The 57,330-nt window shown below is 45.0% G+C and carries 59 protein-coding genes, 2 tRNA genes and 1 riboswitch (2 of these 62 only partly in view); of the genes, 21 read left to right on the top strand and 40 right to left on the bottom strand.

The genetic code is table 11. The features are described 5' to 3' along the window. Positions 1-531 carry the 5' portion of a carbohydrate ABC transporter permease gene (locus P402_RS0113665; RefSeq protein WP_026829190.1) on the bottom strand. The gene continues 360 nt to the left of window position 1, outside the view, so 531 of the gene's 891 nt are visible here — the first part of the coding sequence; its start codon is at positions 529-531; its stop codon lies off the left edge, out of view. Between the two features lie 167 nt (positions 532-698). Between P402_RS0113665 and P402_RS0113670 the strand changes: the two genes are divergently transcribed. After that, a complete protein-coding gene (locus P402_RS0113670; RefSeq protein WP_026829191.1) occupies positions 699-2,378 on the top strand; it encodes a formate--tetrahydrofolate ligase in 1,680 nt (559 codons plus the stop codon). 10 nt (positions 2,379-2,388) lie between these two features. Continuing rightward, a complete protein-coding gene (locus P402_RS0113675; RefSeq protein WP_026829192.1) occupies positions 2,389-3,360 on the top strand; it encodes an alpha/beta fold hydrolase in 972 nt (323 codons plus the stop codon). A gap of 118 nt (positions 3,361-3,478) precedes the next feature. Here the strand turns inward: P402_RS0113675 and P402_RS0113680 are convergent, their stop codons facing one another. Both P402_RS0113680 and P402_RS0113685 read right to left on the bottom strand, forming a co-directional pair. After that, positions 3,479-3,898, bottom strand: a complete 420-nt coding sequence (locus P402_RS0113680) for a hypothetical protein (RefSeq protein ID WP_026829193.1) — start codon at positions 3,896-3,898, stop codon at positions 3,479-3,481. After that, positions 3,895-4,440, bottom strand: a complete 546-nt coding sequence (locus tag P402_RS0113685; RefSeq protein ID WP_235188886.1) for an imm11 family protein — start codon at positions 4,438-4,440, stop codon at positions 3,895-3,897. Before P402_RS0113685 ends, P402_RS0113680 begins: the two co-directional genes overlap by 4 nt. A 172-nt stretch (positions 4,441-4,612) precedes the next feature. On the opposite strand from P402_RS0113685, the gene P402_RS0113690 reads away from it, so the two are divergent. Both P402_RS0113690 and P402_RS0113695 read left to right on the top strand, forming a co-directional pair. Continuing rightward, positions 4,613-4,686 (top strand) — tRNA-Gly (locus tag P402_RS0113690). Positions 4,687-4,857: 171 nt separating this feature from the next. Beyond that, positions 4,858-5,667 (top strand): MBL fold metallo-hydrolase, encoded by an 810-nt coding sequence (locus P402_RS0113695; protein WP_026829195.1) that lies wholly within the window; start codon positions 4,858-4,860, stop codon positions 5,665-5,667. A gap of 54 nt (positions 5,668-5,721) precedes the next feature. Here P402_RS0113695 and argF read toward each other — a convergent pair whose 3' ends face one another. The 7 genes from argF to argC are packed head-to-tail and all read right to left on the bottom strand — an operon-like array spanning position 5,722 to position 14,869. After that, positions 5,722-6,660, bottom strand: coding sequence for an ornithine carbamoyltransferase (argF, locus tag P402_RS0113700; RefSeq protein WP_026829196.1), 939 nt, complete (start codon positions 6,658-6,660; stop codon positions 5,722-5,724). Continuing rightward, positions 6,657-9,689, bottom strand: a complete 3,033-nt coding sequence (gene carB / locus P402_RS0113705; RefSeq protein WP_026829197.1) for a carbamoyl-phosphate synthase (glutamine-hydrolyzing) large subunit — start codon at positions 9,687-9,689, stop codon at positions 6,657-6,659. The genes argF and carB overlap by 4 nt, the downstream gene beginning before the upstream one ends. Next, on the bottom strand, positions 9,676-10,731 hold the full coding sequence (locus P402_RS0113710) for a carbamoyl phosphate synthase small subunit (RefSeq protein ID WP_026829198.1): 1,056 nt from the start codon (positions 10,729-10,731) through the stop codon (positions 9,676-9,678). Before P402_RS0113710 ends, carB begins: the two co-directional genes overlap by 14 nt. Then, positions 10,728-11,870 (bottom strand): acetylornithine transaminase, encoded by a 1,143-nt coding sequence (locus tag P402_RS0113715; protein ID WP_026829199.1) that lies wholly within the window; start codon positions 11,868-11,870, stop codon positions 10,728-10,730. Before P402_RS0113715 ends, P402_RS0113710 begins: the two co-directional genes overlap by 4 nt. Further along, the gene (argB, locus tag P402_RS0113720; protein WP_026829200.1) at positions 11,836-12,609 is read right to left on the bottom strand and encodes an acetylglutamate kinase; all 774 of its coding nucleotides are present in this window, start codon (positions 12,607-12,609) and stop codon (positions 11,836-11,838) included. Before argB ends, P402_RS0113715 begins: the two co-directional genes overlap by 35 nt. Continuing rightward, positions 12,606-13,823, bottom strand: coding sequence for a bifunctional glutamate N-acetyltransferase/amino-acid acetyltransferase ArgJ (argJ, locus tag P402_RS0113725; RefSeq protein ID WP_026829201.1), 1,218 nt, complete (start codon positions 13,821-13,823; stop codon positions 12,606-12,608). Before argJ ends, argB begins: the two co-directional genes overlap by 4 nt. 14 nt (positions 13,824-13,837) lie before the next feature. Beyond that, the gene (gene argC / locus P402_RS0113730; RefSeq protein ID WP_026829202.1) at positions 13,838-14,869 is read right to left on the bottom strand and encodes an N-acetyl-gamma-glutamyl-phosphate reductase; all 1,032 of its coding nucleotides are present in this window, start codon (positions 14,867-14,869) and stop codon (positions 13,838-13,840) included. A gap of 486 nt (positions 14,870-15,355) precedes the next feature. Here argC and nhaC point away from each other — a divergent pair, with 486 nt between their 5' ends. Together nhaC and P402_RS0113745 are read left to right on the top strand one after the other, a co-directional pair. Further along, positions 15,356-16,729: a Na+/H+ antiporter NhaC gene (gene nhaC, locus P402_RS0113740; protein WP_026829203.1), complete on the top strand. Its 1,374-nt coding sequence runs from the start codon at positions 15,356-15,358 to the stop codon at positions 16,727-16,729. A gap of 259 nt (positions 16,730-16,988) precedes the next feature. After that, a complete protein-coding gene (locus P402_RS0113745; protein ID WP_026829204.1) occupies positions 16,989-17,198 on the top strand; it encodes a DUF3006 domain-containing protein in 210 nt (69 codons plus the stop codon). 88 nt (positions 17,199-17,286) lie between these two features. On the opposite strand, the gene P402_RS0113750 is transcribed toward P402_RS0113745, so the two are convergent. From P402_RS0113750 to nfsA, 5 genes are all read right to left on the bottom strand, one after another. Then, positions 17,287-17,736, bottom strand: coding sequence for a hypothetical protein (locus tag P402_RS0113750; RefSeq protein ID WP_026829205.1), 450 nt, complete (start codon positions 17,734-17,736; stop codon positions 17,287-17,289). 4 nt (positions 17,737-17,740) lie between these two features. Next, positions 17,741-18,286: a TlpA family protein disulfide reductase gene (locus P402_RS0113755; RefSeq protein WP_026829206.1), complete on the bottom strand. Its 546-nt coding sequence runs from the start codon at positions 18,284-18,286 to the stop codon at positions 17,741-17,743. 239 nt (positions 18,287-18,525) lie between these two features. Continuing rightward, positions 18,526-19,236, bottom strand: coding sequence for an NAD(P)-binding oxidoreductase (locus P402_RS0113760; RefSeq protein WP_026829207.1), 711 nt, complete (start codon positions 19,234-19,236; stop codon positions 18,526-18,528). A gap of 79 nt (positions 19,237-19,315) precedes the next feature. Then, entirely contained in the window at positions 19,316-20,539 is a 1,224-nt protein-coding gene (locus P402_RS0113765; protein ID WP_026829208.1) for an LCP family protein, read from the bottom strand. Positions 20,540-20,553: 14 nt separating this feature from the next. Next, positions 20,554-21,300 carry an oxygen-insensitive NADPH nitroreductase gene (gene nfsA, locus P402_RS0113770; protein ID WP_026829209.1) on the bottom strand — a complete coding sequence of 249 codons (747 nt, stop codon included), beginning with the start codon at positions 21,298-21,300 and terminating at the stop codon, positions 20,554-20,556. A gap of 186 nt (positions 21,301-21,486) precedes the next feature. Between nfsA and P402_RS0113775 the strand changes: the two genes are divergently transcribed. Then, positions 21,487-22,398 carry a hypothetical protein gene (locus P402_RS0113775; protein WP_026829210.1) on the top strand — a complete coding sequence of 304 codons (912 nt, stop codon included), beginning with the start codon at positions 21,487-21,489 and terminating at the stop codon, positions 22,396-22,398. Positions 22,399-22,467: 69 nt separating this feature from the next. On the opposite strand, the gene P402_RS0113780 is transcribed toward P402_RS0113775, so the two are convergent. Next, positions 22,468-22,731 carry a hypothetical protein gene (locus P402_RS0113780; RefSeq protein ID WP_026829211.1) on the bottom strand — a complete coding sequence of 88 codons (264 nt, stop codon included), beginning with the start codon at positions 22,729-22,731 and terminating at the stop codon, positions 22,468-22,470. Between the two features lie 108 nt (positions 22,732-22,839). Between P402_RS0113780 and P402_RS0113785 the strand changes: the two genes are divergently transcribed. Then, positions 22,840-23,682, top strand: coding sequence for a GNAT family N-acetyltransferase (locus P402_RS0113785; protein ID WP_026829212.1), 843 nt, complete (start codon positions 22,840-22,842; stop codon positions 23,680-23,682). On the opposite strand, the gene P402_RS0113790 is transcribed toward P402_RS0113785, so the two are convergent. The 4 genes from P402_RS0113790 to P402_RS0113805 form a co-directional block, all read right to left on the bottom strand. Next, positions 23,671-24,603: a hypothetical protein gene (locus P402_RS0113790; RefSeq protein WP_026829213.1), complete on the bottom strand. Its 933-nt coding sequence runs from the start codon at positions 24,601-24,603 to the stop codon at positions 23,671-23,673. The two genes, P402_RS0113785 and P402_RS0113790, sit on opposite strands and share 12 nt — an antisense overlap. Before the next feature lie 116 nt (positions 24,604-24,719). Next, the gene (locus tag P402_RS0113795) at positions 24,720-25,079 is read right to left on the bottom strand and encodes a hypothetical protein (protein ID WP_026829214.1); all 360 of its coding nucleotides are present in this window, start codon (positions 25,077-25,079) and stop codon (positions 24,720-24,722) included. A 56-nt stretch (positions 25,080-25,135) separates the two neighbouring features. Continuing rightward, positions 25,136-25,603, bottom strand: coding sequence for a GNAT family N-acetyltransferase (locus P402_RS0113800; RefSeq protein WP_026829215.1), 468 nt, complete (start codon positions 25,601-25,603; stop codon positions 25,136-25,138). A 31-nt stretch (positions 25,604-25,634) separates the two neighbouring features. Beyond that, a complete protein-coding gene (locus P402_RS0113805) occupies positions 25,635-26,150 on the bottom strand; it encodes a GNAT family N-acetyltransferase (RefSeq protein ID WP_026829216.1) in 516 nt (171 codons plus the stop codon). 262 nt (positions 26,151-26,412) lie between these two features. Here P402_RS0113805 and murB point away from each other — a divergent pair, with 262 nt between their 5' ends. Next, positions 26,413-27,327: a UDP-N-acetylmuramate dehydrogenase gene (murB, locus tag P402_RS0113810; RefSeq protein WP_026829217.1), complete on the top strand. Its 915-nt coding sequence runs from the start codon at positions 26,413-26,415 to the stop codon at positions 27,325-27,327. A gap of 93 nt (positions 27,328-27,420) precedes the next feature. On the opposite strand, the gene P402_RS0113815 is transcribed toward murB, so the two are convergent. Then, complete coding sequence (locus tag P402_RS0113815; protein WP_026829218.1) at positions 27,421-28,644, bottom strand: aminopeptidase; 1,224 nt, start codon at positions 28,642-28,644, stop codon at positions 27,421-27,423. Positions 28,645-28,742: 98 nt separating this feature from the next. On the opposite strand from P402_RS0113815, the gene P402_RS0113820 reads away from it, so the two are divergent. Continuing rightward, positions 28,743-29,162, top strand: a complete 420-nt coding sequence (locus tag P402_RS0113820) for a DUF1232 domain-containing protein (protein WP_235188887.1) — start codon at positions 28,743-28,745, stop codon at positions 29,160-29,162. A gap of 94 nt (positions 29,163-29,256) precedes the next feature. Here the strand turns inward: P402_RS0113820 and P402_RS0113825 are convergent, their stop codons facing one another. Both P402_RS0113825 and P402_RS0113830 read right to left on the bottom strand, forming a co-directional pair. Continuing rightward, entirely contained in the window at positions 29,257-30,093 is an 837-nt protein-coding gene (locus P402_RS0113825; RefSeq protein WP_026829220.1) for a formate/nitrite transporter family protein, read from the bottom strand. Between the two features lie 183 nt (positions 30,094-30,276). Continuing rightward, complete coding sequence (locus P402_RS0113830; protein ID WP_026829221.1) at positions 30,277-30,885, bottom strand: hypothetical protein; 609 nt, start codon at positions 30,883-30,885, stop codon at positions 30,277-30,279. A 138-nt stretch (positions 30,886-31,023) separates the two neighbouring features. Here P402_RS0113830 and P402_RS0113835 point away from each other — a divergent pair, with 138 nt between their 5' ends. Both P402_RS0113835 and P402_RS0113840 read left to right on the top strand, forming a co-directional pair. Then, positions 31,024-31,893, top strand: coding sequence for a YitT family protein (locus tag P402_RS0113835; protein ID WP_026829222.1), 870 nt, complete (start codon positions 31,024-31,026; stop codon positions 31,891-31,893). A 160-nt stretch (positions 31,894-32,053) separates the two neighbouring features. Further along, positions 32,054-32,698, top strand: coding sequence for a CHASE3 domain-containing protein (locus P402_RS0113840; RefSeq protein ID WP_026829223.1), 645 nt, complete (start codon positions 32,054-32,056; stop codon positions 32,696-32,698). A gap of 34 nt (positions 32,699-32,732) precedes the next feature. Here the strand turns inward: P402_RS0113840 and P402_RS0113845 are convergent, their stop codons facing one another. The 7 genes from P402_RS0113845 to P402_RS0113875 all read right to left on the bottom strand — a co-directional run bounded on the left by P402_RS0113845 (position 32,733) and on the right by P402_RS0113875 (position 39,151). Next, entirely contained in the window at positions 32,733-33,122 is a 390-nt protein-coding gene (locus P402_RS0113845; protein WP_235188888.1) for an ArsR/SmtB family transcription factor, read from the bottom strand. 166 nt (positions 33,123-33,288) lie between these two features. Then, the gene (locus P402_RS0113850) at positions 33,289-33,732 is read right to left on the bottom strand and encodes a hypothetical protein (protein ID WP_247858163.1); all 444 of its coding nucleotides are present in this window, start codon (positions 33,730-33,732) and stop codon (positions 33,289-33,291) included. A gap of 14 nt (positions 33,733-33,746) precedes the next feature. After that, positions 33,747-34,385: a thiamine phosphate synthase gene (thiE, locus tag P402_RS0113855; RefSeq protein ID WP_026829226.1), complete on the bottom strand. Its 639-nt coding sequence runs from the start codon at positions 34,383-34,385 to the stop codon at positions 33,747-33,749. Beyond that, positions 34,375-35,145, bottom strand: a complete 771-nt coding sequence (gene thiM / locus P402_RS0113860; protein WP_026829227.1) for a hydroxyethylthiazole kinase — start codon at positions 35,143-35,145, stop codon at positions 34,375-34,377. The genes thiE and thiM overlap by 11 nt, the downstream gene beginning before the upstream one ends. Then, on the bottom strand, positions 35,126-35,935 hold the full coding sequence (gene thiD / locus P402_RS0113865) for a bifunctional hydroxymethylpyrimidine kinase/phosphomethylpyrimidine kinase (protein WP_026829228.1): 810 nt from the start codon (positions 35,933-35,935) through the stop codon (positions 35,126-35,128). Before thiD ends, thiM begins: the two co-directional genes overlap by 20 nt. 117 nt (positions 35,936-36,052) lie before the next feature. Then, positions 36,053-36,163: riboswitch (TPP riboswitch) on the bottom strand. Positions 36,164-36,223: 60 nt separating this feature from the next. Beyond that, positions 36,224-37,501, bottom strand: a complete 1,278-nt coding sequence (locus P402_RS0113870) for a murein hydrolase activator EnvC family protein (protein WP_026829229.1) — start codon at positions 37,499-37,501, stop codon at positions 36,224-36,226. 207 nt (positions 37,502-37,708) lie between these two features. Beyond that, complete coding sequence (locus tag P402_RS0113875) at positions 37,709-39,151, bottom strand: murein hydrolase activator EnvC family protein (protein WP_026829230.1); 1,443 nt, start codon at positions 39,149-39,151, stop codon at positions 37,709-37,711. A 257-nt stretch (positions 39,152-39,408) separates the two neighbouring features. On the opposite strand from P402_RS0113875, the gene P402_RS0113880 reads away from it, so the two are divergent. Further along, entirely contained in the window at positions 39,409-39,816 is a 408-nt protein-coding gene (locus P402_RS0113880; protein ID WP_026829231.1) for a VOC family protein, read from the top strand. 58 nt (positions 39,817-39,874) lie between these two features. Here the strand turns inward: P402_RS0113880 and P402_RS0113885 are convergent, their stop codons facing one another. From P402_RS0113885 to P402_RS0113910, 6 genes are all read right to left on the bottom strand, one after another. Beyond that, on the bottom strand, positions 39,875-40,387 hold the full coding sequence (locus tag P402_RS0113885; protein ID WP_026829232.1) for a type 1 glutamine amidotransferase domain-containing protein: 513 nt from the start codon (positions 40,385-40,387) through the stop codon (positions 39,875-39,877). 29 nt (positions 40,388-40,416) lie between these two features. Next, positions 40,417-40,587, bottom strand: coding sequence for a hypothetical protein (locus P402_RS17090; RefSeq protein ID WP_167498388.1), 171 nt, complete (start codon positions 40,585-40,587; stop codon positions 40,417-40,419). 28 nt (positions 40,588-40,615) lie between these two features. Next, a complete protein-coding gene (locus tag P402_RS0113895) occupies positions 40,616-41,056 on the bottom strand; it encodes an organic hydroperoxide resistance protein (protein ID WP_026829233.1) in 441 nt (146 codons plus the stop codon). A gap of 145 nt (positions 41,057-41,201) precedes the next feature. Then, on the bottom strand, positions 41,202-42,587 hold the full coding sequence (locus P402_RS0113900) for a hemolysin family protein (protein WP_026829234.1): 1,386 nt from the start codon (positions 42,585-42,587) through the stop codon (positions 41,202-41,204). Between the two features lie 144 nt (positions 42,588-42,731). Further along, positions 42,732-43,214, bottom strand: coding sequence for a DUF456 domain-containing protein (locus P402_RS0113905; RefSeq protein ID WP_026829235.1), 483 nt, complete (start codon positions 43,212-43,214; stop codon positions 42,732-42,734). A gap of 63 nt (positions 43,215-43,277) precedes the next feature. Further along, entirely contained in the window at positions 43,278-44,483 is a 1,206-nt protein-coding gene (locus P402_RS0113910; RefSeq protein ID WP_026829236.1) for a DUF2254 domain-containing protein, read from the bottom strand. A 193-nt stretch (positions 44,484-44,676) separates the two neighbouring features. On the opposite strand from P402_RS0113910, the gene P402_RS0113915 reads away from it, so the two are divergent. Together P402_RS0113915 and P402_RS0113920 are read left to right on the top strand one after the other, a co-directional pair. Continuing rightward, on the top strand, positions 44,677-46,161 hold the full coding sequence (locus tag P402_RS0113915) for an aldehyde dehydrogenase family protein (RefSeq protein WP_026829237.1): 1,485 nt from the start codon (positions 44,677-44,679) through the stop codon (positions 46,159-46,161). Between the two features lie 63 nt (positions 46,162-46,224). After that, positions 46,225-46,614: a tautomerase family protein gene (locus tag P402_RS0113920; protein ID WP_026829238.1), complete on the top strand. Its 390-nt coding sequence runs from the start codon at positions 46,225-46,227 to the stop codon at positions 46,612-46,614. A gap of 51 nt (positions 46,615-46,665) precedes the next feature. Here the strand turns inward: P402_RS0113920 and yidD are convergent, their stop codons facing one another. Continuing rightward, positions 46,666-46,932: a membrane protein insertion efficiency factor YidD gene (yidD, locus tag P402_RS0113925; RefSeq protein ID WP_026829239.1), complete on the bottom strand. Its 267-nt coding sequence runs from the start codon at positions 46,930-46,932 to the stop codon at positions 46,666-46,668. Between the two features lie 105 nt (positions 46,933-47,037). Between yidD and P402_RS0113930 the strand changes: the two genes are divergently transcribed. The 4 genes from P402_RS0113930 (at position 47,038) to P402_RS16560 (ending at position 51,539) form a co-directional block, all read left to right on the top strand. Next, a complete protein-coding gene (locus tag P402_RS0113930; protein ID WP_026829240.1) occupies positions 47,038-48,003 on the top strand; it encodes a quinone oxidoreductase family protein in 966 nt (321 codons plus the stop codon). Between the two features lie 192 nt (positions 48,004-48,195). Continuing rightward, complete coding sequence (locus P402_RS0113935) at positions 48,196-50,637, top strand: YhgE/Pip domain-containing protein (protein WP_026829241.1); 2,442 nt, start codon at positions 48,196-48,198, stop codon at positions 50,635-50,637. After that, positions 50,624-51,184 carry a TetR/AcrR family transcriptional regulator gene (locus P402_RS0113940; RefSeq protein WP_026829242.1) on the top strand — a complete coding sequence of 187 codons (561 nt, stop codon included), beginning with the start codon at positions 50,624-50,626 and terminating at the stop codon, positions 51,182-51,184. The genes P402_RS0113935 and P402_RS0113940 overlap by 14 nt, the downstream gene beginning before the upstream one ends. A 76-nt stretch (positions 51,185-51,260) precedes the next feature. Then, on the top strand, positions 51,261-51,539 hold the full coding sequence (locus tag P402_RS16560) for a hypothetical protein (RefSeq protein ID WP_051525170.1): 279 nt from the start codon (positions 51,261-51,263) through the stop codon (positions 51,537-51,539). A gap of 51 nt (positions 51,540-51,590) precedes the next feature. Here P402_RS16560 and P402_RS0113950 read toward each other — a convergent pair whose 3' ends face one another. Then, the gene (locus P402_RS0113950) at positions 51,591-52,325 is read right to left on the bottom strand and encodes a metallophosphoesterase family protein (protein ID WP_026829243.1); all 735 of its coding nucleotides are present in this window, start codon (positions 52,323-52,325) and stop codon (positions 51,591-51,593) included. 336 nt (positions 52,326-52,661) lie between these two features. Between P402_RS0113950 and P402_RS0113955 the strand changes: the two genes are divergently transcribed. After that, on the top strand, positions 52,662-53,684 hold the full coding sequence (locus P402_RS0113955; protein WP_026829244.1) for a PTS transporter subunit IIC: 1,023 nt from the start codon (positions 52,662-52,664) through the stop codon (positions 53,682-53,684). 91 nt (positions 53,685-53,775) lie between these two features. Here P402_RS0113955 and P402_RS0113960 read toward each other — a convergent pair. After that, positions 53,776-53,848: transfer RNA gene (locus P402_RS0113960), tRNA-Val, on the bottom strand. A 175-nt stretch (positions 53,849-54,023) separates the two neighbouring features. On the opposite strand from P402_RS0113960, the gene P402_RS0113965 reads away from it, so the two are divergent. After that, entirely contained in the window at positions 54,024-57,137 is a 3,114-nt protein-coding gene (locus P402_RS0113965; RefSeq protein ID WP_026829245.1) for an efflux RND transporter permease subunit, read from the top strand. Positions 57,138-57,181: 44 nt separating this feature from the next. On the opposite strand, the gene P402_RS0113970 is transcribed toward P402_RS0113965, so the two are convergent. Then, positions 57,182-57,330 carry the final stretch of a DUF456 domain-containing protein gene (locus P402_RS0113970; protein WP_026829246.1) on the bottom strand. The gene runs 328 nt beyond the window's last position, so 149 of the gene's 477 nt are visible here — the last part of the coding sequence; its start codon lies beyond the right edge, outside the window; the stop codon is at positions 57,182-57,184.

The raw sequence follows: 57,330 nt of genomic DNA on the forward strand, positions 1-57,330 counted from the left end.
AACCATGATATATCCTCCGCCTTGCCAGATTGAGACGATGACAATGCCCCAAAAACCGGTTCGGGCATCACCAAGCCAAGGGAGTTCGAATAAACTCCATCCTGTCAGTTCACCAATCGACGCAAATCCTTTAACATAAATAAACTGCCAGACGAATCCGAGAATCAATCCACCAATCAAGTTTGGCATGAAGAAAATCGTCCGTAAGAAGTTTCGTGTCCGAATATTTTGCGTGAGTAAAAACGCTAAGATGAATCCGACTAAATTCGTTAAAATCACGGCAACGACGGTATATTTCGTCGTCAGCCAAAAGGACTGCTGAAACTGTTCATCCACTGTAAAGAGACGCACATAGTTGTCAAATCCAATCCAATTTAATTCGCCGGTAATCCCGTTCCAGTCCGTGAATGAATACATGACACCATTAAAAAAAGGTACGAGAACAATCACTGCGAACACCAAAAAGACGGGTCCGACAAACATCCAAAATTCAAGTCCGCGCTTTACTTTTTTCTTATTGCTTACTGCCATTGCTCATCCCTCCTCTATCCCTAGCCTACGCAACTTTCCATAAAATGAAAACGCAACCATTTGACACATTGGGTGGAATATATTGAACGATTATTTGGCGTGTCTGTTTCAGATGAGCTACTATTAAGGAAATATAGAGAAATTCATCTTGAGAGGAAGATTACGCCATGGAAAAAACCATTCGTTCTGATTTAGAAATTGCCCAACAAACAATTCTACGACCGATTTCCGAAATCGCTGAACATATCGGATTGACCGATGCAGATTATGATACGTACGGAAAATACAAAGCGAAGTTGACGGACGGACTAGCTGAACGATTGGCGACGAAGACGGACGGGAAACTGATTCTTGTCACGGCGATTAATCCGACGGCTGCCGGAGAAGGAAAATCGACAGTAACGGTCGGACTTGGTCAAGCGCTGCACCGCCTCAATCATAAAACGATGATCTGTTTACGCGAACCGTCGCTCGGACCGACGATGGGATTAAAAGGCGGAGCGTGCGGTGGTGGTTACAGTCAAGTCTTGCCGATGGAAGAGATTAATCTTCATTTTACGGGCGACATGCATGCCATCACATCAGCTCACAATACAATCAGTGCTCTGCTCGATAATCATCTCCATCAAGGGAACGACTTACGGATCGATCCGCGTCGCGTTACGTGGAAACGTGTCCTTGACCTCAATGACCGGGCCTTACGACAAATTACAATTGGACTCGGTGGACCGGCTCATGGTGTTCCGCGTCAAGATGGATTTGATATTACGGTCGCTTCGGAAATCATGGCCGTTCTCTGTCTCGCCGATTCCATTACCGATTTAGAAGAACGGATCAGCCGGATTGTTCTCGCGTATTCGTACGATCAACAACCGATTACAGTTCAGGATATCGAAGCTTCTGGTGCTGCAACATTACTTTTAAAAGAAGCCTTCCGTCCAAACCTCGTCCAAACGGTCGAAGGTACGCCGGCTTTGATCCATGGTGGACCGTTCGCCAATATTGCCCACGGCTGTAACTCGCTGATTGCGACACGTACTGCCTTGAAGCTGAGTGATTATGTCGTCACGGAAGCAGGATTCGGAGCAGATCTCGGAGCTGAAAAATTCTTTAACATTAAATCCCGGATCGGTAATCTGCATCCGGATGCGGTTGTCATCGTTGCGACCGTACGTGCGTTAAAAATGCACGGTGGCGTTGCAAAAAATCAGTTGGCGGAAGAAAATTTATCCGCTTTGGTCGAAGGATTGGCTTTGCTCGAGAAGCACGTCGAGACAATGGATTTGTTCGGCGTGCCGGCCGTTGTCGCCTTGAACCGTTTCTCGAGTGATACCGATACAGAGCGCGATACGGTGCTCGAATGGTGTCGTGAACGTAATATCCGTGTCGCTGAAAGTGAAGTATTCAGCCAAGGCGGGGCCGGTGGAGAAGTACTGGCCGAACAGGTATTTGAAGCTTTGAAAGAAGAAAGTCAATTTACTCCGCTTTATCCGTCTGAACTGCCGCTGACACAAAAAATCGAACGGATTGCCAAACGGGTCTATGGCGCAGCAGATGTCCACTTTGAAGAAAAGGCATTACGCGAGCTTGAGCGCTGCACCGAGAACGGACTGGGCCATTTACCGATTTGTATGGCGAAAACGCCTTTCTCGTTAACAGATGATCCAAGCAAATACGGACGTGTCGAAGGATTTACGATTACTGTCCGCGAAATCAAACCATCCATCGGTGCGGGGTTCATCGTCGCCTTGACCGGGAATGTATTAACCATGCCGGGTTTACCGAAAACACCGGCTGCCAATAAGATGGGAATTTCTGAAGACGGAACCATATACGGACTTTCTTAATCAGGGAAGGATGATAGATGTGACAATCGACCATACACACTGGATCGCATCAGACGGCTACACGACGACGATGCATCTGCTAGAAGCTAACGCTCCAAAAGGAATCGTCATTGTTTTTCATGGAATGATGGAGCACGGTGCGCGCTATCAAGAGTTTGCCGAGTTCCTTTATGCCCATCATTACCACACGGTCATTCCGGATTTACGCTGTTTCGGTACACGTGCGCAACAACTGGACTCGCTCGGACATCTGGAGCCGGAATACGGTTTTGCGCAGTTGATGCAGGATGCTGAAGAACTGGTTTACGATATCAAGGACCGTTATCCGGATTTACCGGTTTTCGTGTTTGGTCACAGCTTCGGTTCACTCATTTCAAGACGCCTTGGCCAAACGCTTGGACATGAGTTAGCAGGCGTCATTGCAAGCGGTCCTCCGACGGACAGTGGATTACTCGGAACCGTCAGTCAAAAAATTGTCGGACGACTCATTGAACAAACTTCTTCTCAGCACCCGGCAGAAGCACTCAGCAAGTTCATTTTTGGTCGGTATAACTTACGTTTCTTCCCGGCACTTTCACCGAATGCCTGGTTATCCTCCGACCCTCAATCGGTCTTACGTTACGATGAAGATCCTTTGTCAGGACAAACCGTGACACTCGGCTTTTTTCACGAGTTACTGGCGGCGACCAAATCCGTCAATTCATTGGCTCACCTGTACCAACATCCGCGTCACTTACCCTTGCTGCTGATAGCCGGAGAAGATGATCCGGTTGCTTTTGACGGCAAAGGAATCCACACCCTGTTTGATGCCTATAACCGTGTTCGTGTTGAAGGGGTCCAACTCACGGTCTACCGCGGATTGCGGCATGAGTTATTCCACGAGTTTGAGCGGATTCGGGTTTTTGCGGATATCGCGGGTTGGCTGAATAAGCAAGTCGGATCACATTCTCTTTCCTCCATGCGTAAACAAGGACATCAATAATTATTAAAAGAGGCTGGGACATAACTGGATGATTTTATAGAAAAAGGCCTTCGAAACGAAAAACGTTTCGAAGGCCTTTTCATTTCTAAAGCCGAATTATGTCTCAGCCTCTTTTCAATCAATGAATCCAGTTCAACGATAAAATCATCGCTTCGATTTCTTCTAATTCCAATGACTCACGATCTGCAGAATACGTTAATAGAACAAGTCGTTCTCCGTCTGAGTATGCATAAATCCGGATAAAGACGTCTTCTTCTTTTCCGTCTACAGCAAGAAGTGCTTCTTTAGAAGAATTCCGACGTGCTTCAAGTGGTCCAGTCAGCTCAATTCCAAATTCTTCCACCAATAAGTTGATTTCCTGTTCTGCTGCTTCAAAAGGTGTCAGTTCTTCTGTGTCCGACTCGTAGATGGATAACTGTAACGTTCCCATCGCGTTTTCTTCCGTCGAATAAAAACTAACGAATGTCTCCTCTTCTTGATATTCAAACGTTTTTGGATATTGCAGTGTAATCCAATTATCGACCGTGTACTGTTTCATATGATTTCCTCCATTCGATTTATCTCGTCAAAATGTATGCCTGTCACGGCTAGTTGTTGGAAACACCGCGCTAGCGTATCCGAGAGGAAAATACGTTCCGTACGTTCATCCCGCAAGATGTGGTGGGGACCAAGCGATGTACTGATGATTCGCTCCGTCATGAAGTAGACTTGTCTTTTCCGAAGAGTGCGGAAAATCTCCGTCTTATGTAGATGTTCCACCCGTCTTACCGCTAGAATATTGATGAGATAATAATTGATGAGTCCCGTTCGCGTCTTCAGTTGGACACGAAGACATTGGACGGAAAACGGTGTCAGCCGCTCCAATATCTGTTTCATCCGTTCAGATACTAATGGAATCCTCAATTCGTTCGGAAGCACGTCCGGTAGCATATCTGCATCCTGTTCGATTGAAAAGGCAAGTAAGCTTGCGTTAAGAAACCACTCTCCTGTCGTGAAGCGATAACGATCGATTTGATGGTGACATGTCGCCATCCATCCTTTTCCCATCAGCTGTTCGCTCCAAACTCGAACTTTGTTCACCAGTCATTCGCTCCTCTTTCCATCCTCAGCCACTCACTCTCGTTACAGGAAGCTCATGTAAACGATTTAGCTCTTATTATTGTACACATAAAATCTAAAGAATTACCTTTTTTCATAAAAGTTATGGAAATAAACGCTTTGCTATGCTACTATATTTCATGTAGCAACTTTTGCGGGTGTAGTTTAGTGGTAAAACCTCAGCCTTCCAAGCTGATGATGAGAGTTCGATTCTCTTCACCCGCTCCAATTTATGACATAACATAGGTCAACGACACATAGGTCAACGACTTTTATGCCCTCGAGGGCGGACGGCTTGCAGCTTGCAAGCCGTCTTTTTGTTTTCTCCAGGATACATTTTGCCTGCTTTCGGGTATAGTTCGATATAAAACGTTACAACAAGAAAAGAGGAGGACTGTCATGATTCAAATGAAGATGCCCGGTGTCACGGTCTACCAAAGTACATTAATGAAAACGACCTCGACCTTGATTGAGACACCCGACTGTCTGATTGTCGTTGATCCGGGTTGGTTACCGGATGAAATCGCAACGGTCCGCCGCGATGTGGAAATCATCCGACACGACCGTCCTCTTTATATCGTTTATACCCATGCTCATTTTGATCATATATTAGGTGCCTATGCCTTCAAAGATGCGATCGCGATTGCGTCTCGCCGCTTTGTGGATGTGGACCGGATGGCAGCACTGGAAGAAGTCCAAAATTTTAATGACGAATACTATATCGAGTCCCCTGTCCTTTTTCCGAATATTACACATGTCATCGAAGAATCAGAAACGACGTTGACAATCGGTAAAACTAAATTGATTTTTTTCCTGACTCCCGGTCATGAATCCACCCATTTATCGTTTGTGGTGATGCCGCTCCATATCCTCGTCTGTGGGGACTATGCCTCCGACGTCGAAATTCCTTTAATTGAACACGACTCGGGTGAATATTTAACGACACTCGAATTACTTGAGTCGTTCATTTATGAGTATGAAGTAAAGCTTCTTATTCCAGGACACGGTCATATTTGTGATGTTCGCACGGAAATGATTGAGCGCCTTCATTTGAGTTACGACTACATCTTGGCCTTACGTGCACATAAGGAGTCGGACTGGTCTCCCTCGTGGCAACGAACGTCCTTCATGGGGCGGTTGCATGAAAAAAATAAACGGCAGATTATAAAAGAGCAAACCGAACAACTCGCCCGGCGTCAATACGATTAAAACAAAAAGACAGACTGTTCGTTCCAGATAAGGAACACAGCCTGTCTTTTTGTTTCAGTTCATTACTCCGATTAATTCAATCATCAATGCCTTTTGCGCGTGGAGTCGATTTTCTGCCTGATCAAATACAAGCGAGTGACTGCCGTCAATGACTTCTGCCGTCACTTCTTCCCCGCGGTGCGCCGGAAGACAGTGCAGGAAAATCACATCGTCAGCGGCTGACATCAACAACGTTTGATCGACTTGATATCCTTGGAACGCTTTTAGTCGATCTGCTGACTCTTCTTCTTGTCCCATACTCGCAAATACATCACTGTAAATGACATCCGCTCCCGCAACTGCTTGAACAGGATCTGTATATTGTTCGATCCGGCCGCCTGACTCTTGTGCCAGTACTTTCGCTTGATCAATAATCGTTTGATCCGGTGCGTAAGCCGCTGGACTACAAATCCGAACTGTCATTCCACTTAACGCCCCTCCTAAAAGCAGCGAGTGTGCCATGTTATTTCCATCCCCGACATAAGCGAGTATCTTCCCTTGACGTTGACCAAAATGTTCTTCAATCGTCAGTAAATCTGCTAATACCTGGCAAGGATGATGAAGATCTGTCAATCCGTTGATGATCGGAATCGTCCCGTGTGCCGCTAATGTCTCGATCGTTTCATGTGCAAATGTCCGGATCATCAAAGCGTCGACATAACGGCTCATGACTTGAATCGTATCGCTGAGGGACTCTCCGCGACCGATTTGCATATCCGATCCATTTAAGACGACCGGGTGTCCACCTAATTCGACGACACCGACTTCAAAAGAAATCCGAGTACGCGTCGATGCTTTTTCAAACAGCAAAGCGACTTTTTTTCCTGCAAGTGTTTGATCATAAGTCGCAGGAGATGCTTTGACGGCCTTCGCCAGTTCTAACAGATCGGTCAGTCCTTCCGCTGTCAATTCTTCCAGTGTCAGCAAATGTTTTAATCGTTGTGTTGTCGTCATTGGATCGGCTCCTTTTGTGTCGTCCATTCGGCTAATGGTTTCACGGTACACATCGGTATCGCTTGGACGGATTCAAAATAGTTGGCAAGATGTTCTTCAGTAATGACAATCGCCCCTTGAGCAAGTGCTTTTTCCCGTTGTGTCCGTTCTGTTTCTACTTTTGAAAAGAATACAAGACACGTATCAAACTCGGTATCCGGCTCCAGTTCAACTCCGTCTGACCACATGTGTGTTCCCGCTCCACAGATACGATGTGTGCGTTTAGACATCGCGTCTTTGGTCATCTGATCAAAGACGAACCGCTCTTTGGCAAATCCTGCTTCCGTCCACTGTAACGTTTCCCCGGTCGAACGCATGACAGGACCTGTCATCGGATCGACACCACGCAACTTCAGTGTCGAGAAAACCGGAGTCTTGACTGCATGGAACGGTAATGTCAACCGCGTGGTCGGCAAGGCCTCAACCTGCTTCCCGATCGCTGCTTGAACAGCCCACTCAAGCAACGGTTGCCCCGTCACCTTCGAGACGATTGGCAACGTACGTGACGCCCGCGGATTAATCTCGAGAACATAGACGGTTTGATCTTTTACGACGAACTGGATGTTAAAGGCACCTTGGTAATCCAGGTGTTGACCAATGGTTTGCGCAATCCGTTCGATTTCATCCTGTAAGATTGCCGGGGCTGAAACAGGTGGCAAAATCATTGTGGAGTCGCCAGAATGAACACCGGCTGCTTCAATTTGCTCCATGATGATCGGCACGTAAGTCGTCGTCTTGTCTGAAATACAATCGACTTCGAACTCTTGTCCTTCGATGTACGCATCCACCAAAATCGGAAACGCTATTTCCGGCAATAATTTCTCTAAATCGGTTGCCGTTGTTAAGCGATGCATCCCTTTTCCGCCAATGACGTACGACGGACGGATCATCAATGGATAACCCAGTTCCTTGACGATTGCCGTCAATTCATCGAAGTTTGAAACTTCCTGGCCCGGTATGCGGTCAATCTGTAACCGATCCAAAAATTGATAAAAACGATCACGGTCTTCCATCTCGTCGATCGTGTCTGCCGTCGTTCCTAACAGCTGATATCCTAATTGTTCGAGTTCCGCCGCCAGCGTAATGGCTGTCTGTCCACCAAACTGGACAAGCACCTGCCGGCATTGTTCTGCTTCTAGTACGTGAACAACATCTTCAATCGTCAGCGGTTCGACGTAAAGACGGTCCGCGACTTCAAAGTCGGTTGAGACGGTTTCCGGATTATTGTTAATCATGATCGTCTCATAACCGGCTTTCTGTAAAGCACGAACAGCATGAACCGAACAATAATCGAATTCGATTCCCTGTCCGATCCGAATCGGTCCGGCGCCGAGAACGGCAACTTTTTTCCGGTTGGACGGAGTCACTTCCGTCCGGCCGGACCAACTGCCGTAAAAGTACGGTGTCAGACTTGAAAATTCTGCTCCACAGGTATCGATCATTTGAAAACTCGGCTGAATCAAAAAAGCACTCCGTTGTTGTTGCACGACTTCCAATGGGACGCCGACAATCTGCGCAATCTGCTGGTCTGTAAACCCAAAACGTTTTGCTTGTTGAAGCGACTCTTTTGATTCCAGATCCAACGTTTCCTGCGTCATGACCAACGTCTCGAGTGTCGTGATGAACAAAGACTGAATCTGTGTTTTTTCAGCCAACTCCTGGTGCGTTGTCGCTTTTCGGTCGAGTAATGCCAACATCGCTAGCAACCGGCGGTCCGTGATTTGACTGACTTCCTGCCATAATACATCCGTCCCAGCCTTTTTCATCCAATTTGGATATAAAGGGGATTGTTCGATTCCGGCACCCCGCCATGCTTTTTGTAACGCTTCCTCGAGTGTCTTGCCCATTGCCATGCTCTCCCCAGTTGCTTTCATTTGGGTACCAAGCGTCCGGTCACTTCCTGGAAAAAGATCGAACGGGAAACAAGGAACTTTAGCTGTGACATAATCCAGGACCGGCTCGAAACTGGCCATCGTTTCTTTCGTCACCGGATTGATGCAGTCATCAAGACGCTCACCGAGTGCAAGACGAGTCGCTAATTTCGCAATCGGATAACCCGTTGCTTTTGAAGCTAAAGCCGAAGACCGACTGACCCGAGGATTTACCTCAATGACATAGTAGGTCTGTTCTGTCGGATGGATTGCAAATTGGATATTACAGCCACCAATGACACCGAGCGCCGAGACGATTTCCCGCGATGCCGTCCGTAAGATTTGATTCATTTGATCAGATATCGATTGGATCGGTGCGAAGACGACAGAATCTCCCGTGTGCACGCCGACCGGGTCGATATTTTCCATGTTGCAGACGATAATTGTCGTATCAAAAGCATCCCGCATCACTTCGTACTCGACTTCTTTATAACCCGCGATGCTGGCTTCGACGAGACATTGTGAAATCGGACTGGCCTGGAGTCCATTCGCTGCAAGTTTGCGGGCATCTGCTTTCGTTTGAGCAATGCCGCCTCCGGTTCCTCCGAGGGTAAAGGCTGGACGGACAACCAGCGGGACCCCTGCTTGTTCCATGAAACCTTCCAGTTCTTCCAATGTTTCGATTGTTTGACTGATCGGGAGCGGTTGATTCAGTTCGAGCATCCGTTGTTTAAAGCGTTCGCGGTCTTCCCCGTCCCGAATGGTTTCAAGTGATGTCCCAAGCAGTTCGACGTGATACTCTTCAAGTACTCCCGCCTCTTCGAGCGATAAAGCAAGATTCAAAGCGGTTTGTCCGCCAACCGTCGCTAATAAATGGGTCGGGCGCTCACGTTTGATAATGGCAGTCGCTTTTTCAAGCGTCATTGCTTCGATATAGATATGATCCGCTGTTGAAGGATCCGTCATGATTGTAGCCGGATTCGAATTCATCAACATGACCTCGCATCCCGCTTCCCGAAGTGTTTGACATGCCTGTGTACCCGAGTAATCAAATTCTGCTGCTTGACCAATCACGATCGGGCCTGATCCGATGACCAGGACTTTTTTAAGTTCCTGCATATGCTACCTCCTGCTCTAAGATGCTCGTGACGAATTGATCGAATATCACCATCGCTTCCAGTGGACCGGGATGGGCTTCCGGGTGAAACTGAACTGTCAAAATAGGGTGTATCGGATGAAACAGCCCTTCAATCGAACCATCGTTGATATGCTCATACGCGACATCCAATTCGGATTTTTGGACACTGTCCGCTTGGACGACATAACCATGGTTTTGTGATGTCATGAAGACACGTCCGGTCTTTACCTGACGGACAGGATGATTGGCTCCACGGTGACCGTGATGTTGCTTTTCGATTTGACACCCAAAGGCTTTCGCAATCAGTTGATGCCCCATACAGATGCCGAGCGTCGGATAAGTGAGCGCCAGTTCCTTGATTTCAGGAATCAAATGATCGAGCTGACTCGGATTTCCCGGTCCATTCGAGAAAAGTAAACCATCGGGCTTCAGTCCGTCGATGACCGACTTCGGCGTATCAAAAGGAACGACCGTCACTTTCATCCGACGTGCTTGTAACGCCTCAATCATCGATTCTTTAACCCCGTAGTCGAGACAGACGATATGTCCGGCTTCGTGATTGGTTTGGTGTGTCACCGGCTTTTTCGTCGAGACGGCCGCAATCAAGTTCGACTGTTCCTGAACAGGTGAAGCACCGTTTGTGACAGTACCGATTTGATCACCATGATTACGCAAATGGTGAACCAGTGCTCGCGTATCGACTTGAGTCAAAACCGGTACATCCGATGCTGCCAACCAATCAGCCAAGTCTGACCGTAATCCGTTGTTCGCCAACGTCTGAACGACTACGCCGGATACTTGAATCTGACGACTTTCTGAATCCTGCTCTGAAATTCCATATTGTCCAATGAGCGGATAGGTAAAAACAATGATTTGTCCCCGATAGGAAGGATCGGTCAGCACTTCTTGATAACCGGTCATTCCTGTAAAAAATACGACTTCTCCTTGAACGGACGAAGTCCCAATGAACTCACCGGGATATACTTGTCCATCCGCTAATTTTAATGCACCTAACCCTTTCACATCACGACCTCCTGTTGACATACTGACTTGATTTTTTCGACAGCCAAATCGAGCTCCTGTTCGGTAACGAACAAAGAGGGTAACAATCGAATGACGTTCGGTCCTGCGCTGACGACGAGCATTCCGGATTGTTGTAATGCCGTGATGAGCGGTGAAACCGGTTCATGAAATTCAATCCCAATCATCAGTCCTCGTCCGCGGATGTCCCGAACCATCGTCTTCGGCAATTGATTCAGTTGTTGTATCAAATAAAGTCCTTTTAGTTGAACTTGTTTCATTTGTTCGTTGTCTAACAACAAATCCAGTGTCGCTTCCGCCGCCGCCATCGCCAATGGATTCCCTCCGAATGTCGATCCGTGCGTACCCGGTGTGAAAATTGCTGTTGCTTCCGGTGTCGTGATGATGGCTCCGACCGGGAAGCCACTTCCGAGACCTTTTGCCACGGTAATGATGTCCGGCTTTAACGGCGTCTGTTCAAAAGCAAACCGCGATCCGGTGCGTCCGATACCTGTCTGCACTTCATCGATGACTACCTTGACATCAAACTTCCGTGCCTGTTCCATCAATTTCGCTAACCAGACATCCTCCGCTACGATCACTCCGCCTTCTCCTTGGATGACTTCAAGCCAAACGGCAGCAGTCTGGTCCGTAATCATTTCAAGACTGTCGAAATCGTTAAAAATCAGATGCTTAAAATCAGGAACCATCTCTCCAAACCCAGTTTTAATCTTGTCTTGACCCGTTGCTCCCATCATGGCGAAGGTTCTCCCGTGAAAGGACTGACTAAACGTCAGGATTTCTTTTTTTTGCGTCCATTTCCGGATTAGCTTAAATGCCCCTTCATTTGCTTCTGCCCCACTATTACAAAAGAAGACATGGCTCAAATGACTATTTTCCGTCAACATCGCCGCTACTCGTTCCTGTTTACTGCTGATAAATAAATTGGACGTATGCCATAATTTTTGGAGTTGTTCTTGTAATGCTTGTTCCACATGCGGATGACGATGACCGGTGTTACAGACGGCAATTCCCATCGTGAAATCCAAGTAGTTTTTGCCCGTCGTATCCTGGACGAACGATCCATTTCCTTCGACTAATTCGATATCATGACGTAAATACGTCGGTAGTAAAGCACTCATTGGTTTCCTCCTTGATCCATGTCCCCTGGTTCGTCACGTCGTGTCCGGAACGAATCTTGACCTGATGTATTCCTTGTCGGACCGCTTCGATGACTGCTTCGACCTTGGGAATCATTCCACCATTGATTTCCGTCGATTCGATTCCTGCTTCCAGTTCTGCAACCGTCACCTCTGCCTGAAACGTTCCATTCAGCCGGACACCGGATACATCTGTCAACAATTCGAATTCATCAACAGCGAGTCCCTCAGCTAATGCAATCGCACACGTGTCTCCATTACAATTCAATGTTCCGTTCGTCCCTGTAATCAATGAGGTAACGACGGGGATGAATCCCGATCCCATCAATGTCGTAAACAACTTCGGATTAATCTGTGTCACTTGTCCGACTGCTCCGAACGCCGGTTGATGCTCCCCACGGATACTGGCTCCGTCAATTCCGGTCAAACCAATTGCCGGCAGTCCATTTCCATTCAGGGTATAGACGATTTTTGATTGTACTTCTCCTCCAAGCACCCGTTCCGCTCCCAACAGAACCTGTTCCGTCGTCATCCGGATACCGTTTTTGAATTCGGCTTTAATGTTCATTTGCTGACAGTAGGCTGATAAGGCCGGACCACCACCATGGAGGATGATTAATTCATTTTTTGCTGCAATCCATTGGTTCCATTCTTCGTAATAGCGTGGATCCAATTGTTCGAAGACACTTCCGCCCAGTTTGATTAATTTACGTTTCGTCATGTCCGGTAACTCGCATTGATTTTGATATAGTCATACGTCAAGTCACAACCAAAAGCATAACCACTGGCAGGTCCTTGATTTAAATGCACTTCGATTTCAACAACCTCTTGTGCGAGTTCTCGCGACGCTAACGATTCGTCAAATAAAATCGGCATACTTTGACGCAGGACCCACTGGGAACCGATCCGGATATCAATTTGTCCGACATCAATCGGCTCATCGATACTGCCGACGGCTGCGATGATTCGTCCCCAGTTCGCATCTTCTCCAAAAATCGCTGTTTTCACGAGTGAAGATCCTACGATCTGTTTGGCAATTTTCCGGGCAATCCATTCATTTGCCGTACCATGAACGTTGACTTCAATCAGCTTTGTCGCCCCTTCACCGTCACGTGCAATTTGTTTCGCCAAGTCTTGGCACACGTCCTCAACCGCTTGTTGGAATTGTGCCAGTTCGTCTGTTCCCGGTTGGAGTGACTGTGATTGTGTGGCCCCGCTCGCAAGAATCATCACCATATCATTCGTCGAGCTGTCACCATCGACGGTGATACAGTTAAACGTCCGGTTGACTGCAGATTTCAAGGTATCCTGTAATAACGGAGAAGGAATTGAGGCATCGGTCGTTAAAAATCCAAGCATCGTTGCCATATTCGGATGAATCATGCCCGAACCCTTCGCAACCCCGCAGACCGAAACCAGTTCGCCGTCTAGCCAGACTTGGCGCCCGGCTGTTTTCGTACCTGTATCGGTCGTTAAAATAGCCAGTGCAAAATCGTCAGCTTTCTCTTCGCCTTTGTCCGGCTGCAACTGTTCGACCCCTTGAAGTAACGTATCGATAGCGAGCGGCTGTCCGATGATACCGGTCGAAGCGATGACGACGTGTTCCTGAGCCAATTGAAACTGATCGGCAACAGCTTGTTGCGAAGCATAGGCATGTTCGAGTCCGAGTTGCCCTGTACAGGCATTGGCATTCCCGCTGTTGACTAAAACGGCATGGACTTTTCCGCCTGATGTTGCCATCGCCTGTTTCGTCACCGTAATCGGTGCTGCCTGGACCTGATTGGTCGTGTAGACCGCTGCGGCATCGGCACCCGCTTCACATAACAAAAGCGCTAAATCTTTCCGTTTGCGTCTGAGTCCGACATGTATTCCTGTCGCCTTAAATCCTTTTGGTGTTGTCACAGTCAATGGTGATGTCAGTTGTATATTTAACATAGTCATGCTCCCCTCTATATAAAGAATGGCTGTTGTGTCAGACCTAGTGTTTCTGGATATCCACTAATCAAATTGGCATTTTGGACCGCTTGTCCCGCTGCGCCTTTTTGCATGTTATCAAGGACGGATACGACCGTCAGTCTTCCTGTACGTGTATCCAGGTAAACCGAAAGATCACAATAGTTGCTTCCGGCTGCCGATTTGATTTCCGGATCGGCTTGTCCGACGCGGATAAATGGTTCTTCTTTATATTTTTCACTGAACCATGTTCGCCACTGCGTTTCCGTTTTTTCGACGAGGGGTTGTAACGTCATCGTCGCCATGATCCCGCGATTGAGCGGTACTAGATAAGTCGCGAGAGACACAGTGATTTTGTGTCCGGTGATCTCTTCAGCAATGGATTCAATTTCCGGAATATGTTGATGTTGATTCATTTTGTACAATCTGACATTTTCACTCGATCGGACATGGTGTGTTTGTTCCGTCAACGTTTTTCCTGCACCTGATAATCCAGAGCTTGCATGAATGATGATTTGCGACGGATCAATTACGTGTTCTTCTAATAACGGTAGTAATCCAAGTAAGATGGCCGTTGCATAACAACCCGGATTGGCAATCAAACGACTGTCCTTAATCTGATCCCGCTTCCATTCCGTCAGTCCGTAGGTTGCTTTTTTTTGAAGGTCCGAATCGACTCCTTCATGGGGATACCATTTTTCGTACAATGCTTTTTCAAGACGTAAGTCTCCACTCAAGTCGATGACTGTTCCTTTCCAGTCATGTAACTGTTTTAGATATTTCGTAGAAATTCCGCTTGGCGTTGCCAAAAATAAAAGATCGGTTTCAACTGCTTCAATCTGTTCCAATGAGAAAGCTGTCAGTACCGGAAACTGTTTTTTATTCATAAAACTGTATAACTGATTCATTTCCTGATCGGTCTGCGAATCGCTGATCAATGAGACGATTTCCAAATGAGGATGTAATTCAATCAGTCGTATCAGCTCAATCGCAGCATATCCGGTCGCACCTACAATCGTACATTTCATCGTCGAAACCCCTTTGCCCTTAAATGATAACTCGATTTAAACATATGTATATTTATACTGTCAAATGTATTTTTATTTATTTTTAGCATATAAAAAAAGGATTTGATCAATGACATCTCAATAGATGTGACTGATCAAATCCTTTTTTATCAAAAATCAAGTTATCTTTTTTCCGCTTTCTGAGCGACCATGTGATCAATTCCATAAACACTGGCTCCCATTAATGCAACGACCACGACAAAAATTGCAGTAAACATATGTATTCCCTCCTGTTCACAAAATCGACATCTCTTATTTCCTATTGTGCAAGATTTCCGATAAAAAAGAAAGCGTTTACGACAAAAAATCGTCACATTTTTATATATTCCGATCAAATTCAGATAGTTGACGAATGAATTCATATCCGTTAACATAACAACTGTTCTTCACTTTCGCACGTAAAAGCAAACAAGCATAAACGCAACATAGAATTAAGGAGGTGGAAGCATGCGTATATCCTTTCGTGAATCCGCAGCTGTCCTAGGAGTTAGTATCATTGTATTATTATCTGTCATATTCGGTGCCAAAGCCGAACCGCATCTCGCTATATTATCCAGTCTGATTTTTGTCGTAGCTTATGCCGCTTTTCGTGGTTTTGAGTACGAACAACTGGAACAACATATGATCAATGGAATTCGTGAAGCGATCAAACCGATCTTGATTATGTTACTTGTCGGTATGACGATTGCTGTCTGGATGATGAGCGGAGCTGTTCCGACACTCCTCCACTACGGACTTGAAACACTTTCTGCAACATGGTTTGCACCAAGTGCTTTAATCATTACGATGATTGTTTCTACGTTTACAGGGAGTTCGTTTACAACAATCGGTACGGTCGGTGTTGCTTTGATGGGAATTGCAGTGGCGCTTGGCGTTGATCCTGCTCTTGCCGCCGGTGCCATCATCAGCGGTGCCTGTTTCGGAGATAAGATGTCTCCGTTATCAGACACAACGAATTTCGCACCCGGAATCGTCAATGTCTCTGTCTTTGATCATATCCGTTTTATGATGGGAACGACAGTACCCGCCATTACGATTACTTTCATTCTGTTCTTCATCTTCGGACAGGGAAATGGTGCAATCGATTCGCAAACCATCGGGTCCACGCAACAAGAGTTAGCGCGTCTGTTCAATCTTTCACCATGGACACTATTGTCACCTTTACTGGTGATGATCCTTGCATTACGCAAAACTCCTGTCGTTCCGACTTTGATTGCCGGAGTTATGAGCGGTCTGTTGTTGACGGGACTAACACAGGGCAACTGGAACATCGGACAATGGATGAGCGTCATTCAAAATGGTCTGAAAATCGAAACAGACAATAATACGGTCGCGAGCATCGTCAGCAAAGGTGGTCTCCAGTCGATGATGTGGTCCGTCTCGCTTGTCATGCTTGCTCTGGCTTTCGGGGGCGTCCTTCGTGGAATTGGTGTCATCGATGTCATTATCGAAAAAACGGTTTCAAAATTAAAACGGGATGGCAGCATTATCTCATCGGCTGCTCTCGCTTCGATTGGGGTCAATTTCATGGCAGGTGAACAGTACTTGTCGATTTTGTTACCCGGACAAGCGTTCAAAAAGATTTTTGAAGATCGTTCGATTGATCCGCGCTTCCTCTCACGAGCCCTGGAAGACGGGGGAACTCTTGTGAATCCGTTGATTCCCTGGGGGGTGTCCGGCGCCTTCTTCGCATCAACGCTCGGTGTTCCTGTCACCGCATATGTGCCATTTGCCTTTTTCTTATTGCTTTCACCTTTCTTCACCTTTGTTTTTGCATTTACTCGTCCCACTAAAAAAGTTGCCGAAAATCTAGTGGCTTAAATCATACCTTTCATCGGGCAGAACTGATTTTTCAGTTCTGCTTTTTTTATCGGGAAATGATTTAAAAATATATTCATGTTCATTTTGTTTGACAAATATTGTACAGAATTCAGCAATTGCAAATAAATATGTGTAAAGTCAAAAGGAAATGGGAATATACCAAACATAAGATTAAAAAATTACAGCGAATTATAAAAAGAGAAACTTGCACCTGACCCTGAGGATGCGTTCGATGTAATTTTGTAGGAGGAGTTCGATTATGATCAAACGTGGCACACTGGAACGGCTTGATGGCAAATATGCTGTTCTTCTCTGGGAGAATGGTTCAAGTTTCATCCCCCGTCGCTATTTGCCTACTGAAGCAAGGCTTGGTGACACAATATTATTCGACGGATCAAATTACTCAATTGATGCAACAAGCTCTACCCAGTCTTCCTTTCAAACGTTTTCGTTTCGGCAAATGGGCTGACACTTAAAAAGCCATCTGAACGCTTAAAATGACTAACAGACATCTCGTCTCGAATAGTCGTTTCTTGCGACAGGTGGCTTTTGTACGTTTAACGGATATGGAGCGTCTGTTCAGCACAGTTTGGACAGGACGTTTTTGTGATCTCATCTAAAGAAAGTCGAACCAACACCGAGTTGTCTTGTTCACACCGATGGATTGGTTCAATGATGGACGACCTCAAAAACAAGGCACACCAAAATCGTGTTGAGATTTGTTGACATGTCGGACACTGAAATACATCATATTGATGCGGTACCCATCCGTCCTCAATCTCATCGATGTGGGCGTGGTACGTTCGAATCAAATCTGCCCGAATCCGGTCATCAATTTTTTGACGACTGACGAGCGGCTCTTGGTACGGTGGAACGAATAAAAAAGGTAATGCTGATGCGTAATTTTCCATGCCGTATGTCAACACGGACGGAAATCCTTTCCATTCTTCTTGCTGGCCGATTTCGATGACTTGGCGATACGTACACACCGCACAATATAACTCCATCCGGTTATCCTCCGATCTTCCGCACCATTTCTTTCAACATTTTTTCCGTGACTGGTCCTACATGCTTCCCGACAATCGTCCCTTTTTCGTCAATAATATAAGTAGCTGGCATCGCCACTAGTTGATACGTTTTCTCTGATTGTCCTTTTGTATCGTAAAGTACTGAGTACGTAATAGGTGTTTTTTTCAAAAACTGCTCCACGTCACTCAATCGTCTTTCTGCAGTCGTCACATTGATCCCATACACCGGAATCGATGTTGACTTGGCGAAAGCATTCAATTCCGGTATTTCCTGCTGACATGGAGGACACCAGGTGGCCCAAAAATTGATGACGATGAGTTGATTCGTCAAATCAGACAACTGAATCAATTGACCGTCTTGTTCTATTTCGAGGTCAGGCGCTTTCATTCCTGTTTCGAGTCCACCTTCTGCTTGTTGTTTCGCTTGGATTTGTTGTTGGTTTTGTTTGGTCTGGTACGCGCTATAACTCGTATAGGCAATCCCTGAAATGATTATTGCCGCCACCAGGTACATTACATATTTTTTCACTGATTTCGTCACTCCTCTATGTATCCAGTGTAGCAGAATCGTTCGCTTGAATTGTGACAAAAAAGGTAGACTGACGCTGTCTTATTGTTACCTCTGACCGATCTCATATCGTTTTCCCGTACAAAAAAAACAGGAGCTGGATATTCTCCAACTCCTGTCTCCTGATGAAGACCGGCTTTCGAATCCGTCCGGTCTTTTTTTAAGATCCTACACATTCAATGCATTATTATATCGTTCGATTAATTATAACGCGGTAATTGTTTTTTCACTTGGCGGTTGTCCTTGACGCTTCCAACGGCTTCATCTCCACCAAGCGCTTCATTTAACGATGTTTTACCTTCTTTAACTTCCAGGCGGCGGTTGAAGACGGATCGATTGTCAAGAGCAGCGACCAGGATTGACGCAACATCCGTTTCGGAAATCGTCGCTTCCTTAACATCCTTTAAGTCTTCATCTGCTTCAATTAATCCGCGCCCTTCGCCGTCAACGACGTTAACCGGACAAATGATGGTGTACGTGAGTCCGCTATGTTCAATCTGTTCTTCCGCTGCATTTTTAGCAGCATAAAACGGATACATTTCTTTTTTGAACTGATTTGGACGATCCGCACCATAGGCACTGAGGAGGACAAAATGACGAACACGCGCCTTTTTCGCAGCATCAATCGTTTTTAAAGCAACCGTCCGGTCGAGTAACTCGACTTCAGTCGGTTCGCCGTCAACACCAGCCGTCGCTGCACAAATGACAGCATCTTGACCGGCAACACCCTGTTCGATGACCTTTTCGAGTTCTGTTTCGATATCGACATAGTGCGCCTTGACACCAAGTTTCTCAAATCGTTCCACCAGATGTTGATGACGGACGATGACCGTAACTTGATGACCTTTTGCGAGCGACTTGACGACACGAGCTCCGATTGTACCTGATGCACCTACAACTAATACTTTCATATGATAGGTCCCTCCTCGATAGATTAGTCACCTTTACTAATTTCCACTGTTCGAGAAAGAACAAACCCGTTTTGAAAAATTAATCGTTTTTTAGTGTCCCGTAAAACGTCGTATCGAGCTTCGCACGTAATTCCTTCAGTTCTTTTTCCTTCGGGAAATCATAGAAGATACCATTCATCCGCTCACTGACACCTTCCACTTCAAGGTGTTCCCGTTCCGAAAGCAAAGCAAGTGACAAACCGGCTGCCATCATTTGACGGACACTGACATCTAAATTCATTTCTTCCTTCATATAACGATTCGCTCCGGGAATACTGGACCAGCCCGTCGGTTTCATCAAATGCGTCGCCACTGCTTGAATGACTTCCGATTGACGATTCGCCCGTGCTACGTCCGTATCCGTTTTACGATGACGGGAATAGGCTAATGCCATCGCCCCGTCCATATGATATTCTTTTCCCTTTTGGAATGAATACTGATTGGCTTTGCCACTCGCATCTTGTTCCGAGAATGTTCCCGTCGAGACTAAATCGACTCCTCCGATTTCATCAATCAATCCGATGAAGCTGTCAAACGAAATGACAATCTTACTGTCGATGTCTTGATCCAGAAGTCCACTGACCGCACTACTCGTACAGTCTTCGCCACCGTAAGCGAACGCATGAGTAATTTTATCTTTTTTCCCGTTTTCACAATCGATCGGTGTATACGTATCCCGAGGAATCGACGTCAATTGAATCGTCCGCGAGAGCGGTACGAATTGCATGACGGACAGTGAATCCGACCTCGAACCACGCAGTGACTCTCCCGGTCGCGCGTCACTCCCGATCAGAAGAAACGTAAACGGTTGTGATCCAAAGATGATGGCCGCAATCACGACAAGTAATAAGAAACCAATCAGCTTTGATTTGAATCGACGTTTCTTTTTTGGAACCGGCTGTTTTTTCAACCGCTGATCAGATCCAGCCTCACGCGCCGGTTCTTTAGTTCTGCTGCTTCTTGACGCACGGCGTTGGCTAAAACGATTCAAGGCTAAACTGACTAATCGCGTTCCCGAACGCAGGATGGTTCCGGCGCCCGATTTCATGCGTTTTGTATTGGATGCTTTTTCAGGAGCAGCCTCTTGCGCGCGTGACCATCCCAACGGTTCGTCTAAATACCGCTGACTGGCAGACAGTTCGTTTTCATGAGGTGGATCCACGGATTCCCGTGAGGCTTTTTCCTGTTCCATTTTTTCTGATTCACGCAGCTCTTCCTGACGTCTGCGTTCTAGACGAGAACGTCCCGAATGAAATTCTTCCATAGGTTACCTCCGTATCAATCTCGAGCTAAATGTTTTTCCTGTAAAAAGTCACGCATATACGTCCGTTTCGGCTCCTTCATCGAAGCAGCCATCTGATAGACCCAGCCTTCCGTCCGGCGTCCATCCGTCCGTTCTCCGTAGTACGCAGACGTTTCATTCTCATACTGTGACAACAATTGGCGCATCGTGTCGTCATTAGTATACGTATTCCGGTGGAAGACCGCATCCATCGGAAGGCGGGGTTTTTTCCCCGGCTGTTGATCGGGAATTCCTACTGCGACTCCAAATAATGGAACGACGTGGTTCGGCAACGCAAGCAGTTCACTCACTTTGACCGCATCATTTCGTAGCGAACCGATGTAGACGGTCCCGTATCCTAATGATTCTGCTGCAATGACTAGGTTTTGAGCAGCTAAACCGGCATCGACCGCGCCGACAATCAACGCTTCCGTCGTTTCGACCGTCCGCTCGACGGAACCGGATGCAATTTCTGCTGCCAGGATATGTTTATGATAATCGATACAAAAAACGAAAAAGTAACTGTTCTCCGCGACATATGATTGACCGCTCGCCACGTCTACTAACTGTTGTTTCAGCCCTTCGTCTTCGACGCCGATGATGGCATAGGCCTGCTGATAAGAAGATGTAGAAGCCGACTGCGCAGAACGAACGAGCGTCTCAATTGTCTCTTGATTTAATTGATGGGGCTTGAATTTACGGATAGACCGGTGGTTAAGTAACTGTTCGATTGTTTCATTCATGAATAATCGCTCCCTTTTGGTTAATGATTCTCTTAACGATAGGCAAACATTTAAGTAAGTGCAAATGTTAGATATCCATGTTCACAAACAATCGTCTGTTATTTCCGCCCACTGTCGGTTACTTCTTAAAAAAATCGGGAAAAGGATAAAACTAATGTTGTGTCTTTTTGGCGAAGGAGGGCGATCATGAGAATTCGTAAGCTCCGTCTTTTACTTGAACAATATGGCGATACGACCCTTCGCGACATCATCGTAGAAATCTATCGCCAGCTTCCCAAACAAGTCATCGAAGAAAAAGACCTTGATTTGATGTTATCCCAGTTTGCTAAGTATAAAGGACTACAAAAAGAACACGACCAACCGACCGTTGAACAAACCATCGAGCAAACGGAACAATTCATCCAACTTGCTTATGATTTACACTATTTGGAGCCAAATGAGCTCGTCTCCATACGCGAACAAAAAAACTGGTATGTGACTGCGAAACGCCTGCTAAAACACTTACGGCATTATATCGGTCGAAAAAATGGAACACGGGTTGCTTTTGAGGAATTCTTTTTTTTACTCTCCTCAGCTGCTGGAGAAGAACCGCTTTTCTTAAGTAATGATCCCTTCCGGCTGATTAAAGTCACGCAAGTGGAATTGTTCGAAGAACTGGTCGGTTATTACAAACTTGATGCATCAGACCAGTCTTGGATGCAACGTGCCATCTATACCGCCGTCAAGGTGCCCATCGATGTCGACACGGAGCGAAGTGACCTCTTCCTCGCCGTCCTCACACATTGCACGAATGTGAGTGAACGGGAATCCTATGTCGCATTGCTGAACACACATGCGAAGAAACTCCAGATGAAAGTCCGGATTGACGCGGATGTTCTCGTGTTATATCAAGAGATACGTTTTGCTGAACTGCATGCCTTAATCGCCTTACGCGAACTCGAACGTGCTGAAGCAATGCTGTTTACGGAATATATCCCTTATTTTTCACATCGTTCGACACCCTTCCGGTATTATCTGGATTTGCTTGAACAAGCCGGATTAAATGACGAACATGACCGAATCGAACGGGTCGGGCGACGGAAACACATTCATTTTTAAAGTAAAAAAATCCATTAAAAAAGACGAAACGTTCTTCGGCAAGCCCCGAGAACCTATCGTCTTTTTCCTTTAATCTGTAGCATTCACGATTCCTAATCCGACTGTTGCAAGTAAAGCAATGCAGGCGAATAAAAAAGCCATGTCATTCGGTGAGTCGAACCCATCATAGGTCGGCTCTTTTTGATCCGTGATAATCTCATCCATCGTCCCATAGCTGCCGTACGTAGTGGATTCCCGGACTGTTGCATCTTTTTTTTCGATTTCCTGTGCTTGAACAGGATTCATGCCGATCAAGATCCAAAAAAGACCTAACGCCATCAGCAGTTTCGCCATCTCATCACCGCCTAATTATTTACCTTTAATTTCAATAAAAACCATTTATATACCATTAATTTGTTATAATTCACGTACTGGCTTTCATTTTTCTGAAAGGACGTGCACGTGTTGAACATTTTATCGTATGATCAGTTATCTCACCCACAACGCCGTTTGGTCCATCGTTTACTCCGAACCAATCCGTCTCCCCCTTCGTCATTTTCCTATCCGCCGACCGAACACCGGCAATGGACGATTTGGAATGAAGAGTGTGTGCAGGCTACGCTCGGATTTCATGTTTTTGAACATTGTGTTCAGCTCTTAAATGCTTCCTATACCGATTTACAGGCATTCCAGCGCCTCGCACACTATGTCCATTCCGAGGCACTTTCGTTTTCGCCCCGTCACATCGACGTCCAAATCATACCGCCTTACGACTTTGGTTTTGTCACGACCTGGAACGCTTTAGGTTACTGTTTTTCCAGTGAACAGTTCCGACTGATTGGTCTGACACACGATCGGCCTGCCTCCGTCCAGTTCAAACCTCTCTCCTCACGTAATCGCCATCTGTTCTTAACGATCCGTAACGAAGCCATCCGTTATTCTGAATTTCTTTTCCCTTACGATACTGTCTATCTCGACTATTTAATCGATCAAGGTGTCTTGCCTTATCTCGTCTACGACAAGAAAACGATTGTCGGAACAATTTTAATGGAACAGCATAAACAAGTCGTCCGCCTTTTGGAAATCGCATGTTTGCCCCAATTAAAAAACCAAGGCTACGGTCGCCGGATTTTAGATACCTTCCAAATGAAGTTACACAAGAAAAATATCTTATCTTTTGAAGTCTATTGTTGTTCCACACATCAAGAAGCTCTTCGTCTCTATCAACCGACTGCTTTTTGTGATATTCAAATTTTTTCGAATTGGCACCGTTATTCTTGTGAACCGGTTTCGTTAGTCACGTAACCGTTGAACGATTTCCAAGTATTCATTGAGTACATACTGATTATCCAGCGTCTTAAAATCAACGCCTGCCTGCTGTTTTAATTGGTTGCCGATAACAAATAAACTTTCGTAATAATCCGTTCCCATGCTTGCCGCAAGACCCGGCTGATGATTATGGAATGCCAACAGTGCATCTTTTACGATTTCTTGCTGATTTGGTTCCATCAAAACATCTTCTAACATTTTCGGGAATTGTTCAATCTGGCGACCGACAATCGCATAAAAGAGCGGAAAATGTTTGGCATACCGAAATGCTACTTCGTAACGGGTATGATTAACAATTGATCGTACACTGTCGAACTTTGCACGTTGAAGACGTTCCGCCAAGCCGACTGTCGCAGGATGCTTAAACAAAGAAAGACTCTGTTCATCCAGTGCTTGTTCGTGCGTCAACAATAACACGATGTCCAGTGTATTGATTTCATCCGTTTCGAGAAAACGGTCACTTCGTTGCAACACCGTTGTGTAATCCAGGTCCACCCCTGAATCGACTGCAAGTTGAAATAAGACAGGATCATAGACGGTATATAGACCTACAGGGAAAGATAACGGCTGCCTGACAAGTGACCGGTGACCTTCCACTGTCACGATTTGATTCAGATCCAATCCATTCGCAAGTAACTGTTGAAATAGTGGCGCTCCCTGGCCGCTTTCTGTCAATTTCATCAACAGGCGATCCACCTCAATCAGCGGCTGTTCCGTCTCAAGGGCTAAAGTCAGGTGTTTATCTGATTGCAGCGCAACAGCTCGTCCGATAAAATTCAAGGCTTGCCGCTCTTGTCCTGTCAGTAGTTGATTGTATGTCTGAAAGGTCTCACTCTCAAGTGTAAGAAAAGCATTCAGCGCTGGAGCGATTGCTTCGTTTTTAACAAATCTTTTCATAATCAGTGTCCTCCTGCATGATGTCTCTCTTCGTAGTGTACGCAATATTGAATCTTCTTGAAAGACTCAAAAAAAATCTTGGGCGCTTCTAAAGAAAAGGAAGCGCCCAAGATTTTTCATTTTTTACTTACCTGCAGATGGGAATTCCGGAATGCTTCATCCTGTTTTCCGGTTTTTTCAACACTGGTTCCGACTGAACCGCTGTATTCGATCTGTTGTTTAGGCTGAATGAATTCATAAGTAATAGCCGGCTCACCGCGTAAACGTACTTTAATCACTTGACGATGTTGAATTGAAAAAGAGGCCTTTACTTCGAGTAGTGACGTTTTATCGATGTCGTGTTGCGTTTGTAACACCTTCGCCAACTGTTCTTCTGCACTGCGTTGGCTACTTTGAAGTTCAGCGTAGGAAATTCCTACAGCAAACGCCAATACGCCAATCAAACTTAACGCGAGAATGACCAGTACTTTTCTCAATGACTGACTCACCTCCAGACAAAGTTCTTCCTGCTCTCTTCATCGGTTCGTCCGTCCTATTCCTGAAGTCTTTTTGAAACTTCCTCCAAGTTCATCTGCATGTCCAAATGGGGAATCCCGTCCTCTAAATATACGTCCGACATTTCCTTAAAACCAAATGAACCGTAAAATTGTTTTAAGTGTGCCTGAGCCTGAAGGTCAATCAATGCTTCACCCTGTCCTTGAATGTGAACAATCGCTTCGTTTAAGAGTTTTCTTGCGATACCGTTTGACCGGTAACCGGTTTGTACCGCCACCCGACCGATTGCGACTGCGCCTGACAGCTTTCTCGGCAAGATGCGCAGACAACCAATCAAATGTTGACCGTCGTACGCGAGACCATGCAGTGCCTCCTGGTCACGATTATCGAGTTCTGGATACGGACAGTTTTGTTCTACGACAAATATATCCGTTCTTAATTTCAATAATTGATATAAGCTTGCACCGTCCAACTCATCAAATGCCATCCACTTTGTCTGATACATACCTGATCCGCTCCTCTGTACTTTCGAAAAATCAACCTCTGAACAGCCGGGATAACCGGCAAGAATAGATGACGACCGGAACCCCGTTATACATCGTATCTTTCTCCCATTGTAACCCATTCGCACGAGCGACATTTTGCGAAGAATGATTTTCCGGGTGAATGATGGAAATCAGACGATCATGCCCTCTTTCGAACGCTTCGCGCATTAATCGTTTGGCCGCTTCCCGGCCGTATCCGACCTTCCAATGAATCGGCGTCAACCAGTAGCCGACTTCTAATTCCTCGATTCCATCAACTTTTTGTAAAACCAGCCCGGCAAAACCAACAGGTTCATTCGTCTCTTTTTTGATCAACAGTAAAAAACCTGTTTGCCGTTCATCCTCATAACGATCGAATTGCCGTTCGAACCAGTTTCGCGCCTCTTCTTCTTCCAACATGACACCACCGTTGATATAACGCATGACCTGTTCATTTTGCACAAGGGTTTTATAAAAAATAAAATCGTCTTCCACAAACGGTCGCATCTCCAGCCGTTCACTCTCCATTTCAATCCCCCTCTTTCCGAATAGAAGCTGTTTTCTTTAATTTTCCCTTTTTTACATTCATTCATTCATAATCCATTCATTTTCACAAAAAGAAAACGATATCTACATGTTGATTCGATTACATTCTTCAGGAACCGCTTGCTTTTTATCTGTCAACTCTGTATTTTGGGAACAGTATGCTAAACATCAATCACGGAATTAGTGTAAAATATATTTTGAGCATTTTTTTGGCTGAATGGAATTTATGAAAAAGGACTGAGACATGATGACTGAGCAATTATTAGCTGGATTATATGAAGGTATTGCAAAAGAAGCTGTATTGATTAACGAACCCTTAAAAAACCATACGTATACTAAGATGGGTGGATTGGCAGATCTCTTCCTCATCCCGTCGACATATGAAGAAACTGCATTCGCCGTCCGATACGCGTATGAAAATGACCTCCCCTTGACGATGCTTGGAAACGGCTCGAATCTTGTCGTCCGCGACGGCGGTATCCGCGGGATCGTTTTATCTTTTGAAAAATTAACGGATATTTCGGTCGAAGGTCACGAACTGATTGCTCAAAGCGGTGCTGCCATCATCCACGCTTCACGTATCGCTTACGACCATGCTTTAAGTGGCCTTGAGTTTGCCTGCGGCATCCCCGGAACGATTGGCGGAGCATTGATCATGAATGCCGGAGCATATGGCGGAGAAGTAAAAGACTGTCTCCACAGTGCAACCGTCTTGACACGCAAAGGTGAATTATTGAATATCTCACATGAAGAACTCGAGCTCGGATACCGGACGAGCTGTTTTTCAAAAAAAGAGTACATCATTTTAGAAGGACGTTTTTCGTTAACAGAAGGCGATCCTGCCCTGATTAAAGAAATGATGGATGATTTGACACATAAACGTGAGACAAAACAACCACTTGAGTACCCTTCTTGCGGGAGTGTCTTTAAACGACCGGAAGGATATTTCGCTGGTAAGTTAATTCAAGATAGCGGGTTACAAGGGGCACGAATCGGTGGTGCAGAAGTTTCTCAAAAACATGCCGGTTTCATCGTTAACATCAAAGACGCAACGGCCACCGACTACATTTCGCTCATCCGCCACGTGCAGGAAACCGTTCAAGAAAAGTTCGGCATCTTACTGGAGCCGGAAGTGAAAATCATCGGGGAAGAAGCTTAATCGTTTTTAATCACATGAAACCAAACAAAGAGAGCACCCCGACATGATTACCATGTCCGGATGCTCCTTTTTTCTATCCTCAAAAACTCTGCATTAGATTGCCCAGTTTCCGTCACGCATCAAGGGTTCTCGTGTACCGTCAGGCAACTCTCCGTCAATTGACATCTGACCTGAACCAATCATGAAATCGACGTGAGTCATTGAATCGTTTGCACCTTGCGCTGCCAATTCTTCATTCGACAAACTTGGTCCATTTTCAAGACAAGTCGAATAGGCGCGACCAATCGCTAAGTGGCATGAAGCGTTCTCGTCAAACAACGTATTATAGAACAAAATACCGGAATCTGAAATCGGTGAGTGATGAGGCACGAGAGCCACTTCTCCGAGATAACGGGCACCTTCATCTAATGAGATGAGTTCGTCAAGCGCTGCTTGTCCCTGTTTCGCTTCAGCTTTGACGATTTTTCCGTCTTCAAACCATAACGTGAAATCATCAATCAGATTCCCGCTGTAGCTGAGTGGTTTTGTACTTGAAACATGACCATTGACGCCTGTTTTCTTCGGTAACGTGAATACTTCTTCCGTCGGCAGATTGGCGATGAAGTCGACACCATCCGCGTTTGGTCCTCCGCCACCCAACCAGACGTGACGCTCTGGCAATTCAATCGTCAGTTCTGTGCCTGGCGCCGAATAATGCAACTTATTGTATTTTTTTTCTGTCAGGAAAGTCGCTTTCGTCCGCAAGTTTGCATCATGTTGCTCCCAAGCTGTGACTGGATTGTCTTGATCGACACGTGTTGCTTTTAATATGGCTTCCCACAGGTCTTCTACAGCGCGTTCCGAGTCTGGGAATACCTTTGCCGCCCAGGCATCTGAAGGCGCTGCAATGACGCACCAACTGACGTTATCGCTCATGACGAACTTACGCCAATTTGCCAACGCAACGCCAGCGGCTTTGTTCGCTCGCGCAATCCGGCTTGATTCAACCCCATTCAATAAATCAGGATCTTCACTGACAACTGACAAGAAAGCTGTTTTTTCTTCTGCTAATTGATCAAAACGGGCTTTTAACCATTCTGGGAACGCATCAAATGAATCTTCCGGTGCGTCGAAGTAACGGATTTTCGTCATTTCGTCATCTGACCATTGAACGTAGACATTCGAAGCTCCCACTTCGTAAGCAACGCGTGTGATTTCACGGACTAACGGTGCATTTTCAATCCCTGCCCGAATTTCGAGTTGTTGACCGGCTTGCAGGTTGATTCCTGTACGTACGGCAAGTGCAGCATACTTTTTTAATTGTTCTTGAGTCGGCATTATGTAATCCCCTTTCAACTATTACTCTTATTTTCACGAAATAGTTGCAATTTTGCAAGAAATAAGGCGAAACTAGAGATACAGAAGGAGTGTTGATGATGGAATTTACACCAGGAGATTTTAAATCCGCTTATACCTATTTCCACCGACAAGCGTTAACCGCTGTCGGAAATGCGAAAGCACAAGAAGACTTATTGATCCAAGGAGAACTCGGATTAGCCCGATTAACGACAGATCTTGCCTCTGAGGACGGCTCGGATATCGAACGCGAAGCAGAACTTGTTCTTTATTTCCAACTCAAACAGTTGCTCGACATGTTACGCGCTTTGTACAACAAACGTTTCGAAATGCAACCGGAACAGGAGCAACTTTTATTGACCGCTGTTCTTTACTTCACGTCTCCGGTTGACGCTTTACCTGATGAAAATATTTTAGGACTGTTCGATGATGCTCAAATCGTCGAGGCCATTTATGAAGAACTGGCCGCGGATGTCGATCGTTTTCAACATCTCGAATGACAACATGAAATAATAGCAGACATCAAAAAAAGAAGGATCCGTTGAAAACCGGACCCTTCTTTTTCTATCTTCAAGCCGTCGAACTTAACGTTTTTTACGCTTTTTGTTTTGAAGCGATGTTGATTGTTGCTGCCTGTTCGTTCGATTGATCTACTTCGAGCTTCGATTTATTGAGCCATGTGTAGACCATTCCCATGAATAGTGCTCCACCGATAATGTTCCCCAACAATGCCGGAACCAGGTTATGGATCGCACCGGCAAAGGAAATCGCTTCCGGATGCGGGACGACTAAAGCAAGTGAGAACAATGCCATGTTGGCAATAACGTGGTCAAAACCAGAAGCAAAGAACACAGCGACCAAAATCATCATCATCATGATTTGTGCGAGTTCATTTTTCATGTTTTTCGGAATGAAAATTGCCAGACAGACCATCCAGTTACAGAAGATGGCTCGTGTAAAGATTTCCCATGTCGTATGATGGATTTTCGTCTCAGAAACAGCAAACAACCAGTTTTCCATTCCGAGTTCCTGGATAATCCCTGTTTGTGAGAAAAGTAAGGCAAAGGCAAGTCCGCCGAGACCGTTTCCGATGAAACACAGCGTCCATACTTTAAACGTATCCATCTTCGAAGTGAAGCCACGCATTGTCGACGTCGTGAAATACATCGTATTTCCGGTAAATAATTCTGCACCGCCGTACACGATCAAGACGAGCGCGACACCAAACGTCAATCCACCGACGAGTGTCGTAACCGGTGATTCATTTAAATATAAACCGTTGATTGCTTTAAGTGTAAATATGATGGCAAAACCAATAAAAACTCCTGCTAACATTGCTCGAACCAAATATTCTAGCGGACGCATCCGTAGCATTTGTGTCGATTTGACAGCTTTTTTTCGTAATCCTTCTAATGCTTCTACTTCATTCATTGTAGAAACCCCGCTTTCTTTTGTTCAACAATTCACAATGTCTGTTCATTTATTATCATACTTCCATCTTATAAGATGTTCAAGTCATGAATAGACACTATTTAGCGTTTTATTAAAAGAACAGGATGTAAACGATACCAATGTGTCAAGTTTGTGAAAAGTGCTTTTTCTTGGTGTATACAACTACTTTTCAGGAAGGATTTGCAACGATTCTTGGAACTTTTCAAAAAATACTGTCCGCCTGGAATCTACAAGTACATAGTCTTCGACAACGACGCGATTAAACCGATTTGCGGAAGAACTGGCACGTTCGATATCCCGTGGTGTATAGTCTTCAATCCGTTGTCTGTCCATATCAAACGTGACTTCAGAAAACGAATCCCTGTAATGAATTTGAAGTTCGGATAAGTCGGATACACTCAAAAAAAGTGCTAGTGTCTGATGCATGATCAACTTGGATAAACGGCTTTCCAAAAAAGCGGCGTTGCCGTATTGGATTGCCTTTCCATTACTACCCGTCCAATCCGCCTGCCCTTTTTCAGTAGGTTCGTATGTCATCTTCACCGTCGTACCATCCACTGATACACCAGTCAATGCCTCGGAAAACGGCAACTGTTTGACTAACTCTTCAATCGCAGCCGTATTGGCAACCGATGTCCCGACATGACGTGCAATCACATGACCATCTTTAAAACTCTCTTCTTCCGGCGGTTGCTGTTGGTTCCAGACGACCCACGAACCTGCCGACAGACCGATTCCAATACACAAAATGAACAGTATGATTTTTTTCAAAAAACGCTCTCCTTTCTCAAAACCAGGTGATCTTATTGTTCTTTTTTCAAATCGGGGGTTGAATTAATCCTCATATCAGCGTACTCTTGCAGGCAGATACTTTATGGAGGAGGAGCATGAGATTACTCATCAATCACAATGAAAACTAAACAGCCCGCAAAGAAAAAACGTACAGAGAAAATCGGTTTCCTCTTAATTGGAACATTGCTGTACTCGTTGTACATCAGTCTTCTCTTATCGCCGAATGATATCGGATCCGGCGGAATCATGGGAATCACACTTATCGCACAAGAATTATTCCACACACCAATCGGTTTGACACAACTGGTCTTGAACATTCCACTTTTTTTACTTGGATTTCGTTTTTTAAGAAAACGCTTTATGTTTTTATCCGGTCTCATCGTCTTGGCTTCATCGTTTTTAATTGACTGGATTCCGACCCAAATCGTTCCTGAATCTTTAAATGATCCACTCGTCGCTTCCATTTTTGCCGGACTTGTCTCTGGTTTGGCGATGGCTTTGATCTTCTTTGGCGGTGCCTCGACTGGCGGTCTCGATATCCTTGGAAAATTCTTTTATGCCCGCTTCCACAACTGGCCGCTTCCACGTATTTTTTTAATGCAGGATTTAGTCATCTATGTACTCGTCTGGTTCGTATTTGATTTGAAACATGTCATGTATGCGTTGATCATGAGTTTCGTTCGGGCGAAAGCACTTCAGACCGTGTATAGTTTTTATTCCGCTTCTAAACAATGTATCATCATTTGTGAAAAAGCCGATGAAATCAATGAAGTAATCACAAAAGAATTAGGACGCGGTGTAACGATTCTCGATGCGCGCGGCGGTTATTCGAAGCGGACGAAAAAGATGGTCTATGTCGTCGTACAGAATAATGAAATTCTTAAACTCCAAGAAATTGTTTCCTCCGTCGAATCCAACGCTTTTGTCACGTTTTCTGAGATTCATACGGTCTTCGGGAACTACAAAGAACACTCCTATTCTTTTTAACTGTCTAAAACGTTGTTACCGCTGCACTCGTTGTAGCGGTTTTTTGTGTATAATACGCAAAATCAAAGAAAATGTTCCACATTTTTTGAAGAATCCTTCACTTTTTGGGAAATAGTGGTTAAGCTAATGACATTACGTTTTGTAAAAAAGGATGGATTGTATGAATCAACTATGGCGGCACCGTATCACCCTCATCCTGATCGTCAGTCTGTTTGCCTCGATTCCACTTCTGTATGCTTTAAGTGGGTATCGAACGATTTCCAAATTGACTGAAGAGATGCATAGACAAGATATTCCAATGATTAAACAAGTAGATCAACTGATCGAACATAATCGTGACCGGGCGAATGCTGTTCGCGGCCTGTTGTTATATGAAGATGACCGTTACATTGAACAATATTACTTTTCTACTTCTAAAGTTCATGATTTACGGCGTTTATTAAATTCCTCCAATCAGACACCTGGTGCGGTTAAAGATTTACTGTTGCGTAATAATGCCTGGGAGGAAGAGATTCAAGAAGTTTTTACCGTCTATGAAACAGATCATCCGCAACGGGCTAAAAAATTAGCTAAACAAACGACCCAAACCACCCAAACGATTCTTGAAGACTTGTCACAAATTAAAGAAAAATTATATCGTGATCTTGAACAAAAACTAGAATTGGCCACTGAAATGACGGCAGAATATAAACGAATGTGCTTCAGCCTATCTATTTTAGCTTTTTTGTTGATTGCAACGACCATCATCTTATTTCACCGGTCTAAACCGCTTTCCGAAAACAAAACAAACACGTATCGCCCGTAAGGACGTTACGTGTTTGTTTTGTTGTTCAGTAAACTCAAGAGGACGCCTTACCTTCGTTTACATGTTCCATTGCTAGATGAACGAGCGACGATACGTGATGATCGTCCAGCGAATAATAGACGACCTTACCTTCTTTTCTATATTTCACCAGTCCTTGTTTCAACAAGGTACGGAGATGGTGAGAAGCTGTTGCAATCGAACAATCCACCGAAGCCGAGACATCACAGACACAAAGCTCCTCTTCCACCGTCAAGGCGTAAGCAATTCGTAAACGCGTGGCATCTGACAGGACTTTGAACAACTTTCCAATGTCTGTCGTCGGAATCGTATCGACGATTTCTTCAATTTCTTCTGCACGTACTTGATCAATGGCAATCGTTTCACAACGTGGTGCATCCACCGTCATCACCTCTTTCCCTTTCATTCCACCATCGTTTCAAATGAATTGCAAGGAAATCACTTCAGGACTCAGGTGACTGACTGATCTGAACTTTTTAACTGAAAAGCAACAGTTCAAAAAAGTCTGTTTCCCGTCGTCCAGACCGGGAAGCAGACTTTTTCATTAGACGATTCCTATTTGAAGCACATTTTCATTTATCACGGTTTCGTCTTGAGATTGCGTAAAAGAACCAGCCACCTAAAAAGTTTCCGATATCCCATACGATACGGTTTGAATCGACGGCACGCACACCGATATCAATAATGCCCGTACTTTTCAAGCGCTCTTTATAGCGCTTCCGTAAAAAATGGGGTAGCGGAAGAAACAGCATCATCCGGTAAAAAATATCTAGATGTGTGTGCCCCCAGATTTCAGTTGCGATTGAGCTCGTTTGAATGAGCAAGGAACGTTTATACTGTTGTCGGTATTTATTCTTTAATAACACAGCTAGTTGATACGAATAACGATTCGGGAAAGGAAATAGCACTGCACCTAAATGATATTTCCCGCGATTATCGACTCGAATGATTTGTGGTTCGATTTTATACCGAATCCAACGTCCTCGAAATCGAACAGACTGCCATTTCACGACCATCACCTCTAAGTGAACTATACCCTGTCGGAGACGCTCTGACGCACTTGTTTCACGGTCTGCTTAAACTTTTTCGTCGTTCGTTGAATGTCTTCACTTGCAAATAAAGCTGAAACCACAGCATATCCGTCCACTAGTGAACTAAGTGTTGAAATGTTCGTTTCGGTAATCCCACCGATTCCAACCAACGGGATGTGAACGGCTTTACGAATCTCTTCTAACGTCGCTCGCGCCATGAATGTTGCATCTTGTTTCGTCGCTGTCGGAAAGAGTGAACCGACCCCTAAATAATCTGCGCCTTCCCGTTCTGCCGCAACAGCTTGTTCCACTGTTGAAACGGAAACACCAATCGTCGCTTCCGGTAACAAACGACGCGCTTCAGTTAAAGGAATATCATCTTGACCGATATGCAAACCGGCATCGACCAATAAAGCGATATCAATCCGATCATTAATAATGAGCGGAATGTCGTAACGTGCGGTAATATCTTTCAACGCAATGGCTGATTCCAGAAAAGCCTTGCCCGAACTATCTTTTTCCCGTAATTGAACAATCGTTGCGCCTCCTTTAATCGATGCTTCGACGGCGTCCGCCAAGGAAAGATGCGGATGCAAACGTCGATCAGTCACTGCGTAAATTAAATATTCACTGTCCATTTGTCTGCACCTCCGGCAAATTTTCTTCCGTCATCAAGCTCACTGCATCGAACAACCCGGTCCGAAAACTCCCGATACCAGGATAATCCTCAGCCGACTCCCCTGCTTTCCCCATAGCATATGTCCCAAATACTGCAGCCTCAAAACGATCGTATCCGGCTCCTAAAAACGTCGCAATCAAAGAAGCGGTCATACATCCTGTTCCCGTCACTTGACCAAGACGTTTCGTACCAACATCCAGATAATGTTGACGATCTCCATCCGTCACAAAATCAATCGGTCCTGTTACGACGATGACTTGTTTCGTTTGGGATGCAAAATCATGGATACTTTGAAAATCCAGGGATTCTCCTTCAGCAGCGTCGACTCCTTTCGTTCGAGCGGTCTGTCCAAGTAATGTCTTGATTTCAGATGCATTTCCTTTGATGACCGTAAAGGTGATTTCCTCCATCAATTGCTTCATAAAATCCGTTCTTAATGCCGTCGCTCCTGCGCCAACCGGATCCAGAATGACCGGTTTACCCAATCGATTAGCCGTTTTCCCTGCTAAAATTTGGGCTTGGCGCATGTCTGGATTAATCGTCCCAGTATTAATCACGATAGCATCTGCATGCCCGACCATCTCTTCCACTTCCAACAGGTCATCTGCCATAACAGGAGATCCGCCAAGGGCAAGTGTCATATTGGCACAGTCATTGATCGTTACGGTATTCGTTAAATGATGAATCAACGGTTTTTTATCATGGATGCGTCGTAGCATGTGTATCCCTCCAAAGTTCATGAAAATGATGTGTCGGACCAATACCGTGTCCGAGCGCAAAACCGTGACGAATGGCTTCCGTCACATAACGTTTTGCATGACTGATGCTGTCTTCCAGTGAATGACCGAGGGCAAGATGAGCTGCGATAGCAGCAGATAGCGTACAGCCTGTTCCATGGGTATGACGGGTCTCTATCCGCTCTTGTTCAAAGACGACATATCGTCCGTCCGCATATAAAAGATCGGTGGCGTCGTGTCCCTCCAAATGTCCGCCCTTGAGCAAAATAGCTCTTGCTCGTTTTTCAGCCAGTTTTACCGTCGCTTGTTTCATATCATCAAGGGAGTGAACCGTTTGGCCAATCATCCGCTCGATTTCAGGAATATTAGGGGTTACAAGCGTCGAAAGCGGTAAAAGCTGTTCGAGCAATGCATGTTCTGCATTCGGTTGTAACAAGCCGTGACCACCTTTCGCGACCATGACGGGGTCGAGAACAACCGGAAGCTGATGTTTTTCCAGTTGTCTTGCAATCACTTGGATCGTGTCTTGATTGGAAACCATTCCGATCTTAATCGCATCGACACGGATATCTGAAAAGATGGATGTCAACTGTGCTTCCACGAGCTCTGGGGATACATCTTCGACCGCTTGAACACCTAACGTATTTTGTGCCGTAATCGCCGTGATGACACTCATTCCGTATACACCGAGTGCTGAAAACGTCTTTAAATCTGCCTGAATTCCCGCTCCGCCTCCAGAGTCGGATCCAGCAATCGTCAATACATGTTTCATTCCACTTCCTCACTTTCCTGTGAGCAAATAAGGAGAAAACGGACAACAAAAAGCGCCGTCCGCTGTAAAAAAGCAGACGACGCCATGAACAATCAGTTCTACTGATTGAAGTACTCATGTCTTCGATCTCAACTTTCCTACGCTGGTATTATCCAGTTCAGGTGACAGGGTCGAAAACAGAATGGTTTTCCTCTCAGCCGGACTCCTCCAGCTCCCCTAGTTGCTCGTAATTTAAATTCTTTTTCACTGTATCACAGCACTATCAAAAAAACGAGCCGAAGCTCGTTTTTAAAGATATCCAAGTGGATTGACCGTGTTGGCTGGTCCTGTCGCACTATATTGGTATCCACCGATATGCAGTTCAAAGTGTAGGTGCGGTCCTGTCGAATTTCCGGTACTGCCGAGAGTACCAAGTGTTTGACCTTGAGTTACCGTTTGACCTGCAGAAACTGATAACGAATTCATATGACCGTACACTGTTGTGTACACCTGACCGTCAAGGAAATGCGAAATCATGACGTGATTTCCATAAGGTCCGCCGCTCCCGGCCGTAATGACTGTTCCGGAAGCCGCTGCTCGAATCGGTGATCCGACGGGTCCACTGAAGTCGACACCATTATGGAAAGTATATCCGTTTGCCCCACTCGCCGGTCCAAACCCTTGTGAAACACCACCTGAAGCTGGACGAATGAACTTCGCTGATCCTGTCGGCACACTGCTGACAGGAGTCGGAAGAACCGTTGCTTCGCTTGATTCACGCGTTGATTTTGCCGCCTCTTTTGCCGCACGCTCAGCCGCTGCTTTTTCGGCAGCCGCTTTTTCTGCCGCTGCTTTCGCTGCAGCTTTTGCTGCCGCAATCGCTCTTTCTTGAGCCTCTAAAGTCGCTTGTAATTCTTTTGCATTCAACAGTTTCGTCGTGAACTTTGTTTTCCCTTTACGTAATTTTTTCAGGGTTGCACTCCGTTCTTTCATCTGTTGTTTTAACTGTTTCTTTTGGACAAGCAATGATTCTTTTTCTTGAACACGCTCTTCTTTTTTAGCAATAAGATTTTTTTTCATTTCTGCTAGCTTTTCTTGTGTTTCCAAATAAGCAGAAATCATTTTATCGTCTTGCTCGGCAATTTTTTTCCCGGCCATGACACGGCTAAATAAATCACCCAAGTTTTTTGAACCAAAAATGACTTCTTCCCATTTTATAGAATTCCCATCATTTTCTTGAAGGACACGTAAGCGGTCTCCGAGCAACTCTTCTTGCCGGGTAAGCATGATTTCATAACGGGCGATTTCCGCTTCAAGATCTTTGATTTGAAGATTTAATTGTTCAATTTGTTTGTTTTTTTCCGAAATCCGAAAAATATTTTCGTTGATGGCCGCATCAATTTTATTGATTTCGCGTTGTTCCACTGATATTTTAGCTTCTTGTTTTTTGATGGCTTTTTCCAACCGGCGCTGCTCTGTCGCGTTTTGAGATTTCTTTTCTTTAATCGTTGCAGCATGACTAGAAGTCGGTGCAGTGGATACAAGTAACACCCCTAACAATACTGTTGCAAGCAATTTTTTTAACATGTCTGGTTTCCTCGCTTATGTATGATTTCTTATTTGAAAAGTATTTAATTCAAAGTATTTCTGCCTGAGATTGATTATAGCACCGTAATAGTTTCAGTAAAATTTCATTTATGTTTCAAGTGAAAGCGTTTTTTCGTAATATAACATTTTTTGTTTTTATCAAGACACACAAAAAAGCGATTGCCGCAGCAATCGCTTTTTCCGTAATTATAACATCGACATTGGATTTACAGAATTCGCTGGTCCTGAAGCACTGTAGCTGTAACCACCTACATGAATTTCAAAGTGTAAGTGCGGGCCTGTTGAATTCCCTGTGCTGCCAAGGGCACCGATTTGTTGTCCTTGACTGACACGTTGTCCAGCATGTGCATTTAATGAACTCATATGCGCGTAAACCGTTGTATATGTTTTTCCATTTAATTGGTGTGCAATCATGACATGATTACCGTACGGACCACCGCTTGATGCAGTAATCACTGTTCCTGTTGCTGCTGCAACAATCGGAGTACCGACTGGAGCACCGAAATCAATCCCATTGTGGAAAGAGTAACCATTTGAGCCACTTGCTGAACCATATCCTTGTGTGATTGATCCACTTGTTGGGTGAATAAACAGAGAAGAAGATGATGGAGCAGGCGTTGGTGCTGCCGGTTCCGGTGTTGGTGCAGGTGCTGCTTTTGGCACAGTCACAGATGGTGCAGATTGTTTCGTTGACGTCGCAGGTGCTGACGACTTTTGTTCCGCTTTTGCTGCTGCTTTAGCTGCAGCCGCTTCTGCCGCCTGCTGTTCAGCTGCTGCTTGTTGCGCCGCTGCCGCTTGTGCTGCTTGTGCTTCTGCACGTGCTTTCGCTTCACGTGCCGCTTGTGCTTGACGCTCTTTTTCGATACGTGCTTCACGTTCGCGTGCTGCCTTTTCGGCTGCAATCGCACGTTCTTGTGCAATCAAAATCTGTTGTACTTCTTTTGCATCCATCAATTGTGTTTCAAATTTCTTTTTTTGTTTCCGGAGTTCTTTTAAACGTTTGTTTCGTTCTTTCAGTTGTTGCTCAAGTTCTGCTTGCTGACGTTTTAATTCTTGTTTCTCCGTCACAAGTTTTGCTTTTTTATCTTTTAATTCCTGTTGCGCAGCTGCTAATTTTTTTTGTGTATTTTGGTAGTCGGTAATCATTTTATCATCTTGTTGCGAGATTGATTTCCCGGCTAACACACGGCTGACAAGATCTCCGACATCTTTTGAACCAAAGATGACTTCTTCCCATTTAATAGAGTTCCCATCATTTTCTTGCATGACACGAAGGCGGTCTCCGAGAAGTTTTTCTTGACGCTTTAATTTTGCTTTATACTTTTCAATCTGTTTCCCAAGCTCAACGATTTCAGCTTCAGTTGCTTTAATTTGACGATCTTTTGTTTCAACTGCAAACATTTTTTCGTTTAATGCTTCGTCTAGACGATTCACTTCTTGCTGTGTTTTCGAAATTTTTTGTCCTTCTTGATTAACAGACGATTCTAAGTTTTTTTGAGTGTTGGCATTTTCTTGTTGTTTTTGTTCGTTTTTAGCTTTTTGTTCACTTAAATCATCTGCTGCTACGAAATGAGGAGTCGATGAAAGAATAAGTGCAGAAACGATGAGCGACGCGAACGTTTTTTTCATGTAGTATTCCCTCTTTTTCTGTGTGGTTTATATTAAGTAATTAAATGATGATATTTAAATTTAATAATACTTTTTAAAAATTATAAGAACGTTTTTGATTATAGCATTCATTTTCCCTCTATTATATTTCAGGAAGATGTCATTTTTGATAAGTTCTCTTTTCGCCTCTATGCGGACATTCCAATCGAACCTTCTACATTGCTTGTTGGGAAAGAGTTTGACACACTATGACTATCGAAGTAAAGGAGGAACTGTTTATGCATTTGGACCATACTGGCATCGCTGTTCGGGATATGCAGGAAGCGATCACATTCTATACGACTATTTTGGGAGGAACATTAATCCGCGAGTATAGTAACCCGACACCCGGGGTTGCTTCTAATATTGCTGTCATCGAATTTGAAGATGCGCATATTGAATTGTTGACTCCAACAAGCCCGGAAAGTCCGATTGCCCGTTTTTTAAAACAAAGGGGAAAAGGTGTTCACCATATTGCTTATCGTGTCGATGATTTAGATCAAGCCATTTTAGAAGCAAAAGAACGGGGCATTACATTTTTAGAAGATACGTACCGTCAAACTCCGCTCGGCCGCCGATTGATCTATATGGATCCTAGGCATTCACATGGCGTCATCACAGAACTCTGTGATTATCCGGAGAACTAAAAAAAACGAGCGTACATTGACTTGAAAGTCAACGTGCGCTCGTTTTCACTTAAAACGATTATCCTAATTTTGCTAACATTTCGCGATTGAATGCCGGGATGTCGTCCGGTTGGCGACTTGACACGAAGTTGTCATCGACGACTACTTCATTGTCTTCATACGCCACTCCCGCATTCTCTAAATCAATTCGAATTGATTTATATCCTGTCATTTTACGCCCCTTGACAATCTTCGCATTGATCATCAATTGTGGACCGTGACAGATGGAGAAGATCGGTTTTTTAGATGAATCAAACTCTTCCGTAAATGTGACGAAACGATCGTCTTCACGAAGTAAGTCCGGTGAAAAACCGCCAGGAATCAATAATGCATCAAAGTCTGAAGAAGAAGTTTCATCAATTGTTACATCGACTGTCACTTTTGCTTCTTCTTGTTTTCCGACTAATTCTGCACCTCGTTCTGTTCCGATGACTGTTACTTCATGACCCGCTTCTTTTAACGCATCGACAGGTCCGGTAAACTCTACATCTTCAAAATGATCGGCAAGCACGACTGCTACTTTTTTACCCATTTTATTCATCCCCCAAATCAAAGTTAACGTTACTTATCGAATCCTCGGTCTCGTGAGGACACCGGATCATCCGGCATTTGATCCTTGCCTTTTAATACTTCTTTTTGCTGTTCGGGTGAAAGCTCAAGTTCCTTGTCCGTCAAACGTTTTCGTTCATCTTCAAACTTTTCGTTTGGTCGATCTGTTCCCTTTGGAGCCATCTTACTTCCCTCCCTTTTCAGCATAAAATCAGTTGTCCAAGGACTCGACCACTTTTACTGACAAATCAACATCGATGTTACCGCGTGTTGCTTTTGAATACGGGCAGAATTGGTGTGTTTTTTCGAGTAATTCTTGTGCTTCTTCTTCTGTTACGCCAACTACTTCAACAACAAGCTTAGCAGCGATTTTGACGCCGCCTGCTTCTTCGTCTTCGAGTAAGCTGACTTCAGAATTTGTACGTGTCTCGACACGTTTTTTATCTTGGCGGGCCATCAAATTGAATGCCCCATCAAAGCATGCAGCGTATCCCGCTGCGAATAATTGTTCTGGATTTGAAGTAGGAATGCCTTCTTTGCCTTTCGTACCCGGCATGACAAGGTCTAAATTGATTACGTTATCGTCAGAGGCGACCTTTCCATCGCGTCCCCCTACTGCAGTTGCACGTGAAGTAAGAATTGTTTTCGTCATGAATAAGAACCCCTTTATCCGCTAATTTTAGTAGCTTGTTTTGGCCACATAAACTGTATTACCACTGTCTTGAGAAGAATAAACAATCAAAGGTGTTCTTTCCAACAAAAAAGACCACACCGAAGTGTAGTCCTGTTCCTTACGTTCAAACGATTTCTTCTGTAATGGGTTCTTTTTCAGGTAACTGCAAGTAAATCGATTTAACTTGATGGTTGTCGACTTCCATGACTTTGACCGTATGGTTTTTATAACGGAATTCCTGACCGCTCGATACTTCCGTATCCTGTGCCATGACCCAGCCACCAATCGTATCAATATCTTCTTCTTCGATGCCCAGGTTAAACCGTTCGTTCAAATCATCAATCAGAACACGACCGGAAATCCGGTACAGTCGTTCATGAATCTGTTCAATATCTGCTTTTTCATCTTTATCAAATTCGTCCCGGATTTCACCGACGATTTCTTCCAGGATATCTTCCATCGTGATGACACCGGCTGTTCCACCGTATTCATCGATGACAAGCGCCATCGGTGTCCGCTCTACCTGCATTTTCAACATCGCATCCTGCAACGGAGAGTATTCCGAGACAATCGGAAGGTTATGCACATAATAGCTTAAAGATTTCCCTTTGTTCGCCATATGATCCGTAAACAATTGCTTCGCATTGATAAAACCTAAGATTTTATCTTTGTCGCCTTCTTCTGCAACCGGATAACGGGTGAACTGGTATTCTTCGACGAGGGCGATGATATCTTTCATCGATGCATCGTTCGAAATCGTAATCAAGTCTGTTCGTGGGAGCATGATATCTTTCGCAATCCGCTCATCAAACGAAAAGATATTCTGCATATACGACAGTTCTGTTTGATTGATTTCACCGCTCTTGTAGCTTTGGGTCATGATGATTTTGATTTCTTCTTCCGAGTGGGCATCTTCATGACCAACCGGTTCGACTCCAAACAAGCGCAAGAAGACACGGGCAGATCCATTCAGTAACCAAATGACAGGTTTCATGACTTTCCCGAACCAGTAAAGCGGCGGGGCAAGCAACATCGTAATGGCTTCTGTTTTTTGAATCGCGAGCGATTTAGGAGCAAGTTCTCCAAGGACGACGTGTAAAAATGTCACGACGGAAAAGGCTAATGTGAAGGAAACAACTGTCGAGACCGACTCCGGAAGCGCAATCTCTTTGAATACCATTGCAAGAATCGCACCGACCGTCGACTCACCTAACCATCCTAATCCGAGAGCCGTAACGGTAATTCCCAGCTGACAGGCGGATAAATAATAATCCAGGTTGTCTAATAATTTCTTAGCCGTCTTCGCGGTTTTACTGCCTTCTGTGATCAATTGATCGATTCGGGACATTCTCATTTTGACAACTGAAAATTCTGCTGCGACAAAAAAAGCGGTCAACACAATTAATAGTGCAATAATCAAAAGCCGAATGATAATCGTTGTTGTATCGAATGTCTCCACTGCGTGTGTACTGTCCAATCGTTTCCCCAAACTAAGGGGATTCACCTCCATTTAAATTAAGCCGACAATCTTCTTATCGGTCTTCTCCATCAAAAAGAAGCTTGTTTTTAATGAACAAGCTTCTCTACTTTTTCATATTCATACTATAACGGAACTCTCGGAAAATGTGTACTTGCAGATAATCTTTCTTTTTGATTACACGACATACATGATGAATACGACAATCATTAATAACATTGCGATTCCTTTTAACAAGGCACTCGACAAGATTCCTAAAACGGTCCCGATTCCGATTGAAACAGAATCTGACCACGTTTTTTTACTGATGATTTTTTCCGTTAAAATGGCAAAAACAAACGGGAAAATCAACAATCCGATGCCCGGCAAGATAAAGGGCCCTGCAATCAAGCCGACGGTCGTCGCAATTTTCGCAGCCTGTGAACCTCCCCGCCGGTCGACGGTATAAGAACTGACCAAATAATCCAGTGTAAATAACAAGATGATGAAAATCGCTTGAATAACCCAGAAACTGACGGTCAACTCAGTAAAGCCGAATCCAAATCCATAAATTAAAAATCCGATGACGAGTAACGGTGCACTTGGAATGACAGGATAAACCAGTCCTGCGAAAGCAGCTAAAAAACAAACTGCAATCAAACTCCATAATATGATGGTCATGCCAATCTCCTACTTTCTGCTGTTCTTTCTTCTCTTGATTACGTTAAAACGTTCCAAGAGGTTTCACGAGAGTGCCGTCTTTTGAGCCTGTTCCAAATATTGACGATCCCATTCATTCAACGCAGACCAGTCGACTTCCGAACAAACAAACGGAATGAACCGATCAATGCTCGCTTTGTGCTCTGGTAACGCATTGCGTTTCATGATTTCAAGCGATTCCAGCATCGTCGCCAAAACTGAAATGTCTTCTTCACCATAATGCCGGAGTTGATAAAACGTTAAATACAACAGTTCAGAAAATGCAAGCCTCTTGACCGTGGCAGATCCTTCCCCCCTCACCAGGAGATTGCCGTCCGGAAGCATGGTGTACCGTCTGAATAAGTCACCGATTTGCCGCATCGCATGGCGCGCTGTATTTGGATCATTGATTCCGGGTGAAATCGCCCGAAGCGCGACTTCTGAGAGCTTTTGAATCACAAACGGAAAGTCTTGTTCGGCTGAACGCGTCGGTCCGATGAGGATTCCTTGCTCCACGTTTTCTCGTTCGGCACTTCCAATCCGTTGCCCCTGCGTGATGTAGCTCCCGATTGTCACATCAATCGCGACATGTCCACCTGACTTCATCAACAATTCGTAATCAATCGCTTGTAAATAACCGGTTTGCGCAGCGGTAAGGTCAAACGGATAACTCGTCTGCTTGTCCGGTAGCAATTGGTATTGACCTTCTTCTATCGCTTCAACGTGCTCGTCAATCAATGTACGCCCTTCTTCATGTAAACGATCGAGTAAGGTCGTGACCCGAATCGATTGACTGACGATATGGACGAATGCGACAAACGCAATGATTGCAATCAAGACAACGACGACTGCGACGGCAGAAGCGACTACACTGTCTTTTAGTGACGGTCGCATGAAAAACAACATCGTGATGGAATAAGTGACCGTGCCGATAAAAATCCCGAAAATGTGTTGGACTTGCCGATTCTCAATAAAGTTCGGTAAGGTGCGGGGTGAAAATTGTGAGGAATAGGTTGTCAGAACGACTAAAATGGTCGAGAACGTAAATGTCATCATCGTCAACAATCCGGTGAAGACCGCACTATGAATGGTTTGAGCTAAACCAAGTGTGGTTTTCCAGCCGCTCGGAAACAGCTCTTTTGCATACAGATCAACCAATAGAACAATCGCTGTCAATATTGCTCCCCCTACTCCATAAAGGAGCGGCCACCACCAATTCGTTTCCCGGTAAACCAACTTCAGCTTCTGCACATTTCATCCACTCCACTCTAATATATCGATATATTTTTTAATTCCTGTTTCTTCATCTAGTAAAACGTCTTCGCCTAATCTTTTTAAAATCCGCCGAGTCAATTCACTTTGTGAAAGTGTCGGTTTGTGTTTTACTTCTTCACATAACGTGAATAACTTAAGTGTTATCAAAACGAATTGGAGATGAAAAGCTATGCAACAACATACAGAATCAACACTCAATACAGACTTCACTAAAATTTTTATTAACGGTCAGTGGCGCAAAGGCGCAAGTGACAGCAACATGACAAATACGAATCCTTTTACAGGCGAAACGCTGTTTGAAATTTCAGCAGCTAATAACGATGACTTGGATGATGCTTACCAATCTGCCAAAGTCGCACAAAAAGAGTGGGCAAAAGTGCCGGCACTTAAACGCCAAGCCTTAATCGAAGAATTTTTGAAAGTCATGTACGAAGAGAAAGAAACAATTGTCGATTGGCTGATTAAGGAATCAGGAAGTACACGCATCAAAGCAGAAGGTGAGTTTCTTGCATCTGTCTTAATCGTTAAAGAAGCTGCGACTTTCCCACTACGGATGCACGGTGAAATCCGTCCGTCTGTCGTACCGGGCAAAGAAAACCGGATTTACCGGAAAGCACTCGGTGTCATCGGTGTCATCAGCCCATGGAACTTCCCGTTCCACCTTGCCGTTCGTTCCATCGCAACAGCAATCGCAATCGGAAACGCTGTCGTCGTTAAACCGGCAACAGATACACCGGTCTCAGGCGGTTTGATTTTTGCTAGTCTCTTTGAAAAAGCCGGCTTACCGAAAGGTGTCTTAAACGTCATCGTCGGTCGCGGATCAGAAATTGGCGACTCGATCGTCGAGCACCCGGTCCCACGTTTGATCTCATTTACTGGTTCTACCGAAGTCGGTCGCCACATCGGTGAACTCGCAGGGAAACATTTGAAAAAGACAGCACTCGAACTCGGTGGAAACAACGTCTTCGTCGTACTTGATGACGCTGATCTTGATCGTGCCGTTGAATCAGCCGTTTACAGCAAATTTTACCACCAAGGTCAAATTTGTATGTCAACAAACCGTATTTTGGTTGCTCAATCGATTCACGATGAATTCGTTGAAAAATATGTTGCACGTGTTAAAGAACTTCAATTTGGTGATCCATCGAATGGACGTACACAAGTCGGTCCATTGATCAACCAATCGCAAGTCGATCGTATCATGGAAGAGATTGAAAAAACGAAAGCAGCGGGTGCAACAGTCCGCGTCGGCGGTGAAGCAGATGGAAACGTCATTGCTCCTACGGTCGTCACAGGCGTTACAAACGATATGCCGCTTGCTAAAAACGAAATCTTCGGACCAGTCGCTGTTATCATCCCGTTCAAAGATGACGCAGAAGCACTCGAACTAGCGAACTCACTTCCTTACGGATTAAGCGGTGCTGTTCACGGTTCTTCTATTGAACGAGCAACAGAATTTGCACTTCAGGTTGAAACAGGCATGATTCACATCAATGACCAATCAGTCAACGATGAGCCGCATATGCCGTTCGGTGGCGAAAAAGACTCAGGTCTCGGTCGCTTCAACGGCGAATGGGTACTTGAAGAGTTCTCGACAGTCCAGTGGTTGTCTGTCATGCACGAACGTCGTCAATACAAACCATTCTTTGAATAAGATAAGCTTAGACATGAAGTACGGGGCTTCCCGTACTTCTACATATTAGAGAGGATGATGAATATGCCATTACTACGTTTTGATGTCATTGAAGGACGCTCGGATGAAGAACTGAAACTTTTACTCGATACCGCACATGAAGCAATGCTTGAAGCATTTGACGTGCCGGAACGAGATCGTTACCAAATCGTTCATACGCATAAAGCAAATGAAATGATCATCGAGGATACCGGACTCGGATTGACACGCTCCAATCAGGTCGTCGTCATCAGTGTAACGAGTAAAACACGGACTGAAGAGAAAAAGCAGACCCTTTACCGTTTACTGGCTGAACGATTGGAAGCCGCATGCGGACTCTCTCCGGACGATTTAATGGTCTCGATCGTCGAGAATGATGCAGCAGACTGGAGTTTCGGACTAGGGAAAGCGCAATTTTTAACAGGTGACCTGTAACATCTAAAAAAAGAGTCTGAACTCATTTAACGAGCTCAGACTCTTTTTGAATTATTTTTGATGTTCTGTCGGGTTTTCCCGTTGTAACGGAGCTCGCCAGTCAAATGTCTCCGGTACAAAATCGAGTCCTCCAGGATGAAACGGCTGACACCGCAATAACCGGCGGGTCGTCAAATAACCGCCTTTAAAGGCCCCGTGTTTTTCAATCGCCTCTTTCCCGTAATGCGAGCACGTCGGGTAAAATCGGCAGGTCGCCGGTTTCATCGGTGAAATCACTTTTTGGTAAAAATGAATGCTACCGAGTAGGACTTTTTTCATGCAATCTCACCTTCTTTTCTCCTACTGTAACGCATATTGAAAGGAATTTCTGTTTGAGTGAATTATACTACCTTTGACAACTACAAAAAAGGACGTGTATTTACTATGCAAGCTCTTACATTTCGTACCTTCGGAGATTCCAGTGTCTTGAATTACGGAGAACATCCGACTCCTGACATTCAGCCGAATGAAGTACTGATTGAGATGAAAGCCATCGGATTGAACTTTGCCGATATCTACCGCCGGAAAGGCAATTATCATTTAGAGGGTACTCCGCCTTATTTACTCGGTTACGAGGGTTCAGGGATCATCACACAAATCGGTGCTGCTGTGACTGACCTTCAAGTCGGACAACGGGTCGCCTTTGCTGATGTCCCGAACGCCAACGCCGAATTCGTTGCCGCGCCCGTCGATAAGGTGATTCCCTTACCAGATTTCGTTTCGTATGAAACGGCAGCATCTGCCCTGCTACAAGGTTTAACCGCCCACTATTTGACACGGGACAGCTATACGATCCGCCCGAAAGATTTGGTTTTGATTCATGCGGCAGCCGGCGGTGTCGGTCAATTATTGACACAGATCGTCCGCTTACACGGCGCCATTCCAATCGGCTTGACGTCATCGGCGCAAAAAGCAGACATCGCCAAACAAGCAGGATCTGAACATGTTTTCTTATATTCAGACGACTGGGTAGAACAGATTTTAACATTGACGGATCAGCGCGGCGTCGACGTCGTCTATGAATCGGTCGGCTCGACGTTGATGAACAGTTTTCAAGTGACGAAAACACACGGGACAGTCGTCTTTTACGGCATGGCCGGTGGTGATCCGGTTTCTGTCGACCCAAGGTTCCTGATGGATACTTCGAAAACACTGACCGGCGGTGATTTATGGAACGTTCTGACGACACGAGAGGAACGTGTTCGTCGAGCCGGTGAACTGTTCAGTTGGTTGGAATCCGGTCAATTACACATCGCAACGCCTACCACGTTCTCCCTTTCAGATGGACAACGTGCCCATGATTATTTGGAAAGCCGTCAGAGTACCGGAAAAATTTTATTGATTCCTTAAGTCTGAAAAGCATCCTTCCTGCATTGGTTGGGTGTTTTTTTCGTCTAGAATGATTACAAAAGAGAAACAATTCTTTTTCTCAGCAATTCATCCACTTAAGTAGTTGCTTTCCTTCATAAAAAAGCGTAGAGTAAAATTCATCAAAACCAGAAACTTAAATTAGTTTTTAGTTTCAAGAAGGAGATTTGATTTATGTTTCGCTCAGAATGGAAAAAACTAAAAAGCCCGATGATGATCATCGTGATTCTTGCACTTATCCTCGTCCCGTTTCTTTACAACTCGATCTTTTTATCTGCTTTCTGGGATCCGTACGGTAAGACAGAAAACATTAAGGTCGCAGTCGTCAATGAAGACAAGACGACGAAGTTCGAGGGAGAAAAAATCGATATCGGAAATCAGTTCGTCAAAAAACTGAAAAAAAATGATGACTTTGACTGGCAGTATCTATCACGCAAAGAAGCAGCCAAACAACTGCGTGCTGGTGATATCTATATGACCGTCGTCATTCCGAAGAAGTTTTCGCATAATGCGACCACTTTACTCGACGATCACCCGAAAAAAATCGAGCTGGAATATTATCTGAACCCAGCCAAGAACTATTCCGGTACGCAGATTTCCAGTGCTGCCGCTAAACAATTAAACGAAAAAATCCGTAAATCCGTAACCAAACAATATAGCAGTGCGATTTTCGGATCACTCAAAAAAATCGCCAAAGGACTGGAAGATGCGTCTGAAGGTTCAGCCAAACTCGAAGATGGCGCTAAAAAAACGACCGACGGCGCTAAAACACTGACGACTAACCTTGGAAAATTGACGAGTGGTACAAACGATTTGTCCACGAATTTAACGAAAGCCGCAGACGGTTCCGTTCAGCTTACAAGCGGTCTAAACACGTTAAGTGGTGGAACACAAACACTGGCAGAGAAATCCGGTGAATTGTCGAGCGGTCTGAACCAACTCGATGACAACAGTGGAAAGTTAATGAAAGGGTCAGCCGATTTACAGGCCGGATCAACGAAACTTCGCCAAGGTCTTGAGAGTTCAGCTGCCGGATCGACGAAACTTCGTCAAGGTCTCGAAAGTTCATCTGCCGGATCGACGGAACTCCGTCAAGGTCTCGAAACAGCTTCGGCCGGTGCGTCGAAACTCGATAATAACTTGCCGGAGTTCACAGCCGGTCTCGATCAACTAAACGCCCGGGCTCAAGAAGCCAATGCCTCGCTGGTAGCAGTCAACGATGCGGCGGATACGTTAAAACAAGAGTTAAGTACTCGTCGTGAAGCACTTGAAGCAAATGTCGCTAGTATCAAGGCAGTCATTGCTTCATCTGAAACTTTAACGGAAGAAGAAAAAGGTGCTTTGCTTCAATCCATCGCGACGATGGAACAAAACGTTCAAAATCTAGCACAGCAAGAATCGACACTTGATGCAAGCCTCGCTAAAGCGAATGATGCAACAGAAAAAATCAATCAGCTTGCGGTTGGTGGTCAAAATATCGCTTCTGCCGTCTCACAACTCGATGGTGGGCTAGCAAAACTGCTTGACGGTTCAAAACGTTTAGAGCAAGGACAAACCCAGCTACTTGCTGGTTCAAAACAACTGGAGCAAGGACAAACCCAACTACTTGCCGGTGCCAAAAATCTGGAACAAGGACAAGACACGCTCACTCAAGGTTTGACGGCCTATACAGACGGCGTCCATAAAGCAGCTGTCGGCAGTACGCAATTAACGGCTGGTGCACAGCAACTGGCTTCTGGTGCGAACGATGCCAGTACAGCATCCGGTCAATTGACTTCTGGTCTCGGTCAGCTGTCAGACGGTGCCGTTGCCATTTCTTCCGGTGCCGGTCAACTGACGGATGGAGCTTCACGCTTGGCAGACGGAAACTCGAAACTTGCTGACGGCGCCAACACGCTAAAAACGGAACTCGGTAAAGGCGCGAAAGATGCGACTATCAAACCATCAAATGATCGGGATAACATGCTCGCTGAGCCGGTCGTCCTAAAAGAACATGATTATTCAACCGTTAACAACTACGGATCAGGTCTTGCGGCTTACATCCTCAGCATCGCTTTATTTGCCGGTGCCTTGATGTTCTCTTCCGTTTATCAAATCCGTCCTGAACATGGTGAGACATTAACATGGCGGTTCCTCGTCGGAAAACTGTCCATCATCTTACCGATTGGTGCCTTACAAGGGATTGCGGCTTCCGTCGCCATCGTCTATGTTCTAGATGCTGATGTTGCAAGCACCCCTGCGCTGTATGGTTTCGCTGCCTTAACAGGGATGACGTTCATCACGTTGCTCTTTACGTTAACAATGCTCTTTGGCCGGGTTGGACAATTCAGTGCCTTCTTACTCTTGTTACTGCAAATTGGTGGTAGCGGCGGTACGTTCCCGGTCGAAATGACACCAAGTTTCTTCCAAACCATTCACCGTTTCTTACCGATGACGTACTCGGTCACAGGTTTCCGTGAAGCACTAGGAATCGGTGTTACTGACACACTCATCGCAAACAGTCAGGTTCTTGGTTTAATTCTGTTTTCTGCTCTCGCTATCAGCTTCGCTGGTGCTTTAGGCGGAAAACGAATTCTTCTTTCGACGAAAGCGAGAAAACGCCATGACACTGTCTGATAAAGAACATCTAATCTTAGATGCTGCGATGGCCTGTTTTTCTGAACTCGGGTATAAAGGAACGACCATTGAACGGGTTGCTAAACGGGCTCATGTCGGAAAACCGACCGTCTATCAATTATTTGAAAGTAAACTCGATTTGTTTGAATCTCTTGTCACACGCGTGTTGCAAGAGATGAAAGCAGAGGCAGAAAATGCCTACACGACAACAGCTTCCGTCGAAGAAAACAAACAGGCCATGATTGATGCAATCGTCAATCATCAACAGCAACATCTGTTTATCTTACAAATCACGCAAGAAACCCAGACGTTGAAACTCCAAGAGATGTCTGAGTTACGGATTCGGATCGAGCAGCATACCGTCGAATATATCAAAAATCTACTGAAAACACGGTTAGAACTCGAAAAACGTTCTCCTGAAGTTCCGGTCGCAGTGACTGCCTTCTTACTGTTCAAGACGTACATTGCCTTGATTTCTGAATGGCCTTTGATTGGAAAACCGCTTGATTTAAAAACAATCAGTCAAGCGATGTTGAAATTGTTATAATAAAACAGCCTCTCGTGATATCGAGAGGCTGTTTTATGTCATGGATTCTAAATCGTACTCGAATGGAGTGTTTTATTTGTCTCAACTTTTACTGTCCAATTTTCTCTTTACGTTAGCTTTACTGGTCTACGTCATTGTTTCCCTCGTCGATATGTGGAAATCGTATACCCGCACCAGTTCAAAAACAGACTTTCTGTTTTTTATTTTGACATTGATCACCTTATTTATCGGATTTCTTGTATCTCCGTTTCTTGCGCTCGCTTTTCAATGGAAACGAAGCCGGACGAAACGGATTATCGGACTTTTACTGATCGCTGTCCCTTTAATTCTTGTTCTTACAAGTCGCTTTTTATAATACAAGTGTTCCTGACGAAACGATTCGTGCTTTTTCAAGCGGGTCGTTTTTTCATATTCTCCCGCCTAAAAAAAGTTTCCGCAACAGTTCTTTTTCCGGCATCGGTGCCGCATTAAACGCTTCTAAGTACGGTCGATCATCATATGCCACTTCAATGACATCCACTTTCCATTCTCCGTTGTTCTGCTCGACTAAGGCGAATGGTGCCACAGCTTCCGGCTGACAGCCGAGTGCTCCCGGATTCAAATAAGTCACGCCCTTTGCCCGGATTACTTGTTTCGGATGATGGTGCCCAAAACAAATCAGGCTCGCCTGGTGTCCTTTAAACAGCTTCGGCAAGGATTGTACAGTTCCGTCAACCGCTTCCGCCAATGGTTCCTCTCCGATTGGTTTCTGTTCATCCAGATACGCATAATGTGTAAACAATGCTTCCTCTTTCGAAAATGTCTTTCGGACGGTTCTTGGGAGTTGCTCCAAAAAACGTTGATTGACCGGTGTTAACTGATCGGCAATCCATTGGTGATGGTTTTTCGCATGACGGTAACTATCCGGATATTTTTGACCATGTATCAACGCAAGTACATTCTCGTCATGATTTCCGCTGATCGTCGTCATTCGTGGTGTCGACCGCACAATTTCGATGACTTCATTCGTTTGTGGTCCGATACCAATCAAATCTCCGAGACAGAAAATTTCTGAGACATCTGCTTCTTCCGTTATTCTTTTTAAAACTGCTTCTAATGCCGTTGCATTGCCGTGAATATCTGTAATGACTGCAAATTTCATGAAAACGCCTCCAATGCTAATCTTATGCCATTCCTGTCTTTCCCCTGATTTCAAGTCCAAAAATCATCAAAAATAAATTGTCAGAAAATATTGATTATTAATTTCACTCGTGTTAGGCTTAGAAAAATTCGTTGAGAGGGGAATCACTTTATGTATGCACAACAAATTGCTGGCCGACTGATTATTCTATGCTCGAGGGACTGAAACCTTTTCCGCTGATTTTCGGAATTGATTTTGGGCCCTCCTTTCGATGCATCGAATGAGGCGCCCGCAGGAATGATGGCGCCTATCCGATACCGGATAGGTTTTTTTCATGGCAAAGTAAATAGAGAGAGGATGAGTGAGTTGAAGGAATATGCGATGGATCGAATGGTAAAGGTATCTGCCGGGATGGCAAATGCGGTGTTAGTGACGTTAGGGGTAGGATTATTGATTGAGACGTTCGGCAACCTTTTACATATTGAAATGTTACTGACAATCGGCGGCGTCGCCAAAGTCTTACTCGCCCCAGCACTTGGAGCCGGGATTGCTTATCAGCTTGGCGGAAACACATTAGTCTTATTCAGTGCGATGATTGCCGCTACAATTGGCGGAGCCGCACTTCAGCCGACGGATGCCGGCCTTGTCCTCGTACCGGGGCAGCCAATCAGTGCGTTGCTCGCAGCTGCTGTTGCCGTCTTCGTCGGAAAACGAATGACAGGGAAAACAAAATTCGACATGATGGCCATCCCGGTTAGTGCTGTTCTTGCCGGCGGTTTTACTGGTCTTGCTGCCGCTGCCGTCACAACTCCTCTACTCACACGATTCAGCGCTATGGTCACTGCGTCCGTCGAGTCTTCACCAATTGCGACATCACTTGTTATTGCTCTTATCTTCAGTGTCTTATTGATGTCACCTGCTTCATCTGCTGCACTCGCCATCGCACTTCAACTTGACCCGGTCGCCAGTGCCGCCGCCTTAATCGGTTGTTCGGCTCAGTTTGTCGGATTTACATTGATGGCATATCGTCAAACGGATCCCGGCGGTTTGATCGCTTCGTTTTTCGTCACACCAAAGGTTCAGTTTCCGAATATCGTGAAGAATCCGCGCCTTGTCGTCGCACCTTTCCTGGCTGCGATGATTTCCGCGCCCATCGCAACACTTGTTCTTTCACTTGAAGTTCCTTATGAACTTGCGGGTCTTGGATTAAATTCAATGATTGCCCCACTCAATATCTTCGTTAATCAAGGTTTTAATGCATTCCTCATCTTTTTCGCAACCGGTGTCGTCCTTCCTGGTATCTTGACGCTCGTCTTTTATCGCATGACTACGATGGCTGGTTGGACAAAAATGGGTGACCTTCGATTAGAAATTCAATAAGTGATCACCTTGCTGTTCCTTCATTATATGAGGGAACAGCTTTTTATACGAAAAAACTCCCGTTCATCGTGTGATGAACGGGAGTTCGGTATGATTCTGACTGGGCTCGAACCAGCGACCTCTACCCTGTCAAGGTAGCGCTCTCCCAGCTGAGCTACAGAATCATGATCGTGTGTTCTGGGTATATGTTTATTATAGCAACATATTGAAAACTGTAAAGACTTTTCTATGATTTTTTCATTATATTTTTTATTTCTGCTCTGCAGTTCAAAGTTGCAGGGTTTCGTTTCGTCCTCTACTATGTAAATAAGCACATATAAAATAAAGGAGGGGTAACTGTTGAATTTTTTAACAAGGTTTAGTTTAAAGAACTCTGTCGCTGTATTTATTATTGCTATTTTACTAGTTTTGGGCGGCGTATATTCGTTTTCTCAGCTTAAAGTGGATCAGTTTCCTGAAATTGAATTTCCTCAAATTTCAGTAGAAGCTGTGTATCCAGGTGCATCTCCGGATGATGTCGATAAACAGGTCGTCTCAAAACTCGAGACAGCACTGAAAGGAATCGAGGGCTCGACAAAAATCACGAGCTCTGCTTACGAAAGTATCGGGATCATCAATATCGAATTCCCATTTGATACCGATATGGACAAGGTCGAACAACAAATCGATGCTGCCATCCAGGATGCTAACCTTCCGGAAGAAGCAACAACGAAGTTGAACCGCTTCTCATTTGGATCGTTCCCGATCTACAATATTTCCTTCTTTAGTAAAGATGGAAAAGAGATTGAGTCGCTTCTAAAAAATGAAATCGAACCGGAACTTAATAAAATTCCGGGCATCAACAGTGTTTCGGTTGGTGGCTACAAAGATGATTTGGTCCAGATTACTGTCGACAATAAAAAGGCGACAGCTGCCGGTTTATCTTTATCAAGCATTAAAGAACAAATCAATGCCAAGTATGTTTCCTTCCCGTCTGGTCAGCTCGCAGAAGGCGATTCGAAGATTCCGATCCGGGTCGAAGAAAAACTGGAAAACTTGGATAAATTAAAAAATCTCCAACTCACGTCAAGTGTCTCTTCTGGTGCTGCTTCAGGCGGCCAGGGTCAACCTGCTCAATCAGGACCTCCGGCTGGTGCAACAGGTGCTACCGGTGCTCCAACAGAAGAAACGAAACCGGCTGAACCGGTTCGTCTTTCAGACATCGCTACCATCGAAGCAGTCTCGAAGCAAAGTGAAAAAACACGTTATGATTTAAAAGATTCTCTATCAATGGCAATTACAAAAAAACAAGATGCCAATACGGTTGAAATTGCCGACGGCGTCACAAAAATCTTAAACAAATATGATGACCAAATCGATTATACGATTGGAATTGATTCTGCGAAAGACATCGAAGAATCCGTCGCTACGCTTGTAAAAGAAGGATTACTCGGTGCCTTATTCGCTTCACTGGCTGTCCTTCTGTTCCTACGGAATATCCGGGCGACCATCATCGCAATCGTCTCGATTCCGCTGTCACTCTTGATTGCGGCCATCTTCTTGAACTGGCAGGATATTTCATTAAATATCATGACACTCGGTGGTATGGCAGTCGCTGTCGGCCGGGTCGTCGATGACAGTATCGTCGTCATTGAAAATATTTTCCGGCGGGTCCGAAAATCAGATGGTGGTATGACAAATGAAGTCATCGAACAATCAACGAAAGAGATTTTAAAGGCTATCACGTCTTCGACGCTTACGACCGTCGTCGTCTTCTTGCCAATCGGTTTTGTCGGCGGTATCACAGGTAAATTCTTCTTACCGTTCGCCTTGACCATCATCTTCTCGCTACTCGCTTCCCTGCTTGTCGCGATTACGATTGTACCGATCCTAGCGAAGTTCGCCTTTAAAAAGGTACCAGCGGAAGAAAAAGAAGGCGTCTTACAGCGCTGGTACGGCACACTGATTGAAAAATCATTGTCGCATAAAGCGATTATCTTAGTCGTTTCCTTCTTGTTACTCGGTGGTTCGCTTGCCATCGTACCGCAACTCGGCTTTACGTTCATTCCGAATGAAGCTTCAAAAACATTGACCGCTTCACTCGAACTTCCTGCTGCGACATCGCTTGAGAAAACGAGTGAGGTTTCGCTCAACATGGAAAAAATGTTCGATCAGGAAAAAGCGATTGCTGATGTCACGACATCCGTTGGAGCACGTGACTTCACGACCGGGTTGCGCCTTGATAACAAAGCCAGCTACTTCTTGAACTTAAAAGACGGGGCTGATGTCGAAAAAACGATCAAATCCCTTGAAACAAAAATGGATGATATCGCAAAAGAAGATGATGTCGACGTTAAAATCAGCGTTGCTGAGCTGTCGACAGGTGGTCCCCCATCCAACAATAATGTGGATGTTGATTTGTTCTCGACTGATTTAGAAGCGCTCCAAAAAGCTGCCAAGCTGGTCGAAGACAACATGAATAAAAACAACGATTTAAAATATGTCACGAATAACTTCAGCGAGAAACAAAAACAATTCCTCGTCGAAATTGATTCTGAAAAAGCCAGTGATCGTGGTTTGTCCGGCTTCCAGATTCTTGGTACGGTCAACGACCAAACGAAACCTGTCACAGTCGGTACGCTCAATCTCGATGACAAAGATCAGGACGTTCAATTGTCTTATAAAGAAGATTTGACGTCGAAAGCAGATCTTGAGAACGTCCAGCTCTTCTCTGCCGCTGGCCCTGTCGCCTTAAAAGATGTCGCGACTGTTAATGAAGTTGAGACGTTCACATCGATTCAGAAACTGGATGGAAAAGTGTACGCCCGCGTTTCGGGTCAAGTCAAAGGCGATAACGTTCAAACGGTCTCCAGTGACGTCAAAGCCGCTGTCGGAAAAATCGACTTGCCAGACGGTGTTTCCTTAACAAGTGGCGGTGGAAATGATGACACGGTCGAAATCTTCCAATCTCTTGGGATCGCCATCGTGGTTGCAATCGGTCTCGTCTACTTGACGATGTTAATCACGTTCGGAAAAGCACGGATTCCGTTCATTATTCTTTCATCGCTCATCTTCGTTCCGATTGGCTCGCTCGTTACGCTGTTCTTAGCTAACGAACCATTGTCTGTCAGTGTCATGATCGGATTCCTGATGCTGATCGGAATCGTCACGACCAACGCGATCGTGCTTGTTGACCGGATTGGTCAGAACATCACACGTGGACTTCCGATTCGGGAATCGTTGATTGAGGCCGGTAAGACACGACTTCGTCCAATCCTGATGACGGCATTCGCTACGATCATGGCGCTTGTTCCGCTCGCACTGACGACGTCATCCGGTACCCTGATTTCAAAAGGGCTCGCCTTGACGGTCATCGGCGGATTGACGACGTCAACACTCTTGACGCTCATCATCGTCCCTGTCGTCTATGAGCTCTTCTTCTTCAAAAAGGTCAAAAAAGAACGTCAATCTTAACCTAAAAAATCCTCCCCTCTTCATGAGGGAAGGATTTTTTTTGATTATTTTTCAAGCAATTCATCTGTCCGATCAATCGTTCCATTGTGTTTAGTGACAAGTCCGTCCAGTACGGAGGGTTCGAATTCTTCCCCAATTGCGATGATTCCCGTCTTACCGGGCGGAATCACACCAAGTGTCCGCTTGAATGTTT

It is taken from the genome of Exiguobacterium sibiricum 7-3 (genome assembly GCF_000620865.1).
GTDB classification, from domain to species: Bacteria; Bacillota; Bacilli; order Exiguobacteriales; family Exiguobacteriaceae; genus Exiguobacterium_A; species Exiguobacterium_A sibiricum_A.

What these genes read in the sequence shown, in the direction of transcription:
- P402_RS0113670 (WP_026829191.1), top strand. Translation starts at nt 699, where the DNA reads ATGGAAAAAACCATTCGTTCTGATTTAGAAATTGCCCAACAAACAATT.
- P402_RS0113675 (WP_026829192.1), top strand. Translation starts at nt 2,389, where the DNA reads ATGATAGATGTGACAATCGACCATACACACTGGATCGCATCAGACGGC.
- P402_RS0113680 (WP_026829193.1), bottom strand. Translation starts at nt 3,898, where the DNA reads ATGAAACAGTACACGGTCGATAATTGGATTACACTGCAATATCCAAAA.
- P402_RS0113695 (WP_026829195.1), top strand. Translation starts at nt 4,858, where the DNA reads ATGATTCAAATGAAGATGCCCGGTGTCACGGTCTACCAAAGTACATTA.
- argF (WP_026829196.1), bottom strand. Translation starts at nt 6,660, where the DNA reads ATGACGACAACACAACGATTAAAACATTTGCTGACACTGGAAGAATTG.
- carB (WP_026829197.1), bottom strand. Translation starts at nt 9,689, where the DNA reads ATGCAGGAACTTAAAAAAGTCCTGGTCATCGGATCAGGCCCGATCGTG.
- P402_RS0113715 (WP_026829199.1), bottom strand. Translation starts at nt 11,870, where the DNA reads ATGAGTGCTTTACTACCGACGTATTTACGTCATGATATCGAATTAGTC.
- argB (WP_026829200.1), bottom strand. Translation starts at nt 12,609, where the DNA reads ATGACGAAACGTAAATTAATCAAACTGGGCGGAAGTGTCTTCGAACAA.
- argJ (WP_026829201.1), bottom strand. Translation starts at nt 13,823, where the DNA reads ATGTTAAATATACAACTGACATCACCATTGACTGTGACAACACCAAAA.
- argC (WP_026829202.1), bottom strand. Translation starts at nt 14,869, where the DNA reads ATGAAATGTACGATTGTAGGTGCGACCGGATATGCTGCGATTGAGCTG.
- nhaC (WP_026829203.1), top strand. Translation starts at nt 15,356, where the DNA reads ATGCGTATATCCTTTCGTGAATCCGCAGCTGTCCTAGGAGTTAGTATC.
- P402_RS0113745 (WP_026829204.1), top strand. Translation starts at nt 16,989, where the DNA reads ATGATCAAACGTGGCACACTGGAACGGCTTGATGGCAAATATGCTGTT.
- P402_RS0113750 (WP_026829205.1), bottom strand. Translation starts at nt 17,736, where the DNA reads ATGGAGTTATATTGTGCGGTGTGTACGTATCGCCAAGTCATCGAAATC.
- P402_RS0113760 (WP_026829207.1), bottom strand. Translation starts at nt 19,236, where the DNA reads ATGAAAGTATTAGTTGTAGGTGCATCAGGTACAATCGGAGCTCGTGTC.
- P402_RS0113765 (WP_026829208.1), bottom strand. Translation starts at nt 20,539, where the DNA reads ATGGAAGAATTTCATTCGGGACGTTCTCGTCTAGAACGCAGACGTCAG.
- nfsA (WP_026829209.1), bottom strand. Translation starts at nt 21,300, where the DNA reads ATGAATGAAACAATCGAACAGTTACTTAACCACCGGTCTATCCGTAAA.
- P402_RS0113775 (WP_026829210.1), top strand. Translation starts at nt 21,487, where the DNA reads ATGAGAATTCGTAAGCTCCGTCTTTTACTTGAACAATATGGCGATACG.
- P402_RS0113780 (WP_026829211.1), bottom strand. Translation starts at nt 22,731, where the DNA reads ATGGCGAAACTGCTGATGGCGTTAGGTCTTTTTTGGATCTTGATCGGC.
- P402_RS0113790 (WP_026829213.1), bottom strand. Translation starts at nt 24,603, where the DNA reads ATGAAAAGATTTGTTAAAAACGAAGCAATCGCTCCAGCGCTGAATGCT.
- P402_RS0113800 (WP_026829215.1), bottom strand. Translation starts at nt 25,603, where the DNA reads ATGTATCAGACAAAGTGGATGGCATTTGATGAGTTGGACGGTGCAAGC.
- P402_RS0113805 (WP_026829216.1), bottom strand. Translation starts at nt 26,150, where the DNA reads ATGGAGAGTGAACGGCTGGAGATGCGACCGTTTGTGGAAGACGATTTT.
- murB (WP_026829217.1), top strand. Translation starts at nt 26,413, where the DNA reads ATGATGACTGAGCAATTATTAGCTGGATTATATGAAGGTATTGCAAAA.
- P402_RS0113815 (WP_026829218.1), bottom strand. Translation starts at nt 28,644, where the DNA reads ATGCCGACTCAAGAACAATTAAAAAAGTATGCTGCACTTGCCGTACGT.
- P402_RS0113820 (WP_235188887.1), top strand. Translation starts at nt 28,743, where the DNA reads ATGGAATTTACACCAGGAGATTTTAAATCCGCTTATACCTATTTCCAC.
- P402_RS0113825 (WP_026829220.1), bottom strand. Translation starts at nt 30,093, where the DNA reads ATGAATGAAGTAGAAGCATTAGAAGGATTACGAAAAAAAGCTGTCAAA.
- P402_RS0113835 (WP_026829222.1), top strand. Translation starts at nt 31,024, where the DNA reads ATGAAAACTAAACAGCCCGCAAAGAAAAAACGTACAGAGAAAATCGGT.
- P402_RS0113840 (WP_026829223.1), top strand. Translation starts at nt 32,054, where the DNA reads ATGAATCAACTATGGCGGCACCGTATCACCCTCATCCTGATCGTCAGT.
- P402_RS0113845 (WP_235188888.1), bottom strand. Translation starts at nt 33,122, where the DNA reads ATGAAAGGGAAAGAGGTGATGACGGTGGATGCACCACGTTGTGAAACG.
- P402_RS0113850 (WP_247858163.1), bottom strand. Translation starts at nt 33,732, where the DNA reads ATGGTCGTGAAATGGCAGTCTGTTCGATTTCGAGGACGTTGGATTCGG.
- thiE (WP_026829226.1), bottom strand. Translation starts at nt 34,385, where the DNA reads ATGGACAGTGAATATTTAATTTACGCAGTGACTGATCGACGTTTGCAT.
- thiM (WP_026829227.1), bottom strand. Translation starts at nt 35,145, where the DNA reads ATGCTACGACGCATCCATGATAAAAAACCGTTGATTCATCATTTAACG.
- thiD (WP_026829228.1), bottom strand. Translation starts at nt 35,935, where the DNA reads ATGAAACATGTATTGACGATTGCTGGATCCGACTCTGGAGGCGGAGCG.
- P402_RS0113870 (WP_026829229.1), bottom strand. Translation starts at nt 37,501, where the DNA reads ATGTTAAAAAAATTGCTTGCAACAGTATTGTTAGGGGTGTTACTTGTA.
- P402_RS0113875 (WP_026829230.1), bottom strand. Translation starts at nt 39,151, where the DNA reads ATGAAAAAAACGTTCGCGTCGCTCATCGTTTCTGCACTTATTCTTTCA.
- P402_RS0113880 (WP_026829231.1), top strand. Translation starts at nt 39,409, where the DNA reads ATGCATTTGGACCATACTGGCATCGCTGTTCGGGATATGCAGGAAGCG.
- P402_RS0113885 (WP_026829232.1), bottom strand. Translation starts at nt 40,387, where the DNA reads ATGGGTAAAAAAGTAGCAGTCGTGCTTGCCGATCATTTTGAAGATGTA.
- P402_RS17090 (WP_167498388.1), bottom strand. Translation starts at nt 40,587, where the DNA reads ATGGCTCCAAAGGGAACAGATCGACCAAACGAAAAGTTTGAAGATGAA.
- P402_RS0113895 (WP_026829233.1), bottom strand. Translation starts at nt 41,056, where the DNA reads ATGACGAAAACAATTCTTACTTCACGTGCAACTGCAGTAGGGGGACGC.
- P402_RS0113900 (WP_026829234.1), bottom strand. Translation starts at nt 42,587, where the DNA reads ATGGAGGTGAATCCCCTTAGTTTGGGGAAACGATTGGACAGTACACAC.
- P402_RS0113905 (WP_026829235.1), bottom strand. Translation starts at nt 43,214, where the DNA reads ATGACCATCATATTATGGAGTTTGATTGCAGTTTGTTTTTTAGCTGCT.
- P402_RS0113915 (WP_026829237.1), top strand. Translation starts at nt 44,677, where the DNA reads ATGCAACAACATACAGAATCAACACTCAATACAGACTTCACTAAAATT.
- P402_RS0113920 (WP_026829238.1), top strand. Translation starts at nt 46,225, where the DNA reads ATGCCATTACTACGTTTTGATGTCATTGAAGGACGCTCGGATGAAGAA.
- yidD (WP_026829239.1), bottom strand. Translation starts at nt 46,932, where the DNA reads ATGAAAAAAGTCCTACTCGGTAGCATTCATTTTTACCAAAAAGTGATT.
- P402_RS0113930 (WP_026829240.1), top strand. Translation starts at nt 47,038, where the DNA reads ATGCAAGCTCTTACATTTCGTACCTTCGGAGATTCCAGTGTCTTGAAT.
- P402_RS0113935 (WP_026829241.1), top strand. Translation starts at nt 48,196, where the DNA reads ATGTTTCGCTCAGAATGGAAAAAACTAAAAAGCCCGATGATGATCATC.
- P402_RS0113940 (WP_026829242.1), top strand. Translation starts at nt 50,624, where the DNA reads ATGACACTGTCTGATAAAGAACATCTAATCTTAGATGCTGCGATGGCC.
- P402_RS0113950 (WP_026829243.1), bottom strand. Translation starts at nt 52,325, where the DNA reads ATGAAATTTGCAGTCATTACAGATATTCACGGCAATGCAACGGCATTA.
- P402_RS0113955 (WP_026829244.1), top strand. Translation starts at nt 52,662, where the DNA reads ATGAGTGAGTTGAAGGAATATGCGATGGATCGAATGGTAAAGGTATCT.